This window comes from Sphingobium sp. B11D3D (assembly GCF_025961755.1).
In the GTDB taxonomy this organism is placed as follows: Bacteria; Pseudomonadota; Alphaproteobacteria; order Sphingomonadales; family Sphingomonadaceae; genus Sphingobium.
Window position 1 is genome coordinate 1299222 of record NZ_JAOQOG010000001.1, and the last position, 57671, is coordinate 1356892.

43 protein-coding genes and 1 riboswitch (2 of these 44 cut by a window edge) are annotated in these 57671 nt (G+C 64.4%); of the genes, 29 read left to right on the forward strand and 14 right to left on the reverse strand.

Features of this window, described 5'->3' with window-relative positions; all coding sequences use genetic code 11:
• The 3 genes from M2334_RS06170 to M2334_RS06180 all read right to left on the reverse strand — a co-directional run.
• A protein-coding gene (locus M2334_RS06170; protein WP_264570821.1) for a substrate-binding domain-containing protein crosses the window boundary here: on the reverse strand, nt 1-592 show its 5' portion. 443 nt of this gene lie to the left of the window's left edge; only the first 592 of its 1035 coding nucleotides appear in the window; its start codon is at nt 590-592; the stop codon falls past the left edge of the window.
• 80 nt (nt 593-672) lie between these two features.
• Nucleotides 673-1962, reverse strand: coding sequence for a sensor histidine kinase (locus M2334_RS06175; RefSeq protein ID WP_264578503.1), 1290 nt, complete (start codon nt 1960-1962; stop codon nt 673-675).
• A 72-nt stretch (nt 1963-2034) separates the two neighbouring features.
• The gene (locus tag M2334_RS06180; RefSeq protein ID WP_264594197.1) at nt 2035-2709 is read right to left on the reverse strand and encodes an HAD-IA family hydrolase; all 675 of its coding nucleotides are present in this window, start codon (nt 2707-2709) and stop codon (nt 2035-2037) included.
• A gap of 167 nt (nt 2710-2876) precedes the next feature.
• On the opposite strand from M2334_RS06180, the gene glmU reads away from it, so the two are divergent.
• From glmU to M2334_RS06215, 7 genes are all read left to right on the forward strand, one after another.
• Complete coding sequence (gene glmU / locus M2334_RS06185) at nt 2877-4193, forward strand: bifunctional UDP-N-acetylglucosamine diphosphorylase/glucosamine-1-phosphate N-acetyltransferase GlmU (protein WP_264595375.1); 1317 nt, start codon at nt 2877-2879, stop codon at nt 4191-4193.
• 343 nt (nt 4194-4536) lie between these two features.
• Nucleotides 4537-4797: a ribbon-helix-helix protein, CopG family gene (locus tag M2334_RS06190; RefSeq protein WP_181560140.1), complete on the forward strand. Its 261-nt coding sequence runs from the start codon at nt 4537-4539 to the stop codon at nt 4795-4797.
• The gene (locus M2334_RS06195; RefSeq protein ID WP_264594198.1) at nt 4794-5162 is read left to right on the forward strand and encodes a type II toxin-antitoxin system VapC family toxin; all 369 of its coding nucleotides are present in this window, start codon (nt 4794-4796) and stop codon (nt 5160-5162) included. Before M2334_RS06190 ends, M2334_RS06195 begins: the two co-directional genes overlap by 4 nt.
• 20 nt (nt 5163-5182) lie before the next feature.
• Nucleotides 5183-7006 carry a glutamine--fructose-6-phosphate transaminase (isomerizing) gene (gene glmS / locus M2334_RS06200; protein WP_264605008.1) on the forward strand — a complete coding sequence of 608 codons (1824 nt, stop codon included), beginning with the start codon at nt 5183-5185 and terminating at the stop codon, nt 7004-7006.
• 559 nt (nt 7007-7565) lie between these two features.
• On the forward strand, nt 7566-7895 hold the full coding sequence (locus M2334_RS06205) for a hypothetical protein (protein ID WP_264605009.1): 330 nt from the start codon (nt 7566-7568) through the stop codon (nt 7893-7895).
• Nucleotides 7896-7927: 32 nt separating this feature from the next.
• Nucleotides 7928-8821, forward strand: a complete 894-nt coding sequence (locus M2334_RS06210) for a hypothetical protein (RefSeq protein ID WP_264605010.1) — start codon at nt 7928-7930, stop codon at nt 8819-8821.
• Entirely contained in the window at nt 8818-9855 is a 1038-nt protein-coding gene (locus M2334_RS06215; RefSeq protein WP_264605011.1) for a tetratricopeptide repeat protein, read from the forward strand. The genes M2334_RS06210 and M2334_RS06215 overlap by 4 nt, the downstream gene beginning before the upstream one ends.
• An 87-nt stretch (nt 9856-9942) precedes the next feature.
• Here the strand turns inward: M2334_RS06215 and M2334_RS06220 are convergent, their stop codons facing one another.
• Nucleotides 9943-10608 (reverse strand): GntR family transcriptional regulator, encoded by a 666-nt coding sequence (locus M2334_RS06220; RefSeq protein WP_181560757.1) that lies wholly within the window; start codon nt 10606-10608, stop codon nt 9943-9945.
• Between the two features lie 111 nt (nt 10609-10719).
• On the opposite strand from M2334_RS06220, the gene M2334_RS06225 reads away from it, so the two are divergent.
• The 11 genes from M2334_RS06225 to M2334_RS06275 are packed head-to-tail and all read left to right on the forward strand — an operon-like array spanning nt 10720 to nt 25443.
• Nucleotides 10720-12444 (forward strand): CocE/NonD family hydrolase, encoded by a 1725-nt coding sequence (locus M2334_RS06225; protein WP_264605012.1) that lies wholly within the window; start codon nt 10720-10722, stop codon nt 12442-12444.
• 47 nt (nt 12445-12491) lie between these two features.
• A complete protein-coding gene (locus M2334_RS06230) occupies nt 12492-15176 on the forward strand; it encodes a TonB-dependent receptor domain-containing protein (RefSeq protein ID WP_264605013.1) in 2685 nt (894 codons plus the stop codon).
• A gap of 15 nt (nt 15177-15191) precedes the next feature.
• Nucleotides 15192-16307: a CapA family protein gene (locus M2334_RS06235; protein WP_264605014.1), complete on the forward strand. Its 1116-nt coding sequence runs from the start codon at nt 15192-15194 to the stop codon at nt 16305-16307.
• The gene (locus M2334_RS06240) at nt 16304-16756 is read left to right on the forward strand and encodes a TRAP transporter small permease subunit (RefSeq protein ID WP_264585396.1); all 453 of its coding nucleotides are present in this window, start codon (nt 16304-16306) and stop codon (nt 16754-16756) included. The genes M2334_RS06235 and M2334_RS06240 overlap by 4 nt, the downstream gene beginning before the upstream one ends.
• Nucleotides 16753-18063, forward strand: a complete 1311-nt coding sequence (locus M2334_RS06245; RefSeq protein ID WP_264594205.1) for a TRAP transporter large permease — start codon at nt 16753-16755, stop codon at nt 18061-18063. Before M2334_RS06240 ends, M2334_RS06245 begins: the two co-directional genes overlap by 4 nt.
• Nucleotides 18060-18950: a hypothetical protein gene (locus tag M2334_RS06250; RefSeq protein WP_264605015.1), complete on the forward strand. Its 891-nt coding sequence runs from the start codon at nt 18060-18062 to the stop codon at nt 18948-18950. The genes M2334_RS06245 and M2334_RS06250 overlap by 4 nt, the downstream gene beginning before the upstream one ends.
• A complete protein-coding gene (locus M2334_RS06255; protein ID WP_264605016.1) occupies nt 18947-21031 on the forward strand; it encodes a CaiB/BaiF CoA-transferase family protein in 2085 nt (694 codons plus the stop codon). The genes M2334_RS06250 and M2334_RS06255 overlap by 4 nt, the downstream gene beginning before the upstream one ends.
• Nucleotides 21028-22329 (forward strand): 2-hydroxyacyl-CoA dehydratase subunit D, encoded by a 1302-nt coding sequence (locus M2334_RS06260; RefSeq protein ID WP_264605017.1) that lies wholly within the window; start codon nt 21028-21030, stop codon nt 22327-22329. The genes M2334_RS06255 and M2334_RS06260 overlap by 4 nt, the downstream gene beginning before the upstream one ends.
• On the forward strand, nt 22326-23363 hold the full coding sequence (gene dctP, locus M2334_RS06265) for a TRAP transporter substrate-binding protein DctP (RefSeq protein WP_264594209.1): 1038 nt from the start codon (nt 22326-22328) through the stop codon (nt 23361-23363). The genes M2334_RS06260 and dctP overlap by 4 nt, the downstream gene beginning before the upstream one ends.
• Nucleotides 23360-24283 carry an alpha/beta hydrolase family protein gene (locus tag M2334_RS06270; protein WP_264605018.1) on the forward strand — a complete coding sequence of 308 codons (924 nt, stop codon included), beginning with the start codon at nt 23360-23362 and terminating at the stop codon, nt 24281-24283. Before dctP ends, M2334_RS06270 begins: the two co-directional genes overlap by 4 nt.
• A complete protein-coding gene (locus M2334_RS06275) occupies nt 24280-25443 on the forward strand; it encodes a CaiB/BaiF CoA transferase family protein (RefSeq protein WP_264605019.1) in 1164 nt (387 codons plus the stop codon). Before M2334_RS06270 ends, M2334_RS06275 begins: the two co-directional genes overlap by 4 nt.
• On the opposite strand, the gene M2334_RS06280 is transcribed toward M2334_RS06275, so the two are convergent.
• Together M2334_RS06280 and M2334_RS06285 are read right to left on the reverse strand one after the other, a co-directional pair.
• Nucleotides 25440-25706, reverse strand: coding sequence for a hypothetical protein (locus M2334_RS06280; RefSeq protein ID WP_264605020.1), 267 nt, complete (start codon nt 25704-25706; stop codon nt 25440-25442). The genes M2334_RS06275 and M2334_RS06280 overlap by 4 nt on opposite strands.
• Before the next feature lie 257 nt (nt 25707-25963).
• Entirely contained in the window at nt 25964-26449 is a 486-nt protein-coding gene (locus M2334_RS06285; protein WP_264605021.1) for a MarR family winged helix-turn-helix transcriptional regulator, read from the reverse strand.
• A gap of 293 nt (nt 26450-26742) precedes the next feature.
• On the opposite strand from M2334_RS06285, the gene M2334_RS06290 reads away from it, so the two are divergent.
• The 5 genes from M2334_RS06290 (at nt 26743) to M2334_RS06310 (ending at nt 44710) form a co-directional block, all read left to right on the forward strand.
• Nucleotides 26743-29562 (forward strand): TonB-dependent receptor plug domain-containing protein, encoded by a 2820-nt coding sequence (locus M2334_RS06290; protein ID WP_264605022.1) that lies wholly within the window; start codon nt 26743-26745, stop codon nt 29560-29562.
• On the forward strand, nt 29559-30947 hold the full coding sequence (locus tag M2334_RS06295; protein WP_264605023.1) for an MFS transporter: 1389 nt from the start codon (nt 29559-29561) through the stop codon (nt 30945-30947). Before M2334_RS06290 ends, M2334_RS06295 begins: the two co-directional genes overlap by 4 nt.
• Before the next feature lie 261 nt (nt 30948-31208).
• Entirely contained in the window at nt 31209-32351 is a 1143-nt protein-coding gene (locus tag M2334_RS06300) for a pyridoxal phosphate-dependent aminotransferase (RefSeq protein ID WP_264595376.1), read from the forward strand.
• 279 nt (nt 32352-32630) lie between these two features.
• Nucleotides 32631-32705: riboswitch (cyclic di-GMP riboswitch) on the forward strand.
• Nucleotides 32706-33109: 404 nt separating this feature from the next.
• Entirely contained in the window at nt 33110-38953 is a 5844-nt protein-coding gene (locus M2334_RS06305) for an autotransporter domain-containing protein (RefSeq protein ID WP_264605024.1), read from the forward strand.
• A 315-nt stretch (nt 38954-39268) separates the two neighbouring features.
• Nucleotides 39269-44710, forward strand: coding sequence for an autotransporter domain-containing protein (locus M2334_RS06310; RefSeq protein WP_264605025.1), 5442 nt, complete (start codon nt 39269-39271; stop codon nt 44708-44710).
• Nucleotides 44711-44815: 105 nt separating this feature from the next.
• Here M2334_RS06310 and M2334_RS06315 read toward each other — a convergent pair whose 3' ends face one another.
• A complete protein-coding gene (locus tag M2334_RS06315; RefSeq protein ID WP_181560134.1) occupies nt 44816-45001 on the reverse strand; it encodes a hypothetical protein in 186 nt (61 codons plus the stop codon).
• Nucleotides 45002-45106: 105 nt separating this feature from the next.
• Nucleotides 45107-46009 carry a LysR family transcriptional regulator gene (locus M2334_RS06320; protein ID WP_264594217.1) on the reverse strand — a complete coding sequence of 301 codons (903 nt, stop codon included), beginning with the start codon at nt 46007-46009 and terminating at the stop codon, nt 45107-45109.
• Nucleotides 46010-46151: 142 nt separating this feature from the next.
• On the opposite strand from M2334_RS06320, the gene M2334_RS06325 reads away from it, so the two are divergent.
• From M2334_RS06325 to M2334_RS06335, 3 genes are read left to right on the forward strand one after another with little or no spacing between them, the layout of a single operon-like run.
• Nucleotides 46152-46853, forward strand: a complete 702-nt coding sequence (locus M2334_RS06325; RefSeq protein ID WP_181560132.1) for a nuclear transport factor 2 family protein — start codon at nt 46152-46154, stop codon at nt 46851-46853.
• Nucleotides 46854-46880: 27 nt separating this feature from the next.
• Nucleotides 46881-49004, forward strand: coding sequence for a PQQ-dependent dehydrogenase, methanol/ethanol family (locus tag M2334_RS06330; protein ID WP_264605026.1), 2124 nt, complete (start codon nt 46881-46883; stop codon nt 49002-49004).
• Nucleotides 49005-49054: 50 nt separating this feature from the next.
• On the forward strand, nt 49055-49954 hold the full coding sequence (locus tag M2334_RS06335) for a formylglycine-generating enzyme family protein (protein WP_264606044.1): 900 nt from the start codon (nt 49055-49057) through the stop codon (nt 49952-49954).
• A gap of 38 nt (nt 49955-49992) precedes the next feature.
• On the opposite strand, the gene M2334_RS06340 is transcribed toward M2334_RS06335, so the two are convergent.
• Nucleotides 49993-50661, reverse strand: a complete 669-nt coding sequence (locus M2334_RS06340; RefSeq protein ID WP_181560131.1) for a GntR family transcriptional regulator — start codon at nt 50659-50661, stop codon at nt 49993-49995.
• Between the two features lie 234 nt (nt 50662-50895).
• Here M2334_RS06340 and M2334_RS06345 point away from each other — a divergent pair, with 234 nt between their 5' ends.
• Genes M2334_RS06345 through M2334_RS06355 form a run of 3 tightly spaced genes read left to right on the forward strand, consistent with a single transcriptional unit; the run spans nt 50896 to nt 53233 of the window.
• A complete protein-coding gene (locus tag M2334_RS06345; protein ID WP_264605027.1) occupies nt 50896-51906 on the forward strand; it encodes an amidohydrolase family protein in 1011 nt (336 codons plus the stop codon).
• Complete coding sequence (locus tag M2334_RS06350) at nt 51903-52574, forward strand: RraA family protein (RefSeq protein WP_264605028.1); 672 nt, start codon at nt 51903-51905, stop codon at nt 52572-52574. The genes M2334_RS06345 and M2334_RS06350 overlap by 4 nt, the downstream gene beginning before the upstream one ends.
• Entirely contained in the window at nt 52574-53233 is a 660-nt protein-coding gene (locus M2334_RS06355; protein WP_264605029.1) for an RraA family protein, read from the forward strand. Before M2334_RS06350 ends, M2334_RS06355 begins: the two co-directional genes overlap by 1 nt.
• Nucleotides 53234-53246: 13 nt before the next feature.
• On the opposite strand, the gene M2334_RS06360 is transcribed toward M2334_RS06355, so the two are convergent.
• From M2334_RS06360 to M2334_RS06380, 5 genes are all read right to left on the reverse strand, one after another.
• Nucleotides 53247-53891, reverse strand: a complete 645-nt coding sequence (locus M2334_RS06360) for a GntR family transcriptional regulator (RefSeq protein ID WP_220128545.1) — start codon at nt 53889-53891, stop codon at nt 53247-53249.
• Nucleotides 53892-53986: 95 nt separating this feature from the next.
• Nucleotides 53987-55093: a zinc-dependent alcohol dehydrogenase gene (locus tag M2334_RS06365; protein ID WP_264605030.1), complete on the reverse strand. Its 1107-nt coding sequence runs from the start codon at nt 55091-55093 to the stop codon at nt 53987-53989.
• Nucleotides 55094-55131: 38 nt separating this feature from the next.
• Entirely contained in the window at nt 55132-55992 is an 861-nt protein-coding gene (locus M2334_RS06370; protein WP_264605031.1) for an amidohydrolase family protein, read from the reverse strand.
• A 185-nt stretch (nt 55993-56177) separates the two neighbouring features.
• Nucleotides 56178-57347, reverse strand: coding sequence for a WD40/YVTN/BNR-like repeat-containing protein (locus tag M2334_RS06375; protein ID WP_264605032.1), 1170 nt, complete (start codon nt 57345-57347; stop codon nt 56178-56180).
• Between the two features lie 55 nt (nt 57348-57402).
• On the reverse strand, nt 57403-57671 hold the final stretch of the coding sequence (locus M2334_RS06380; protein WP_264605033.1) for an amidohydrolase family protein. It continues 538 nt past the right edge of the window; only the last 269 of its 807 coding nucleotides appear in the window; the start codon falls outside the window, past its right edge; the stop codon is at nt 57403-57405.

Below are 57671 nucleotides of genomic sequence, written 5' to 3' on the forward strand. Positions count from 1 at the left end.
TGAGTTCCTTCATGGCCGGGTCGGTGTCGCAGCCCGGGGTCAGGATCAGCTCGGCCAGCGAATCGCGCGTGCCGGAGGTCGAGGGCGGGCCGAAGACGGAGATGGCAATGGCAGGCAGCGAGGGGTCGATGTCCTGCCAGGTCTTGGCCTTGTTCGGGCCCTTGCCATAGGGATTGGCGGCCAGCGCTTCATAGACCTGCTTGGTGGTCAGCGCGATCTTGGGGCCCTTCACGGATTCCGCCAGCGCCAGGCCATCCAGGCCGATCTGGATTTCGATGATCTCGTTGACGCCGTTTGCCTTGCACGCCTCGAACTCGGATTTCTTCATCCGGCGGGAGGCGTTGGCAATATCCGGGTTCTGGGCGCCGACGCCCTTGCAGAACAGGCTGATGCCGGCACCGGTGCCGGTGGATTCGATGATCGGCGCTTTCATGCCGGGATTGTCATTCTGGAAGAGGCGCACTGCCTCCTGCGCGAAGGGATAGACAGTGGACGAGCCGACAGCGCGGATCTGATCGCGCGCGCCGCCACCGGGCTGGTTCTGGCAGGCCGCGAGCATGAGCAGGGACGCGGCGAAAAATGCGTGACGCATGGACTGGTCTCCGGGAGGCGCTTGTGTTGCCCGGCGTCGCCTTAGAACCGGGTTCCTCGCGCCTCTGTGACGTTTCTGTTTCACTTTTGTGACTCGGCCACCCCGGCAGGTGCGGCCCGGGTGGTGCCGGCCGCAGCGTCTTCGCCCGCAAGAGCGCGGAAGACCGGCAGTTCCACCCGCACGGTGGTGCCCACGCCGACCTTGCTGTCGAACTGAAGAATTCCGCCATGGCGCTGCACGATGTGCTTCACGATGGCGAGGCCGAGGCCCGTTCCGCCCATCGCGCGGCTGCGGCTTGAGTCGATTCGGTAGAAGCGCTCGGTGAGGCGGGGGAGGTGTTCGGGCGGAATGCCCTCGCCCTGATCGCTCACCGCCAGGAGCACCATGTTGCGCTCATGCGGAGCGGCCCGCACCATCACCGCCGTGCCGGCCGCGCCATATTTGAGCGCATTGCTGATGAGGTTGTGAAGCAGCTGGCTCAACTGCGCACGGTCGCCACGGACCGGCGGCAAGTCCGGGTCGACCTGCGTCACGATATCCTGCCCGCGCTTGTTCTGCCCCTGGCGGAAGACCTGCACCACTTCCTCCACCAGCGGGGCGAAGGCCACCGGCTGGTCGGGCGAGCGATATTTGTCCGCCTCGATGCGGGAGAGGGACATGAGATCGTCCACCAGCCGCTGCATCCGCCGCGCCTCGCCATCCATGATGGTGAGGAAACGTTCGCGGGTGGCCGCATCGGCGCCCGCGACCGGGTCGCGCAGGGTTTCGATGAAGCCGAGGATGCCGGCCAGCGGTGTGCGCAGCTCATGGCTGGCATTGGCGACGAAATCCACGCGCATCCGCTCGGCGGCCTGCTTGTCGCTCTGGTCGAACAGCAAGGCGAGCAGGCGGCCATTGGCAATCGGCTGAATGTCGAGCGCCCAGCTTTGGCCAGCGGCGCCCAGGCCGATGATGTCAACGCGGGCGGGGGCCTGCGCCTGATTGGGGCCGGTGAGCAGATCGATCGCGGCCGGGTGGCGCAGTGCCAGCCGCACGTCCTGCCCGATGATGTGGCGGCCGAGCAGCGCCAGCGCGGCGTCATTGCAGCGCTCGATCCGCCCGCGCTCCACGATCAGGCTCGGATGCGGCAGGGCCTGGAGCAGGGTGTCGATCTGGCTGAGGCTCGCGCCATTCGCGTCAGGCGCAGGTGCCGAGATCAGGGACGGCGTTGCGCGGCGCTCCAGCGCATCGAAGAGCAGCGCGACGCCGAACAGGCAGGCCACCGCCGAGGTCAACGTGGCTTCCGCGCTGCCGGTCAGGGCATAGACGATGACGGTCGCGAGGGCCCCCGTCAGCAGCAAAATCCAGATCGAGCGATCGACGCGGGCCATGGCCACCCCGTAGATGATTCGCACTGCCAGCGCGATTCCAAAGATCGCGGCGCTCGGAAAGCGAGGAGGGGCTCAGACCGTCCAGCGCTCCAGCAGCGGTATCAGCTCGTCATAATGGTCGATACCGGCATCCGCGCCAATCTCTTCCGCCGTGCAGGGCACGAAGCCGAAGCTGACCGCAATCGAGGGGATGGCAGCAGCACGGGCGGCCAGCGTGTCATTGTCGGTATCGCCCAGGAAGATGGTGCGCCCGCCGCCCGCCTTCTCGACCATGTCGAGCAGCAGATCGGGCAGCGGCTTCATCCGGTTGGGGCCGAGCGTGTCGCCGCCGACGATAGCCGCGAAACGGGGCGTAAGGCCGAGCTGATCGAGAAGGCTGCGCGCCAGCGCCTCGCGCTTGTTGGTGCAGACGGCCAGTCGCACCCCGCGCGCGGAAAGTGCGTCCATGGCATCGATCAGGCCCGGATAGGGCTGGGTATGTACCGCGATGTTGGCGGCATAATGGTCCAGCAGGATCGGCAGCAGCGCATCGACCATCGCCTCGTCTTGCTCGCCCGATTCCTGTAGTGCCCGCGCCAGCATGCGCCGCGCGCCCTTGCCGATGAACGGGCGGATGGTCTCGACCGGAAAGGGGCCGTAACCGCGCGTGGCGAGCGCATGATTGACGGCGGCAGTCAGGTCCGCGCCGGTATCCAGCAGCGTGCCGTCAAGATCGAAGCCGACGAGGTCGAAAGCAAAGTTGGTCATCGCTGCCCCATGCCTTCTGGGCAGTGGCGCGATCAAGTCAAACATGGCAAGGCTTGCCTGCCCTGTCCTGATCGCCCCTCGATCTCGCCAACAAGAGAGTGCCCGTGCCCGATCCGATCAACCGCCCGCTTGCCGTTATCATTCTTGCTGCCGGCCAGGGGACGCGCATGAAGTCGGCCAGGCACAAGGTGCTGCATCCGCTCGCTGGCCGCCCGATGCTGCTCCACCTGCTGGCAAGCGCCGGCGCGCTCGATCCGGCGCGGCAGATCGTCGTGGTCGGCGCCGGGCGTGAGCAGGTGGAGGCCGCCGTGGCCGGTCGCGGGATCGACATCGCGGTGCAGACCAAACAGCTCGGCACGGGCCACGCCGTGGCGCAGAGCGCGGCGGCGTTACAGGGCTTTGCGGGCGATGTGCTCATTCTCTACGGCGATGTGCCGCTGGTCCGCGCCGAGACCATGCGGGCGATGATCGCGCGCCTGCATGAGGATGATGCGCCGGCCTGCGTCGTGCTCGGCTTCCGCCCGCGCGATCCCGCCGCCTATGGCCGCATCATCGCCACCGCCGATGGCCGCATCGGCAAGATGGTCGAGTATAAGGACGCGACCGAGGCCGAGCGCGCCGAGGATCTGTGCAATTCCGGCCTGATGGCCGTGCGCGCCGAGGATCTGTTCGCGCTGCTCGACCGGGTCAGCAATGACAATGCGGCGGGCGAATATTATCTGCCGGATATCGTGATGCTCGCCGCCGTCGACGGGCGGGCGAGCGCGGTCATCGAGACGAGCGCGGATGAGGTCGCCGGCGTGAACAGCCGGGCCGAACTGGCGGCGGTCGAGGCGAGCTGGCAGCAGGCGCGGCGCGCGGAAGCGATGCGCGACGGTGTGACGCTGGTTGCGCCGGAGACGGTGTTTTTCGCCTACGATACGGTTCTGGGCCGCGACGTGACCGTCGAGCCGAATGTGATCTTCGCCCCCGGCGTGGTGGTGGAGGAGGGCGCGACGATCCATGCCTTCAGCCATTTGGAGGGCGCGCATGTGGGCCGCGATGCCTCGGTCGGGCCGTTCGCGCGTCTGCGGCCCGGCGCGCGGCTGGGCGAAAAGACCAAGGTCGGCAATTTCGTCGAGATCAAGAAGGCCGTGCTGGGCGCGGGGAGCAAGGTGAACCATCTCTCCTATGTCGGCGACGCGCAGGTGGGCGAGGCGGTGAACATCGGTGCCGGCACGATCACTTGCAACTATGACGGCTATTTCAAGCACGAAACAGTGATCGGCGACCGCGCCTTTATTGGCTCCAACAGCGCGCTGATCGCGCCGGTGCGGATCGGCCGGGATGCCATCGTCGCGGCAGGCAGCGCCGTCTCGCGCGATGTCGGGGACGGAGAGCTACGCTTGGTCCGCGCGGAACAGTTCGTGAAGCCGGGCTGGGCCGATCGCTTCCATGACGCGATGCGCAAAAAGAAAAGTGCGGCGCACAAGAAAGACAGCTGAGGCACTTGCCATCCGGTGGCATTTTATCGACGAACCGAGGAAAATTTCTGCGGGATTGTCGAAAATGTCCAATCGCCCTGGCAGCATTTTTGAGAGGGTCGAGCCCAGCAGATGAGCAGCGATCCTTCGTGGGACACAATCGGCTTTGCCCGGTTGTGGGGAGTGCAGCGCTGATCATCGATCCTTATCGGTGCGAGCCGAACCTGTCCGTGGGAAATGCGCCGCCCGGTGCATTTGGGCAGTTGGGATAGGAAAGAGGGCGGCCAGCTATGTGGTTCGCCCTCTTTTCTTGCGTGGCCGAGGCGCGCATTGACATGATATCACGATATGATATCAATATATCATGCGCTTCCTGGCTGACCTTTCCGACGACGATGTGAAGTGGCTTGAGGAGCAGGCCGCGCAGCAGGGGACATCCCGCGCGGCCATCCTCCGCGAGGCCGTCAGCAGCTATCGTGCCGCCCAGTCAATGCAGGGAGTGGAGCGTTTTTTCGGCCTCTGGGCGCAGCATGGCTCGTCAGTGGATGGGCTAGCCTATGAACGTCACGCCCGTGGCGAGTGGGATCGGGACTGGGAGAGCGCCGAGGGCGCACCTCAGCCGTGAGCGAGTTCTACTTCGACACCAATATTCTTATCGATGCGCTTCATGAACGCCCGCAGGCCTGGGCGGAGCTGCAGCGCGCCCGTCGGCCGTGGATCAGCCGGATCAGCTGGATCGAGATCATGGCCAGCGCCCCGGACGGGCTCCATTCCGAGACCGAGCGCTTTCTGGACCTTTTCGCGATCGCGGAAGTGAGCGAGGAAGTGGGGCGGCGGGCCGCATCGCTTCGGCAGCAGCGCCGCTCGCTGAAATTGCCTGATGCCATCATTCTGGCGTCGGCCCAGTTGAGCGGGCGCATATTGGTGACGCGCAACAGCAGGGATTTCCCGGCCAATATGCCGGGCATCCGCATCCCCTACACGATCTGAATTCAAGGAAGGCTCACCCCATGTGCGGAATCATCGGCATCGTCGGCACGCAGGATGTTGCGGAGCGCCTGCTCGACGGGCTGCGGCGGCTCGAATATCGCGGCTATGATTCCGCCGGCGTCGCTACAATCGTGGATGGCCGGATCGAGCGGCGGCGGGCCGAGGGCAAGCTCGTCAATCTTGCCCGTGTGCTGGCCGCCGAGCCGCTGGCGGGCGCGACCGGCATTGCCCATACCCGCTGGGCCACCCATGGCGCGCCGACCACGAGCAACGCGCACCCCCATGCGACGGACGAAGTCGCGGTGGTCCACAATGGCATCATCGAAAATTTCAAGGCGCTGCGCGATGAGCTGATCGGGCGCGGGCGGGTGTTCGCCAGCGAGACCGATACGGAGGTCGTCGCGCATCTGGTCAGCGAACTGGTCGAGCAGGGCGCTTCACCGCAGGACGCGGTGAAGCAGGTGCTGCCCCGTCTGCATGGCGCCTTCGCGCTCGCCATCCTGTTCCGTCGCCATCCCGATCTGTTGATCGGCGCGCGCCTCGGATCGCCGCTGGTGGTCGGTCATGGCGATGGCGAGACCTATCTCGGGTCGGATGCGCTGGCGCTGGCCCCGCTCACCCAGCGCATCGCCTATCTGGACGAGGGCGACTGGGTGGTGGTGACGCGCGCGGGCGCGCAGGTGTTCGACCGGGCCAACAATCCCGTCGAGCGCGCGGTCACCATCTCCGGCGTGTCCGGTGCGATGATCGACAAGGGCAATCATCGCCACTTCATGCTCAAGGAGATTTACGAGCAGCCCGTGGTGGTGGCGCAGACGCTGCGCAGCTACCTCCGGCGGATCGACGATACGCTCTCGCTGCCGATTCCGGACTTCGACCTGTCGGCCATCGGCCGGGTCACGATTGTGGCGTGCGGCACCAGTTTCTATGCCGGCATGGTCGCCAAATACTGGTTCGAGCAGTTCGCGCGCGTGCCGGTCGATCTCGATTTCGCCTCGGAATTTCGCTATCGCGAGCCGGTGATGGAGGCGGGCGGCCTTGCCCTCTTCATCTCCCAGTCCGGCGAGACGGCCGATACGCTCGCGGCGTTGCGCCATGCCAAGGCGGAAGGGCAGAAGATCGCCGTCGTCGTCAACGTGCCGACCAGCTCGATGGCGCGCGAGGCGGATTTGCTGCTGCCGACCCATGCCGGGCCGGAGATCGGGGTCGCCTCGACCAAGGCCTTCACCTGCCAGCTTGCCGTGCTCGCCGCGCTCGCGGCCAATCTCGCCCGCGCCAAGGGGCGGCTGACGCGCGCGGAAGAGCAGCGGATCGTCGGCCATCTGGCCGAGGCCCCCGCCGCGATCAATCAGGCGCTGATGCAGGACGAAGCGATCCAGGCCCTCGCCCCGCACATCGCGCCCGCGCGGGACGTGCTCTATCTGGGGCGCGGCACCGATTATCCGCTGGCCCTCGAAGGCGCGCTGAAGCTCAAGGAAATCAGCTACATCCATGCCGAAGGTTATGCGGCGGGTGAAATGAAGCATGGCCCCATCGCGCTGATCGACGAGGCGGTGCCGGTCATCGTCATCGCGCCCTCAGGCCCGCTGTTCGAGAAGACCGTCTCCAACATGCAGGAAGTGCAGGCCCGCGGCGGCAAGGTCGTGCTGATCTCGGACGAGGAGGGCATCGCCGCCGCCGGCGAAGGCTGCCTTGCCACACTCGCGCTCCCCAAGGTCCACCCCCTCATCGCGCCGATGGTCTATGCCGTGCCCGTGCAACTTCTCGCCTACCACGTCGCGGTGCTCAAGGGCACGGACGTGGACCAGCCCCGGAATTTGGCGAAGAGCGTGACGGTGGAGTAGGTTCGACCTCTGAGTGTGGCCCCTTGCGGCGCATATAGTTTTTCAGATGGCGATTTAAAATTCGCCGATTTTGAGTTTGCGACAATTAAAATCGTCAGACTATTCCTAAATAAAATCCGTATTTAATCATCAGTACCTTCAAAAGGTGCATCTTGGCGAAAGGGATATCTACCATTTTGCCGCGAAAAATTCGGTAAGAAATTGCTCGATTTCAGCCGAAGGCTACCGCTGATGTCAACGATGAGGCACTGCATGCCCGTGGCCGGGTGGTCAGCATCTCAGCAAGAATGATAATACAGATCGGCCATGCACCGGACCTCCGGTTTTGACGCCGATCCGCCAGTTGCGCCGGGTGGCTGCTGCTCATTCGTGCCCATGCAACCACGGCATCTTACGGGCCGCCGAAGTAGGGTGTGCGTGTTTCCATCCGCCGTCGTGCCAACGGTGGCGGCGCACGGTTGGACGATCGATTGGGGAAAACAGTTTCATATCCTGCGCATAGGTGGCCACAAGAGCCTGTTTCCGCTTGTAGAGGTCTCATCCTATGCTCATGATAACAATGCTGGTCGCTGCCGCTGCCCCACCGCAAGACGTGGTGACGGCAGATCCTGTCGCCGGCATGCTGCCCGCCGGCATCGGCGAAGATGAGGTCGCGATTGCCGGGATCACGGATAGCGCCGTTCAGAAGTGCGTTCGGTTTTTCGAAGAGGAGCTGGCGCCGGAGGCGGGCATGCGTATCGACCGCAGTGCGATGACGTCCAGCCCGGAGCAAGGGCAAATCTGGCGGGCAGATGCGGTGAGCGTGCAACCGCCCCTGCGCGCGTCGCGGTTCACCTGTACCAAGGATGGCAAATCCATTGAGCCGCTGGGTGCGCCAGAGGCGGAATAGGCCGGCGAATGACCATGAGGAAAGGACAGCTGTTGAACGGCAAAATCGGTACGTTGCTATGCGGCCTGCTCGCGCTGGCGCCGATGGCCGCCCAGGCGCGCTCCTCACAATGGTGGTTCGTTGCGCAGGGCGCGGACCGGGTTCTGTTCGTCGATGTGGGCTCCATCGAGCGTGAGGGCGATATCGTCCGGTATCAGGCCAGCCAGGTGATCCGCGATCCCAATAATCCAGCGGCCCTCATCCGCGCCTATATGGTGACCGATTGTAAGAAACGCACCGAAAGCTGGGATATGGCGATGCGCTATGACGCTGAGGATCAACGGCTCGACGAGACCGCGGTGCGCTTTCCGACCGAAGCCGTTCTGCCCGACACAATCGGCGATGCGCAATTGCAGTTCGTCTGCGCCGCGGATCATGCGCAGGGCGACGGCTTCCCGCTGCAGATCGACGAAGTCGCTTTTGCCGAGGCCCTGATCGCTGACACCCAGGCGTCGGAAAGCCCGAAGGCGATCCACGAACGCATGCGCCTTGATCCCAAGGTGCCGGTCATTCGCTCGATGGCGCCCGGCGTTGAAACCTTCGGCACGCCGCAGATCGCGCTGGCGGGACATGCCGTCGTTCCGCCACGGGATTATGCGAAGGGTGTGCAGATCCCCATCGTCAGTGATTATGACACGGATGTGGTCGGGCAGATTTACGACATTGCCTATCTGGGCGTGCAGAATGGCGAGTTGGTGTTCGAGAAGCGCGGCTACAGCATCGACGACCTCGCTCATGCCGGTTCCGGCCAGCCCATGCGCTTTCCCCGAGCGCAAAAGACGGTTCATATCGGCGATTTCATGATCGACGTGCTTGAAGCTACGCCGCAATCGCTGCGCTTTCGCGCACAGCTCGTCCGGGACGGGGCCGGGGGACAAGGCGGATGACGCCGACCTTGCGGCCCATGGTCGTCCTCGCGCTGCTAACCGCCGCCGTGGCGCTTCCTGCGCAGGCGCAGGAAGCCGCGACAGCAACGCAAGCGCCACCGGAAATGGAGCCGTCACAGGAGGACGCGCCGACCTCCGTGCCTGACCTTGTCACGCGCTGCGACGGAGAGGATGCGGACAGTTGCGCCGAACTGGGCGAGCGTTACCGTGAAGGCCGGGGTGTCGGCCGCGATCTGGTGCGGGCGACCTATTTTGCCGGCAAGGCGTGCAATCTTGGTGACATGGCAAGCTGCACCATGGCCGGCTTCGCTTATGGGCAGGGGCAGGGCGTTGCCCTGTCCATGGACCGAGCCACCGCTTATTACGCCTATGCCTGCCGGAGCGGCGATGCCACCGGATGCTCGAACCTGGGCCTCGCTTATATTCGCGGGGATGGCGTTGCGAAGGACGACGTCCGCGCTGCTGATCTCTTCCGGGAAGCCTGCGACAAGGGATCGTCCGACGGATGCATGAACCTCGGCGCTGCCTATTCGCTGGGCAAGGGATTGCGCCGGAATCATGCAGAAGCCGCGCGCCTGTTCCGGCAGGGCTGCGACGCGGGCGATGACAAATCATGCTATAATCTCGGCGTTCTCTATCGGGACGGCCTCGGCGTGCCGCGTGACTATGTGCGGGCTACAGAATTGTTCGAGAAGACGTGTCAGGCTGACGACGCGAGCGCCTGCGGCAATCTCGCGATGATGATCCATCGGGGCCAGGGAGTCCGTAAAGACCGTAGCGGCGCGCTCGATATGTTCGACAAGGCGTGCGGGCTCGGGGAGGCGGAAAGCTGCTTCATGCTCGGGAAAGCTGAGCTGGAGGGGACGCAAGGTCGGGATCGCAATCACGCGCGCGCGATTGCCTTGCTGGAGCGATCCCTGAAGCTGGACCCGAAGGCTTCCTTCGCCGGCAAGGCGAGGAAGGCGCTTGCCGACGCACGCGCTGCCGCAAGCGCTTCAAGCGCGGTCGAGGATGGCGGAGTGGAACAGCGCTGAGGTTCGCGCCCCGGGTTGATCGCGGGTTAGCCGATTCTTTCAGTGGCCACCGTTCTTGACAATCGATGAGCACCGCTCTCACGACCCTCACCGATAAAATTCACTCTCGATTTTTGACAGTGTTTTGAACCCGTCACCGATGTGGCTGCGCATGGCCGTTTCGGCCGCATCGGCCTCTCCGGCCAAAATGAGGCGCAGCATGTTCTGGTGGTCCGCGTTCGCGGTACGCAGGCGCTCCTCGTCGTAGAAACTCTCGAACAACATTCGGTGAATGGGAACATTCAGGCGTTTGAGCAACTCGGCAATGACCGTGTTGCCGGAGCCCTCCACAATGAGTCGATGCCACTCGATATTCAGCCGCCCAAACTTATCCGGCGCCCGATCGTTCACGCATTTGTCGAGTTGCTCCTGGACGATGCACAACTGGTGCTTCTGTTCCTCCGAGGCGTTTCGTGTGAAGTCGGCGGCGCAGATACCTTCTAAGGCAAGACGCGCCCGATAAATTTGCGCAGCTTCCTCAAGGCTGGTGCTTCGGACGGATGCACCGCGGAATTCCTCGATCAGCACCAGGCCTTCGCCTTCCAGCCGCTGCAACGCTTCGCGCACCTTCGACCGACTAGCGCCGGTTTGCCGGATGATGTCCACTTCGACCAACCGCTGGCCGGGCACAAAACGGCCTGTGCGGATGCGGTCACGCACCCAGTCGGCGACCTCGACGGCCGAGGGTGCCCGCTTGTCCAACTGCTCGTTCATGTGAGGAACGTCTAATCTCCCGACAATATTGTCAACAATATTGTCATCTGTTTTTTGATTGCATCCGGCCGGTTGATCGCTGATGAAATTGTCAACAATAGGAGAGCGGGGATGCGGGCGGTTGGATGGATCGGCGTGCTGGCTGCTGTTACGGCAGCCGTGCCGGGTCCGGCTAAAGACTATGCAGACGTGCAGCGTACCTCGCTCTACGTGCCTGTGCGGGACGACACGAAGCTGGCCGTCAACATCTATCGACCGGCCAGTGACGGCAAGGTGGAAGAAAAGCGCCTTCCGGTCATCTTCGTGTTCACGCCCTATCGCGCTCGTTTCAAGGATAAAGACGGCGCGATCAGGGAAGTCGCGCTGGAGGACGGCCTGGCGCTGCGCTCGCTGATTTCCGCCGGTTACGTGGTCGCGGTCGCCGATATTCGCGGCAAGGGCGCGTCCTTTGGCGCGCGCCGGGGTTTTCAGGACCGCACCGAGGCGAAAGACGGCCATGATCTGGTCGAGTGGTTGGCGAGTCAGTCCTTTTCCACCGGCAAAGTCGGCATGATCGGATGCTCCTATCTGGGGGGTACAACATTTCACACCGCGACCACTGCGCCCCCGGCGCTCAAGGCGGTGTTCGTCGGCGCGTCGGACCTCGACAAATATGCCTTCGTGCGGCGCGGCGGCATCACCGCCCAGTTCAACACCCGGCCGGACGAGCCGTTGAGCGACGATCTGGCGAGCGTCCCGGTCGATGGCGACGCGGACGGGCAGCAGCTTAAATCAGCCGTTGCCCAGCATGCCCAGAACACGCCGATGGCCGCGCTCTGGTATGGAATGCCCTATCGCGACAGCGTTTCCGCCTTCACTGGAAATCGCTTCTGGGAGGAAGTCGGCGTCTATAATTATCTCGACGCGATCCAGCGGGCGGGCATCGCCACTTATTTCTGGAGCAACTGGCATGACGAGCCAACGGCCCAGTCCATCTTAAGCGCGGCGAACCTCAAGGGATCGAAGTTTCTCGCCGGGCCTGGCAGCCACTGCGTGCCGCCGCCTGGATTCGACTTCACTGGCGAAGTCGTGCGCTATTTCGATCATTATCTCAAAGGCGCGGACAACGGCATCGAGAAAGAGCCGCGTGCGACTTATTGGGTCGAGGGATTGGACGGGAAAGGTGGCTATGCCCGCTCCGACGCGTTGCCGGGTGCCAACGTCACGCCAATGCAGTGGTTCCTGAACGGCGGTCGCAGTGGCACCGCGCGATCGGTGAATGACGGAACGCTCGGTGCAAAGCCGGATCGCGCGGGCGCGGACAAGTTCACGGTGCGCTACGACTTGCCCGGCGCAGACTATTTTGCCTTCTGGGCCAAGCCCATGGACGACAAGGGGCTGAGCTATACCAGCGCCCCGCTGGACAAGCCGCTCAAGCTGATCGGCTATCCGGTCGTGAACCTGCGCGTCTCGGCGGACAAGCCCGATGCCGATGTTTTCGTCTATCTGGATCAGGTGGCGGCCGACGGAGAGGCGGAGGTCGTGGCCTTCGGCCGGCTGGCACTCGCGCATCGCAAGACTGGCAAGGCACCCTATCACGTCATGGGTCTGCCCTGGCACTCAGGGCGCAAGGCGGATGTAGCACCTCTCCCGGTCGGCCAGCAGGCCAATCTGGCGATCGATCTGACGCCGGTGTCGCGGATCGTGCCGGCTGGCGCGCGTTTGCGCGTCACCATCGCCGGTGCGGACCCCCGCCAGCGCAATCTCAAGGAAATACAACAGACTCCCGCCCCGGTTTTCACGGTCGAGCGGGGCAGCGCGGGCGGCTCCTGGGTCAAATTGCCGGTCGCGAACTGAGACGTCGATTAAACATAAAAGCCGCAGGGGCGGCGAGGGAGGTTGGGATGAGCAAGGATTATAAGGGCGGGATCACTCTAGGAACGGCACTGAAGCTGGGCAGCAGCCTGATGGCACTGGCTCTGCCCGCCATGGCGATGGCGCAGAACGAGGAGGGGGCAGCGCCGGACATCGTCATCACCGGCAGCCGCGTGCGCGGCGAAGCGCCGGTCGGGTCGACCGTCACCACACTTGGCCGGGCCGAGATGGAGGCCTCGAGCGCGATCACCGTCGATCGTATGATTAAGGAGATTCCGCAGGTCTTCGACCTCGGTGTCTCGGAAAATTCGCGTGGCCAGTCGGGCGGAAGCGGCAACATCACTTATGGCAACTCGGTGAACCTGCGCGGCATCGGGCCTTATGCGACGCTGGTGATGATCGACGGGCACCGCGTGACCAACAACAGCCGTTCGATCGATCCGTCGGTACTGCCGTCGCTGGGTGTCGAGCGGGTCGAGGTGGTCGCCGACGGCGCATCCGCCATCTACGGTTCGGATGCGGTCGCGGGCGTGGTGAATCTTATTCCCCGTCGGTCACTCGACGGCGGCGAGGTGTTCGCGCGCTCGGGCATATCGTCGCGGGGCGACTTCCATGAGACGACGCTGGGCGCCGCGCTTGGCAAGGTGTTTGAACGCGGGCAGATCATGGTCGCCTACGAGCATGTCGAGCGCTCGAACCTGAGTGGCGATGATCGCGGCTTCTTTACCAGTAACCAGACTGGCTTCGGCGGCGGGGATTACCGGATCGTGCGGTGCGCCCCGGGTAACATCAATGCGAACGGTACGACCTACGCCATCCCGGCGGGGGGCGTGACCCAAGCGACGGCAGGATCGCTGGCGGCAGGCACGCTCAACAGGTGCGACGAGCTGGACAATCAGGATCTCATTCCGGAGCAGCGCTACGACTCATTCAATAGCACGGGTCGCTTCGACCTGACCGACTGGCTGAGCGTCTTCTATGACGGCTTCTATTCAAAGCGTAATTTTTACCGGAATTCCGCCTATTCCAACGCGCGCCTGACGGTGCCGCAGACGAACGCCTTCTTCGTGCGGCCTGCTGGCTTTAGCGGGACCAGCTATACACTCGACTATAACTTCGGCAGCAGCGTGCCGATCAATGACTCGTTCGGTTCTGCGGAAAGCTGGCAAATCACGCCCGGCCTTCGTGCCAAGCTGCCCCATGACTGGGAAGCCGAAGTGCTGTTCGGCTATGGCAAGACCAGTGATTTCTCAGGCTCTTATCACGGCATCAATAACGCCGCGCTGAACGCTGCGCTCGCCAGTAGCAACCCCGCGACGGCGTTTGACCCGTACAGCCGTGGTCGCACAAGCGCCGCAGTGCTGGCCGGGATTTCCGACCAGATCTTCCTGGCTCCAACCAATGGCCACCTGAAGACCTATGAAGGTCGCCTCAACGGCTCGCTCTTCGCGCTGCCCGGCGGCGACGTGAAGCTGGCGGCGGGTTATGAGCGGCAGGATTTCAACGTCGCGCTTGGCTCCGCTCGCGGCGGGCCGACGACGCCGATTACCTACCGCCATTTCGGCCGCGAGGTGGACTCCTTCTATGGCGAACTCTACATCCCGATCTTTGGGGCGAACAACGCGGTTCCCGGTTTCGAGCGGCTGGAACTCAACGCCGCCGTGCGCCACGACAAGTATAGTGACGTGGGCAGCACCACCAACCCCAAGTTCGGCCTGAACTGGCAGCCGGTGCGCGGCGTCAAGCTGCGCGGCAGCTACGGCACGTCGTTCCGTGCGCCGACTATCCCGGAGATTTACGGCAACTCGAACAACATATTCGGCCAGAGCTACCAGAACCCGGCGGGCGGTGCGCCGCTGCAGGGCTATGCGCTTTCCGGTCCCAATCTGGACCTGAAGCCGGAGACGGCGACCACCTGGTCGGTCGGCTTGGACTTCGAGCCCACATCGAATCTGAGTTTCGGCGTCACCTATTGGGATGTCAAATATGAGAATCAGGTGCTGGCCAACCTCTCCAACCTCACCATCCTGGGTAACGAGGCGCAGTATGCCGGCACGGGCATCATCCTGCGCGGATCGGCGGCGGCGGCGCGGGTGCAGCAGTTGCTGAGCCAGGGCGTCGCGCTGGCCGGAGGTTCCTTCCCCGGTGGTGATCCGGCCAATGTGACGCTGTTCGTGGACGGACGCAGCCAGAATCTGGGCGTGTCGATCACGCGCGGGATCGACTTCAGCGGAACCTGGAAAGCGGACATCGGTGCGGACGACCATCTGCTCTTGAACGTGTCGGGTACCTACCTCACCAAATATAACATCGCCGTGACGCCAGCCGCGCCGCTGGTCGACCGGCGCAACGTCATCTTCAATCCGCTCAAGTTCAAGGCGCGGGCCAGCATCACCTGGGATCACGGGCCACTGAGCGCGCGTGTTCTGGCCACGCATGTTGGTGGATACACCAACAACCTTTCCAACCCGGTGCAGTCCGTGAAGAGCTACACCCCTGTCGACTTGACGCTGACGTGGCGCATCGGGGACCCGCAGGCGACCGGCTTCTTCGAGAAGGGGCTGACGCTCGCGATGGAAGTGCGCAACGTCTTCGATATTGCGCCCCCCTATGTCAATCTGGCGCCCAACGGCAATGGCGGCGGTGGCTATGACGCGACGGCGAGCGATCCCATTGGGAGGCTCTTCGCCGTCAGCGTGCGTAAGTCCTTCTAAGGGAGCTGAGTTAACGTGGGGAAGGAGGCGATCTCGATTGTGCTGGCAGGCGATCTGGTTCTGGATGAGCCAGATGGCGCCTACTGGCTGGCCGGGATCGCCCCTGCCCTGCGCGCTGCCGACCTCGCGGTGGGGCATCTGGAAGTGCCCCACACGGCGAGTGTCGCCGAACTCAAGGGAGATGTGCCGGCCCCCGGTGCGCCGCCCGAAAATCTTGCCGCCATCGCGCAGGCAGGGTTCGGGATGCTCAGTCTTGCCGGCAATCACATCGCCGATTGCGGCTCGCAGGGCATTGCCGACACGCTGGCCGGTCTCGATGCGCAAGGCGTGCATCACACCGGTGCGGCGCTGACGCTTGCAGCCGCCCGCGCGCCAGCGATCGTGACGCGCGGTGGCCATCGGATCGCGCTGCTGAGCTATAATTGCGTTGGCCCGGAAAACAGTTGGGCCGGTGAGGATACTGCCGGCTGCGCCTTTCTGCGGGTCGATACGGCAGACGGCGCGCCGATTGCGCCGGCGGCTGCGCTCACCGCGCTAACCGAAGAGGCCGTCGCGACCTTGCGGGAGGATATCGCGGTCGCGCGCCAGCAAGCGGACATCGTGCTCGTGGCGCTCCACAAGGGTATCGTCCACACACCCGCGCAACTCGCGCCTTACGAACGCGCGGTTGCTCATGCCGCGATCGATGCGGGGGCGGACGTCGTGATTGGTCATCATGCGCATATCGTGCGCGGCATCGAATTTTATCGCGGGAAACCGATCTTCCATGGACTTGGCAATGGCTGCGTCGTCACCAGTGCGCTCAGTCCGGCGCAGGATCATCCAGCCCGCGCCCAATGGGCGGAGCGGCGGCGCAAGCTTTTCGGTTTCGAGCCCGACCCGGCCTACACGCTCGCGCCCTTTCATCCTGAAGCGGTGAACGCCTTTCTCGGTACCATCCGTCTCCATGGTGGCGGCGCGATGGACGTGGGCATTATCCCCGTCGATGTCGAGGCGCCGGGGCGGCCCGTGCTTGCTTCGCCAGCCCGCGCGGCGGAGATCCGGTCCTATGTCGAGCGTATCACGCGAAAGGCGGGACTGCCTGCCATCACAATTGCGGCCGATGGTCGCGTCGAAGAGGTTGGCGCATGAATTCTGCCAGGGTTGCCATGGTCTGGATCGGGGGGGGCGCCCTGATCGCGGCCGCGCTGTTGAACCTGCTCGCCGTGATCGGGCGGCACACGGGCCTGCCGCTCAAGGGCGCGATCGAGCTGGTTCAGGTCGCGGTGCTGGTCGCCGGAGCGCTGGCGCTCGTGGCGGCGACGATCGCCCGGAACCATGCCCGCGTGCATCTGATCCTCGATCGGCTGACGGGCGTTCCGCGCGACATTGCCGAGCGCACCTGCACGGCGCTCTCGATCGTCTTCTATGCAGGGTTGCTCGCCGGCTCCTGCTGGCTCGCGTCCGATCTCTGGAATAGCCAGGAAGTGAGCGAACTGGTCGGCGTGCCATGGCGCTGGATGCGCGCCTTCCTCAATGCCTCGCTTGTCGTCGTCATTGTCCTGCTGGTCCGCCAGCTCGCCGAGCGGCCCCGCTCATGATGTTCGCCACACCCGAGACAGGCTTTATCGGCCTGCTGATTCTGTTGACCATTCTCATGGCCGGCTTGCCGATCGGCGTGTCGCTCGGCCTTGTCGGCGTGGGCGGCCTGATGATCGTGCTGGGGCCGGAAGCGGCGCTCATCAAGGCGGGCGTCGTCGTGGTCGAGACGCTGACCCGCTACGAACTGGGCACGCTGCCGCTCTTCATGCTGATGGCGCATCTCTTCTTTTCCGCCAATGCCAGCGGCGACCTGTTCGATGCCGCGGCCAAGATGATCGGTCACCGGCGCGGCGGCCTCGCTTATGCGTCGGTGGGCGGGTGCGCGGGCTTCGGATCGATCAACGGATCGAGCCTGGCGACGGCGGCGACCATCGGCCTCGTCGCCCTGCCGGAAATGCGCCAGCGCGGCTATTCCGACGCCCTGGCGACCGGCACCGTGGCGGCGGGCGGCACACTGGGCCAGATGCTGCCGCCATCCGGCGCGTTGATCGTTTATGGCATCATTGCCGAGCAATCGATCGGCAAGCTGTTCACTGCGACGCTGATCCCGGGCATCTCGCAGATGCTCTTCTATTGCCTGGTCATCTGGCTGCTCTGCCGCTGGAAGCCCTCGATCGCCCCGGCCAGCGCGCGTGCGAGCTGGCCCGAGCGTGGCCGGGCGATGCTCAAGATTGCAGACATGCTGCTGCTGGTCGCCGTGGTGCTGGGCGGCATCGTCCTGGGCTGGTTCAGCCCCTCGGAGGCCTCGTCCATCGGCACGGCTGGCGCGCTGGTCATCACGGCCTGGCGTGGCCGCCTGAATCGGGATGTGCTGTTCCGCGCCTTCTCGGAGACCTTGCGCACTGCCGGCCTTATCTTCCTCGTCATCATCGGGGCGATCACCTTCTCGGTCTTCATCAGCGTCACCGGTCTCACCGAGGCGGTCGGCAGCAGCGTGACGCAGATGGGCCTCGGCACCATCCCCACGCTCCTCGTCGTGGCGGTTCTGCTGCTGCTGCTCGGATCGGTGCTGGATGGCCTTGCGCTGATGCTGCTCACCACGCCGATCCTGCTCCCGATCGTCGAGAGCGTGGGCATGTCGCCCATCTGGTTCGGCATCTTCATCACCCGCGCGATGGAGATCGGCTTCGTCCATCCGCCGCTCGGCATGAACCTCTACGTGATTCAGGGCGTGGCGAAGGATGTGCCGCTCGGCCGCATCTTCCGGGGCGTGATGCCCTTCCTTGCCAGCGATCTCATCCACCTGCTGCTCATCATTCTCTTCCCGGCCATGGTGCTGTGGCTGCCAACTGTATTTGGACAATGACCATGATCGCTTATGTCGGCCCCGATCTGCCGCAAGACTTGCTCGCCGCGACGGGCGCCTGTTCCGGCCCGGTGGCCTGGAATGTCGATCGCGCCATGCCCACTGCCAACCGCTGGCTGGAAAGCAAATTTCCGCTCTGGGCGCGATCTATTGTGCAGGACTGGGCGGATGGGGTCCTGGACAGTCTCGACGCCGTCATCTTCTCCCGAGCGGACGACGCTGCGCAACGGCTCTATTACTATATCTGCGAGCTACGCAGACAGGGAGAGGTCAAGGGCCCCGAGCCGCTGATCTTCGACGTGGCGCGGATCGCCCGCTCGAGCAGCGCGGCGCATATGGTGGCCGCTGTCCGCCAGCTTGCCGATCGGCTGGGACTGGATGCCCCCGCACTGGAGCGTGGCATCGCCGAAACGAACCGGCGTCGCGCATCGGCCAGCGGGATGGCGGGCATGGCTGCGCCTTTTTGCCTGCTGGCTGGCACGCCGCCGCCTGATCGCCGTCTCCATGCCGTCATCGAGGCGGTGCGCTGGTCCGCATGTGGACCGACGCTGGCGGACGCTTGGCAAGATCCGGGCGCGGCCGTTGAGGAGGCGAGCGGCGATCCGATAAACGCCATCGCGCGCCAGCTCCATGCCGGCTCGCAGAGCGGCCGCGCCTTTTTCGATCGCGCATCGGATCTGGTCGACAGGGCGCGGACACTCGGCACCTCGGCGGTCGTGCTCTGGTTTGCGGAGGAGGATGAGGCGCGCATCTGGCATCTGCCCGCGCAGCGTGAGGCCTTGTCACAGGCCGGTATTCCCAACCTCATCATGACGCGGCGCGACTGGCGCGGAACTGACGGCGCGGCCGGCGAGATTACGCAATTTCTGAAGGAGCTGTCTGCATGATGCCGTTATCCGGTCATCGCGTCGCCATTCTGGGCGGCATGGCGGATCGGCCACTGGCCCGCTTCCTGGCTTCGATTGGGGCGGAGCTGGGCGGTCCGGTGGAGGGCGCATCGTTCGTCATCGACGATATTGGGCTGGAGGGGTTGGGGGGCATTGCCATCCCGGAAACTGCCGTGCACGTGTCAGTCACCAGCTTCGGCTCGGGTGGTCCACGGTCGCAATGGAAAGGCGGCGAGCTGGTGGCCTCTGCCATGGGAGGTGCCCTCCGCGTGACCGGCGAGCCGGATCTGGCACCGGTGAAGGAAGCGGGGGATGCCTGCACCTTCCACGCGGATATGGTGGCTGGGGCCGGGGCAATGGCCGCTCATTATTCGCGCGGCACGCACGGAAAGGGGCAACATGTCGATGTCTCGATCCAGCAGGTGGCCTTCAGTCGCAATTTCAACGGCGTGCTGTGCTGGCAGTTCGACCGGCGCAAGCTCACGCGTGTGGGCGGTGCGCTCGCTTATGGCAAAGCCACGGTGCGGGCCATCTGGCGGCTGGCCGACGGCTGGTGTTTCCACTCGTTGATGACCGGGCGGCTCGGCGCGCCCGCCAATCAGGCCCTCTCGGACTGGATGGACGAAGTCGGTGTCCCCAATCCGCTGCACGGCACGGACTGGCTGAGCTACAATCGCTCTACGCTACCGGCCGACACGCGGGCGCAGTGGGAGGCAGCGATCGCCGCCTTCTTCCTCTCGCGCACCAAGCATGAGATCGCGACCGAAGGGCTGAGGCGCGGCATCAATGCCTGCGTGGCGAACGAGCCGGGCGATGTGCTGGCCGATCCGCATCTGGCGGCGCGCCACTTCTTCGATACGCCTTCGGGCCTGCCGGAGCGCTTCGCGACGATCCGCAAGGGCGCTGCCATTGCCGCGCCCGCCATCCACACCGGCGAGCGGCCGGGGCCGCTGGCGGGCGTTCGGGTGCTGGATTTCGCCTGGGCACTGGTCGGATCGATCACGACCAAGACGCTCGGCGATCTTGGCGCGGAGATCGTGAAGATCGAGAGCCGCACGCGGCCCGATCTTGCCCGTCTCGACGTGCAGGTTTCCGCGTCCAGCCCAGGCAATTGGGACGACAAGCCCTGGTTCGCGCATCTCAACAGCTCCAAACGCAGCCTCTCGCTGAACATGAAGAAGCCGGAGGCGCGTGAACTCATCGATCCGCTGATCGACTGGGCCGATGTGGTGGTCGAGAATTTCTCCCCCGGCACGATGAAGAAGCTTGGCCTCGATTATGATGCACTGGCAGCGCGCAACCCGGGCATCGTCATGGTGTCGGGCAGCGTGTTCGGCCAGGCCGGTCCGCTGGCGCAGGAATGGGGTGTCGACGGGACCGGTGGCGCACTCTCGGGACGGACCTTCCTCACCGGCTATCCGGATCGCGATCCCGTCATCCCCGGCGCGGTGCCCTATGGCGACGTCATCGTGCCGTTCGTCATGGCAGGATCAGTGGCGGCGGCGCTGCAGCATCGCCGCGAAACCGGGCTTGGTTGTCATATCGATGCCTCGATGTACGAGATCTGCGTGCAACAGATGCGGGACTATCTGGTGGCGGCGCGGCGCGGCGAGCGCCCGCAGCGCTCGGGCAATGCGGACCCCGCTGTCTTTTTTCAGGACGTCTTCCAGGCGCAGGGCGAGGATCGATGGGTGGCGATCAGCCTGAGGGACGAAGCAGAGCTTGCCAGACTCCACGCCATTGCCGGCGGCGACGTCGCGGCGTGGGTTGCGCAACGCGCTGACCATGCCATTATGGCCGAGCTTCAGGCCGCCGGCATCGCCTGCGGTGTGGTGCAGGATTGTGAAGACATGATCGATCACGATCCGCAACTTGCCGGGCGCGGCGCGTTGGTGACGCTTGACCACCCGCTGCTTGGGCCGTTCGGCCACATCGCAACCCCCATCAAATTTTCGCATGATCGCTTGGAGCCGTTCCGCGCGCCGCGCATGGGCGAGCATGCTCACGCCATCGCCCGCGACCTCTGCGGCCTCTCGGAGGCCCGCATCGCACAGCTCGACGCTTCAGGAGTTTTTGAATGAGCCAGGATGTCTCGACGCGGGCAACAGGGCAGCGCAGCCGCAAAGATCTGGCCTGCACGGCAGCAGCCAGCGCCTATCAGAAGCAGTTCGGTGCGGATCTGCGGCGCCGGGTCGTGGATGAGGGCGAGCCTTTCGCCATCGTGCAGGCCGACACGCCGCACGAAATCTTCCACGTGATGGATATTCCGATCATCACCAACCAGTGGTGGTCGGCCTATATTTCGGCAAAGCAGCTCTCGAACCAGTATTTTGAGGTAATGGCCCGGCATGGCTATCCGGAGAATAGCTGCAAATATTGCTCGCTGGGCCTTGCCTGCACGCTCGCGAACGATCCTAAGACCGCCCCTTGGGGAGGCCTGCCCACGCCGACTGTGCTGGTGGCGCGGCTGACCTGCGACTGCATTCAGCATGTCTTCGGCCAATGGGCGCAGGCGCTAGGCAGCGAATTTTTTGCGATGGAGGCGCCGGCATGGGAGCACAAGGACCCGCGCTGGTTCGAGCATAGCCGGGGCGACTGGCGCCAGGTCTACGATGCCGATCGTATCGCGCTGATGGTCGCGGAGATGCGTGATCTGATCGCCCTGCTGGAGAACCGCACCGGGCGAAAGTTCGACGAGGCGAAGCTCCACTATCTGATGGAGCGGATCAACGAGCAGGAGGGCTATATCTGGGAGGCGGCGCAGGCCATCGGCCGGGCGCGGCCTTGCCCCGTGTCGATCGCCGAGCAGATGCCCAACACGATGATCCCGCAATGGCATCGCGGATCGGATTGGGCGGTCGCCCATGCCAAACGTTTCCGCGATGAGGTGATGGAGCGCATCGCAAATGGCACCGGCTCTGCCAGCAACGAGAAGGTCCGCCTCATGTGGATCGGCGCGGGTGTGTGGCACGACCCCGGCTTCTATCAGGCCCTGGAGGAACGGCTCGGCGCGGTCTTCGTCTGGTCGATGTATATGCCGTTCGCCGGGCCGCAATATATCCGTGAGCTGCAGGGCGAGCCGATGGATGCGCTGGCCAGCCGTATCTGCTCCATGAACGAAGTGCTGCACCTGCCGCCGTGGATGAACGGCTGGATGACCAGCGAGGCGGAGCGCTGCGGCATCGACGCCTGCGTTGTGTTGCTCCCGCCGGACAACCGCCTCTCGCAATCGGGTACAAAGCTGACCGCGCTGTCTCTGGAGGCGGCAGGCGTGCCGGTGCTGACCATTGATGCCGACATGGTGGACGCCAAGAACTGGGACCATGACAGGATGGTGGCGACGGTGGCCAACTTCCTTGCCGAGCGGGGGCTTGCATGAGGCTGCGGGTGTTCCTGCCTTCGCTACTACTGCTGCTGGCGTCCTGCGCCCAGCCCGTGGCGCAGGATGTGACGGAACTCACTTATGCAACGCCCTACAGCCCCAATCATCCGTTCAGCAAAGCGGATCAGGCGTGGATGGCGTTTGTCGAGCAGCGCTCGCACGGCCGCATCCGCATCCGGCCGAGCTGGTCCGGGGCGCTGCTTTCGTCCGACATGTCGATGGAGGAACTGCGCCACGGTGTCGCGGATGTGGGGCTCATCACGCCCATCTACGCGCGCGGCGGCGCCCATCTCATCCGCATCCAGACGGGTTTCTACAGCGGTGCGGACAGTATTGAATCCCAACTTGCGCTCTATCGTTGCATCGCGGCGGCGAACCCCGAGATCGGCCACGAGCTGGAAGGGCTCAAGGTGCTGGCGGTGCAGGGCGGATCGCTCGCCGGCGTCGTCACCACCAGCAGGCAGGTGAACTCCTTGGCCGATCTGCGCGGCCTGCGTCTGCGCGCGCCGACGGAACTGCTGAGCGTGCTCGAGTCCCTCGGCGCCGATCCGGTGAACATGCCGATGGCTGACGTCTATTCGGCCATGGCGAAGGGTGTGATCGATGGCGTCATCGCACCTGGCGACACGTTCAAGTCGCTACATTTCGCCGAGGTCGCCCGCCACTATAACAACCTCGCTATTCCACGCGGCGCCTATCCTGCTCGGGCGATGGGGATGGAGCGCTGGAATCGGCTGAGTGCGCAGGATCGGGCTATCCTCGAGGAGTCGCAAGCGGTCTGGGAAGCAGCGCTCGCGCGCGAGATCTATGCTGCGCTTGAAAAGGGACTGGAAGAAGCGCGCGCCCAGCATGTGACGATCAATGGCGTGTCGCGTCAGGAGCAGGCGCGGTTTGATGCGCTCTATCTGCGCGACTCGGAGGGCAATGCCCGCGAGCTGTCCCGCTTCGGCATTGATGGTCTCAGGGCGTTCCGCACCGCACGCGCTTCCGTGCAGGGTCGCGACAAAATCCAGTGTGGAGGAAATCAATGAAGCACGTCGCGCCGCTGCTCTGTGCTTTGGCTGCCATCCTGCAGGCCCCGTCCGCATCGGCCCAGATACCTTCTGGCATCATCGGAGCGCCCGGCGGAACAGGCGATCTGCCCGCGATTGCGGAAGGGCGAGCGGACGCGCCCGGCTACACCATCTATCGCCCGGCGAAGCTGCCACAAAGACGCCTGCCGTTGGTGCTGTGGGGTAATGGTGGCTGCCGCAATGACGGGCTGTCGGCCAGTGGCTTCCTGCGCGAGATCGCCAGCCATGGCTACATCGTCATCGCCAATGGGGCTCCGAAAGGGGAGAGGCCCTCGACGGAACCGGCTGCTGGAAACCAGCGGGGACCCGAGCCGCCCATGCCGCCACCCGCAACCGCGGACGAAACCTCAGTGGACCAGCTCCTCGCTGCAATCGACTGGGTGAAGGGTAGCCCCTACGGACGCGACGTCGATACCAAGCAGGTTGCCGTGATGGGACATAGTTGCGGTGGCCTGCAGGCGCTTGCCGCCGCTGCCGATCCGCGCATTCGCACGGCCATCATCTTCAACAGCGGTGTCTATAACCGGCCAGGCAATGGCCTTAGCCGCGTCTCGATCGCCAAGAACGATCTGCGCAAGCTGCATACACCGGTCGCATACATCTTGGGCGGGCCGACCGACATCGCCTATCCCAACGGCAATGACGATGTGGGCCGCATTGCTCATGTGCCCGTTTTCTACGCCAACAAGAACACGGGCCATGGCGGAACGTTCGGCGCGGTGAACGGCGGGGACTATGGCCGGATCGCGGTGGCGTGGCTCGACTGGCAACTCAAGCGTGACGCGAAGGCGGGTCAACTCTTCACGGGGGCGTCCTGCGGCCTTTGCAAAGACCCCGCATGGACGCTCGTTCGCAAACAATTTCCGGAAAAACCATGACCCAACCGCTTGCGGGCATCCGCATCGCCGATTTCAGCCATGTGATGGCCGGGCCTTATGCGTCGCACCTGTTGCGGCTGATGGGGGCCGACGTCATCAAGATCGAGTCGCCCAAGGGCGACAATTTCCGCAGTTACGGATCGGATCCGCGCTTTGAAGGTCTCTCACCTGCATTCATTGCGGCCAATGCAGGGAAGAAGTCGATCATGCTGGATCTCAAGGATCCCGCCGACCTCGACATCGCCCACGCGATCGCGGCGCGGTGTGACGTGATGCTGGAGAACTTCCGGCCCGGCGTCATCACACGTCTCGGCCTTGGCTACGAGGCAGTTCGAGAACTGCGGCCGGATATCATCTTTTGCTCGGTGTCCGGCTATGGGCAGGACAGTCCGCAACGCGACTGGCCGGCCATCGACAATATCGTGCAGGCGACCAGCGGGATGATGATGCTGAGCGGCGAAGAGGGTGACCCGCCGGTGCGCGTCGGTTTTCCCATTGTCGATACGCTGACCGGCCAGACCGCGGCACTTGCCATCCTGTCCGCACTGGTACGGCGACTGCAGGGCGGCGGCGGCAGTTATATCGATGTGTCGATGTTCGATGCCAGCTTGGCCTTCATGACGTCGGCGGTGACGCCCTATTTGCTGACCGGGCAAGCGATGTCCCGCATGGGTAATACTGGCTATAGCGGCCTGCCCACCGCTTCGTTGTTCACAGCCAGGGACGGGCGGCAGATTTCGCTCGGCGTCGTGCAGCCCAACCAGTTTGCCGCGCTTGCTCGGTTCACCGGACGAGAGGACTGGCTGACTGATCCGCTGTTCGCCACGCCAGAAGCACGGCGAGCCAATTTCGACGCCATGAAGGCGGAACTGGAGAGGGTGTTCGCCACAAGGGATGCGGCCGCCTGGGAAGCAGGATTGAGCGAAGCTGGCATCCCTTGCGGGATGGTGCGCCGGGTCGATGAAGCGGCCGAACTGGCGCGTCCGGATGCGCTTGTATCCTTCGATATCCCCGAGGGACCTCTTACGGGACCAGTGCGCTACCCCGGTGCCGGCTTCCGCCTTACACCCGGTCTTCAAGTCGGCGAAGTCCCGCCTCGCCTCGATGAAAATCGGGCCGAGATTCTTGATTGGCTCCACCGGACGGAGCCAGGCCACTAGGCTGCCATGGACACACGCTTGTCACGAAGGCTGTCAGCAACCGCGACAAGAGCGACACCGCCGCAAAGGTCGCTTGGCGGATGGAGCACTTGCAGAACAATATCGCTCGGTGTCTCGACGCGCTCGATTGTCCGATCGCAAGAAGAGCGCCATTGCAGACCGAAGACGAAGCGATTGATAGAGAAGATGTCCGGTTGCGTGTGCAGATGCGTGACCGTGCGGCACGTGAGGATGAAGTTCGCAATGCGCCGGGCCAAAGGCAAGAAAAGTGTCGCTTAAATTGCTTTAGACACATCATTTCTGATCGGGCTCGCTGCGCTGGTTTCCAGCCGTGCATATCTCGTTCTGGCGCTGCGGGGATCGGCGCACGAGATGGATATCGGACGGCAAAGTCGTGTCGCACCTCGCGGATGGGTAGCAGGCAGCGGTTGATCGCATCGCGGTTGCGGTTCAGGGGAGAAGTTGGGACGTTCGCCAGAGGCGCTATGCCGGGACCGTCTTCGACGGAGCGATGTGAGCTCTATCCCTTGCCCCGCCCATAATTCTCGATCGCCTGGCTAACCCGCTGGAGGACGGAGAGGCAGGTCTCCAGCTCCGAGCGGGAGACGTCGCTGAGCAGTGCGTCCCTTATGTCGCTAACCTCCTGCGAGATCGTCTCGATGATCGGATGCGCCGCTGGCGTAAGGTGCAGGTTCTTGACGCGGCGATCCGTGCTGCTCTCACGCCGCTCAAGCAGCCCCTGACGGACGAGCTCGTCCACGATGGCCACCAAAGTGGCGCTGGTGACGGACATATGCTCCGCCAGTTCGGTCTGGGTAATCCCCGGCTGCAGTCGCGCCCAGGCGAGCACGCGCCAGCGGGGCTGTGTCTGGCCCGCGAAGCGTAGATGTTCATCCAGCAGATTGCGCCACGCGCGGCCGGTGCCGACCAGCCACCACGACATCTGCACCCGCAAATCAGCATCCGAACCGGGTTCCTGGCCACGGGCCGGCGGCGGTCCTGGCACGAACCGCGCCTTCGCATCCTTTGCAGAAAAGGGCGTGATTTTCGCCGAATCCTTTGCGTCTTTCGACCTTCCCATCATCGCCCTCCTGCCTTGTTAGTCTTGATGCTTCAACACCCATTGCCTTCACTTTAAAAGATAGGATATGAATTACTAGTCGCCCTAAACATTAGGTCGGTAAATTCATGTCCATACGTGCTCTACGCCGTGGCACACGGAAGCGGTCGGGCGAACGATATGGGCAGAGACTGGGGAGAGGAATTGCAATGCTGGCGCTTCGTCAACGAGTTCGGGTTTTGAGAAATTCTGCGGCCATTCTGGCGATGGCTGCGATCGGCGTGGCCTCTGCCGCGCACGCGCAGGATCAGGGCGGTCCAGCACCGCAGGCCGAGGATCAGGCCGCATCCGGTTCGCAGGAGATCGTCGTGACGGGCTCGCGCATCACGCGCGGCGGCTTCACTGCGCCGACCCCCGTCACCGCGATTGGCCGCGACCGACTGGAGACAACTGCCGCGACGAATATTGGCGACGTGCTGAGCCAGTTGCCGAGCTTTCGGGCCACCTCCAGTCCTTCCGCGACGCAGACGACTCCCGGCAATGCCGTCGGCTCGCGCGTGCTGGAACTGCGCAGCCTTGGCAGCGAGCGCACCCTGGTGCTGGTCAATGGCCGTCGGTTCGTGCCGACGACAGCGCGCGGGACGGTCGACACCAATTATATTCCCGGCATCCTCATCGATCGCGTCGACGTCGTGACCGGCGGTGCATCGGCGGCCTATGGTTCGGACGCGGTCGCGGGCGTCGTGAACTTCATCCTCAACAACAAGCTCGATGGCCTTCGCGCCGAGGCCCAGTCGGGCATCTCGCAGCGCGGCGACGACCGCACGATCTTCCTCTCGGCGGCCGGCGGCACATCCTTCGCCGGTGGCCGGGGCCACGTCGTGTTCGGCGGGGAGTATGAAGACAATGATGGCCTGGCGGACTGCTATCAGGCCCGCTCGCTGTGCGCGCAGGAGTGGACGCTTGTCGGCCGCCCGGCTGGCGCGGCCGGTGCGGGCGCCCCGGCGCTGAGCATTCTCAACAATGTCCACACCGCCACCATAGCCCCGGGCGGCCTTATCCTCAGCAATGGCCCCCTCAAGGGCCTGCAGTTCCTGCCGGATGGGACGACAGCGCCCTATGAGGTCGGCAGGCTCGCGGGTTCGCTGTTTCAGCAGGGCGGCAGTGGGAAGGGCCAGAACGCCTTCCTCGCCGGCTTGCTTCTCAAGGTGCCGGTCGAGCGCTTCAGCACCTATGGCCATGCCGAATATGAATTCAGCGACGCGCTCAAGGCCACGCTGGAAGCATCCTATGGCGAAGTCCGCGCTTTCTCGGTGAGTGCACAGCTGCGCGACAGCACAGGCTCGCTGATCGGCCCGGTCCGCCGCGACAATCCATATCTCCCCCGGTCGGTCACGGACGTCATGGATGCCAACGGCATCACCCAGTTCAACATGGGCCGCGCCGGGCTCGACCTCGGCAATGCCCGCGGCGCGACCAAGAGCACTGCCTTGCGCATCATCGGTGGCCTCTCCGGCGCCATCACTGATAACTGGACGTGGAACGCTTACTATCAATATGGCCGCAGCACCTATCATCAGGAAGCGACCAACAACCTCATCCGCTCGCGCCTGCTGCTCGCGGCCGATGTTACCTCGGGCCCCGGCGGCACGCCAATCTGCCGCTCGACGCTCACCAACCCGACCAATGGCTGCCAGCCGCTCAACCTGATCGGCGCGGGCCGCTTCAGTCAGGAGGCGCTGGCCTATGTCACCGGCACATCGATGCTCGACCTGAAGATCACCCAACAGGTTGCCGCGCTCGACGTGCAGGGCGATCTCATCGACTTGTGGGCCGGCCCGCTGTCGCTGGCGGCCGGCGCCGAATATCGCCGCGACGAGGTGAAGGGCTCGACGGACCCGCTCTCGCCGACCGGCGCCTTCTACGTCTCCAACTTCGCTGCTTCCAACGGCAAGGTCGAGGTCAAGGAAGCATTCGTTGAGGCGGTCCTGCCACTTCTCAAGGATAGTGCGCTGGGCAAAAGCCTGGAGCTGAACGGCGCCGCGCGCCGCACCGACTACAGCACGAGCGGCGCGGTCACCACCTGGAAGCTGGGCGGCGTCTATGAGCCGGTCGATTTCCTGCGTCTGCGTGGCACGCTCTCTCGCGATATCCGGGCGCCCAATGTGAATGAGCTGTTCGGCTCGGTCACGCGCAGCTTCTCGTCCTTCACCGATCCGGTGACGAGCAAGCAGGGCCTGATCGAAATCGTCTCGGGCTCGAATAATACGCTGCGCCCGGAAAAGGCCGATACCTTCACGGCCGGCGTGGTGCTGAGCAACCTGTCGTTTCTGCGGGGCTTCAATCTCTCGGTCGATTATTACAATATCCGCGTGAACGACGCTATCGCGCAGATCGGCTCATCGACCATCGCGACGCGCTGTCTGGTGAACAACGCGACCGAGTTCTGCCCGCTGATCACGCGGAACGGGGCAGGCGAAGTCACCCTGATCAACGACCGTCTGCAGAATGTGAATGGCTTCAAGACCCGGGGCTTGGACATCGAGGCGAGCTATCGCACCCGCATCGGTGCCGCCGCATCGCTCGACCTGCGGCTGCTGGCGACCAAGACGTTCGATCTCATGATCATCGACAGCGCCGGTTCGGTCGACCGCGCCGGCCAGACCGGCTTCCGCGCCAGCAACACCCCCGGCGTGCCGGACTATGTGCTGGACGGCATGGCGACCCTCAAGGCCGGGCCTTTCAGCGTGAGTGCGCATGGCCGCTACATTCCCGAGGGCAAGTTCCTCGTCGAGTTCGTCGGCCCCGAGGATGCAGGCTACAGTGTCGGTCTCGCGAACAGCATCAGCACCAATCGCGTCGCCGCCCGCTTCTATGCGGACCTCACGCTGGGCTGGAACGTGAAGGCCGGCCGCAGCGATTTCGAATATTTCATCGCGATCCGTAACCTGTTCGACAAGGATCCGCCGATTGCGCCCAGCGCGGTGGGTATCACCAATCAGGTGCTATTCGATCAGGTCGGGCGCGCGTTCCGCGTCGGGGTGCGTCTCAAGCGATGAGCGAGCCGGTCGGCACGCAAGCCACGGGTCAGACGCAGCCGGCATCGGCCGGCGCGTCTGGAGCCGGCGACGATTGGCCGTCGCCGGCCCGCGCTTGGTACACGATCTGGCTGATCGCCTTCGTGACCATGCTCTCCAATGTCGACCGGAACATCATCAATCTGCTGGTCCAGCCGATCAAGCGCGACCTGGCGCTGAGCGACACCCAGATCAGCCTCATCATCGGCTTCGCCTTTTCGTCGGCCTATATGGTCGTCGGCTTGCCGATGGCTCGCGTCGCGGATCAGCGCAGCCGCAAGATGATCCTGACGGCCGGCCTGACGGTGTGGAGCCTGGCCACTGCGCTCTGTGGCATGGCCAGGAGCTTTGGCGGACTGTTTTTCGCGCGCGGCGTCGTCGGGGGCGCGGAGTCCGTCGCCGGCCCCTCGTCCATGTCGATGATCTCGGACATGGTGCCAAGGTCAAAGCTGCCGCGTGCCTTCGCGGTCTATCAGCTCGGCATCAGCGCCGGTCAGGCCACGGCGTTGTTGGCTGGTGGCCTGCTGGTGGCGTTCTTTGCCGGGATGGGACCGGTCCACATCCCGGTTCTGGGCGAGATGCGCGAGTGGCAGCTCGTCTTCCTCGTCTGCGCTCTGCCAGGGCTGGCAACCGCCTTGCTCTTTCTCTTCACCGTGCGGGAGCCGGTGCGCCGCAATCGCCGCGGCAAGGGCAGCGTACCGCTGCGCGAGGTCGGGGCGTATCTCTTGTCAAACCGCATATTGTTCCTTCCCCTGTTCCTCAGCATCGGCATCGGCGCGATCGAGACGACGGGCCTCATGACGTGGCGCGCGGCCTTTTATGAGCGCACCTATGGCTGGGGACCGGCGCAGATCGGGCCGCTGCTGGCGCTGTCGCTCCTCATCTCCACGCCGATTGCGTTGACGCTGGGCACCTGGTTTGCGGAATATATGGGCAAGCGCGGCAATCCCGATGCGATGGCGCGGGTCTGCTTCTATTCGCAAGCACTGTCCGCTCCCTTCGCGATCGCCACCTCGCTCATGCCCAGCCCCTGGCTCGCCTTCTTCTGCGGCATGATCTCCTCGATCATCGGCCTCGCCAGCGCGCCTGCGCAGAATGCCGCGATCCAGATGGTGACGCCAAGCGAGATGCGGGCTCAGATCAGCGCGGTGTATCTCTTCACCATCAGTGTCATCGGCAATGGCCTCGGGCCGCTGCTCATCGCGCTCGTGACCGATTTCCTGCTGAAGGACGAGAGCATGCTGCGCTATTCGATGGCGTTCTTCGCCGCCGTAATGGCCCCCGGCGGCGCGGCGCTCATGTATCTGGCGATCAAACCTTATGCTCAGGCTGTAAGGAGGTCTGGTTTCGGGGAGGCTTCCCGCTGAAGGGGGTCGGAGGCCCTACTTCCGTGATGCAGGTTTCTGCGAGCTGCCACTTGACAGACTGCCTGAAAATGCGCGTCACGCGCAGGCCGAAAATACGACCTGCCGTTTTCTTTCTGCCGAAAGCAGTCTTCGAAGCGCCCGACGACGCTGGCGCAATTTTTTGATTTCACGGCAGATGCGCCGCGAGGACGAACGACGGCCGGGGTGGGGTTGCATCGTTGGCATCTGCGCCGCCGCCGGCTATCGGCGCTGTACCGAGCGATGGATCATCTGATGGAAGTCGAGCCGTTTCAGGCCATAGAATTGAGCAAGTTGGCCTATCGCCTGGGCGCGGAGGGGCGCTCGGTTCTCCATATGGAGTTTGGTCAGCCCTCGACGGGGGCACCGCAGGCCGCATTGGACGCTGCGCGCGACGCGCTTGGCATCGATCCGATGGGCTATTGGGAGAGTCCTGCGCTGCAGGCGCGGCTCGTCCAGCTGTATCGGGAGCGGTACCGCATGGCAGCCGAGCCTGATCAATTCCTGCTTACCTGCGGGGCCTCGCCGGCATTGGTCCTTGCGCTGAGCGCCCGGTTTAAGGCGGGCGACCGTATTGCCATGGCGCGACCGGGCTATGTGGCCTACCGCAACACCGTGCGCGCGCTCAACATGACGCCGGTCGAGATCGAATGCGGCGAGCAGGATCGCTTCCAGTTGACCGCATACGCGTTGGCAGCGCTCGATCCAGCGCCGCAGGGCGTGATCGTCGCCAGCCCGGCCAACCCCACCGGAACGATCATTGCGCCTGCCGAACTGGAGGCGATTGCGCGGCTGTGCGCAGAGCGCGGCATCGCGATCATCTCGGACGAAATCTACCATGGCCTGAGCTATGGCGCGCCTTGCCGCTCGATGGGAGAATTCGCAGCCGACGCGATGATCGTCAGCAGCTTTTCCAAATATTACTGCATGCCCGGCTGGCGGCTCGGCTGGCTCTACGTGCCGCGCGCCATGGTCGAGCGGGCACGCGCCTATATGGGCAGCCTGTTCCTGACCGCGCCATCGATCAGCCAGCATGCCGCTTTGGCGGCGCTGGACTGCACGTCAGAGCTGGAAGCGCATCGGGCCACTTATGCCCGTAACCGGGAGATTCTGCTGGACGCCTTGCCAGCCCTTGGTCTGCGACGCATCGCGCCGCCGGATGGCGCCTTCTACATCTATGCGGATGTCAGCGAATTGACGGATGATAGCCCTGCGTTCTGCAAGAAGCTGCTCCTTGAGACCGGGCTCGCCACGGGACCGGGGGTCGACCACGATCCGGTCAATGGCCATCGGTTCATCCGGCTGAGCTTTGCGATCACGGAAGCCGAAGTGCAAGAGGCAGTGCGGCGCCTGTCGGCGTGGTTGCCCGACCAGCGACGGCTGTAACGATCACGTCGCGGGGGGCAACCATATTTTAGAGCGACGGATGCAGCGCAATCGACGTCGTGCTTGCGTTGAAGTTAACTATAGTTATCGGCTTAACACGGCCGGTTATGACCCCGCTCCAGACCGAGGGCGATAATTTTCACACGACAAATCAGCTGCATGGCTCCGATCTGCATGCGCGCCATCTCGACAAGGCCGGGCTTTTTTGTTGCGCTGCCGCTCAGCTAACGTTAATATTCCTCCTGAAGATGACGGCTCCGCCCGATGGGCGTTCGTTGCCTTCGACAAGGGCAAACTGTCGGTAACGGCGGGACGCAAAGCCTCCGGCCCCAATGGGGTAGCGGGGCTACCGGGGGATGAAACAGAGCATTTTCGGATATCGTGTGTAGCCTGCTGTGAGAAGGTCATGGGGTTCGTTTGAACCTCAGGCTGCGCTCCCTGTCGTCGCGCTTCGATCCCTGTCTCAAATCCCGTTGAACCGCACCTGCATGGCGGTTTGCCCTTCACATCATCTGGGCGGTGGGCCCACACGAGGGGATTTCGTAATGCAGGGTAAGGCAATCAAAACGCGCAGCGCCGTTCGGCAGGCTCTCAAGGCAGGTCTGTTCAGCAGTGTCGGTATCGCGGGGCTGCTGGCAGGCGCCTCGGTCGCGCATGCCGAGCCTGGCATTTGCCAAGCTGAGGGTAATGTAACGCTCTTTTTCTGCGAACCTTCGTCGGTGAAGGCTCGTATTGAAGGAGGTGATACCAGCCTCACCGTGAACGGCGCACAGGACGAGTGGAGTATTACGGCCGATGGCGTCAGCTATTATACGTGGGATAACACAAGCCCTGGCGATATTACGTCGACCCTCCTCATCACCAATTCCACGATCAGCACCACTGATAATGGCGGCGTAAACGTCAGTTCCAATATCCAGGGTCGGAACGACATTTCGGTCACCGTGGGCCCGGACGTCACGGTCAACAGCGTGGGGGGCAGCGGTGGCATTTGGGTTCGCAACCAGATCGCGGGCGACATCGCGATCGAGAATGGCGCCGCGCTGACGGTCTCAGGCGTGGAAACCAATGGCATCTCTGCCACCACCAACGCAGGATCGGTGAACATCACCAATAGCGGGGCCATCACGGTCCAGCAAACCAACGGGGCCGCAGACTTCACCCAGCGGGGAATTTACGCCGACGGCGGTTTCAACGATGCCGAGCCGGTCGAGGTGACCGTGACGAACACTGGCCAGGTGGAGGCACAGGCAGCCGGCATCCGTGTCGTCAATTACAACGGTCTCGCAAAGATCACGAACAATGCGTCGGTCTCGTCGGTGAACAATCAGGCGCTGGTCGGCTGGACGCCGAATGGCCAAGTGGTGATCGACAATCAGGCGCAGGGCACCGCGACATCGGACGCCGGACCAGCGATTCAGGGCGCTTCGCAGGTGGGTGACATCACCATCACCAATGCGGGGATCGCGGAAGGCGAGTCCGGCATTCTCGCCATCGCCGGTTTCGATCCGGATGAAGCAGGCTCAGGCAAGATCACCATCACCAACAGCGGCACTGTCACCGGCAGAACCGGAAGCGCGGTTCAGGCGCGCACGCCGCTTGGCGATGTGGTCATCAGCAACACCGGCACGCTGCAATCGCTGAGCGGGATCGCGGCTGTCGATGCAGACACGCTCAGCGGTACGGTCCAGATCATCAATTCCGGGTCGATCCTGGGTGAAACCGGCATTGTCACCAACAGCGCGGCGACCACCATCATCAACTCGGGCACCATCGAGGTCTCGCCTTCCTCCGGCCACGCCATTCTGATGGGCGCCGGCGACGTGACACTGGAACTGCGTGCCGGCTCCAGCATCACCGGTCTCGTCGCGGATGCGGATATCGCGAGCGGCACCAACACCCTGGCCCTGGGCGGCATCGTCGACTCGTCATTCGATGCCGGCCTGATTGGCGTGCAGTATAATGATTTCGATGAATTCGTGAAGGTAGGGGACGGCACCTGGACGCTCACGGGGACAGGAACGACCGGCTGGACAGTCAAGGAAGGGACGCTGAACGCAGGCAGCAATGGCGCATTCGGCGTTGGCCAGGACTATGTCGTCGAAGGTGGCGTGCTGGGCGTGGGTGGTTCGCAGAATGAGGTGACCTTGGGCTCGCTCACTGTCGCGCAAGCAGGCCTCGTCGGCACCGACGGGGGCGTGCTCGTGCTCGATCAGAGCAGCGACACCGTGTTCGCTGGCGAGTTGATCGGCGGAGGGACGTTCGTCAAGGCGGGCGAAGGCGTGCTCGCGTTCACCGGTAACGGCTCGCCCTTCAATGGCGCGCTGGATGTTACCGGCGGTTCATTTAACCTGACTGGCAGCCTCGTCACGACTTCGGTCTCCGTGGGCGGCGCCGAAATTGCTTCGCTCAACATCGTGAGCGGCGGTACGCTCAATTCCACCGAGGGCTTGATCGGCATGGGAGGAACGACCGGGGCCGTCACTGTCTCTGGCGAGGGGAGCTGGAGCAGTTCCAGCTCCATACAGATCAGCCGTGACCCCAACTCCTCCGGTTCGCTGACCATCATGAATGGCGGCTCGGTCGAGACGGTGAATGGCAGCATCTACATGGGCGCGGGCGGCTCGATCAGCGTCAGCGGTGAAGGGTCGGCGCTCCGTGTCGGTACGCTGCATTCCGAACTGCCGGCCGACTGGGTTTCGGCCGATGGCTGGTTCAGTGCGGATGAGGGCAGCATCTCGGTGACCGACGGTGGTTTGCTGGAGGCTGACGGCAGCTATATCGGTGGAAGCGGCTCAGGCACGGCGACGATGACCGTCGACGGTGCCAACACGGTCTGGCGCAACGGCCTCAGCCTGTACATCGGCGGCACCGGCAACGACACCATCGGGCAGGGCAATGTGACGGTGTCTGGCGGCGCAGAAGTCACGTCCTACACCAGCGCACTTGGCGTGGACACTGGCTCGAGCGGAACGCTGACCCTTACCGGCGAAGGCACGACCTACAGTGTTCTCGCCCGTAACGGCTACGCCGGGAACATGCGGGTCGGCTACAGCGGCACGGGCACCGCCACGGTTTCCAACGGCGCCCTGCTGTCGGCAGCGGCGCTGATCGATGTGGCGAGCCAGGAGGGCAGCAGCGGTACGCTGACCATCGAGGCGGGCGGCCGCGCCACCGGCGAATCCCTGCGAATCGGTGGGGCTCAGTCCGCTGTCGGCAGCGTCAGCGTCGATGGAGCAGGCTCCACGCTCGAAATCGGCAGCGGTCGCATCGGTGTCGGCATCTCAGGCGAGGGCATGCTGACGGTCAGCAATGGCGCCTCGGCGAGTTCGCAGGGCGCCATCCTTGGCTGGGAGGCTACCGGCAAAGGCACGGCAACGGTGAATGGCGCGGGCAGCACCTGGACCAATGACGGTATTCTCTACGTCGGCAATGTCGGCGAAGGAACGCTCAACGTCGCGCAGGGCGGCCGGGTCACCAGCACGGATGGCTATGTGGGCACGGTCAGCGGCTCGAGAGGCGCTGTGAACATCAGCGGTGCCAACTCGGTCTGGGACATGAGCGGGCTATTCATTGCCGGCAACGAGGCGGGCGCACAGTCGACGATTTCGATCTCCAATGGCGGCACATTGCGCGCGGTGCAGGGCACGCTCGGCAATCTCACGGGATCGCAGGCGAGCATGATCGTGACCGGCGCTGGCTCGACTTGGAGCGCCTATAATGATGGCCTGACGAACTGGGCGGGTTACATCAATGTCGGCCTGTTTGGCAGCGGCACGCTGGAGGTCTCGGACGGCGGCAAGGTGGAGGCGGTGCGCGTCTACATCGGCAATGATGTCGCCTCGAGCGGCAGCGTGACGGTGAGCGGCGCGTCTTCGGCGATCCGGACGGAGGAAGGCCTCTATATCGGTGCCGAGGGGGCCGGTGTCCTGACACTGGCCGATGGCGCAGAACTCAGCGCCCAGGTGATCAAGATCGGCAATCGCGCCGGCTCCACCGGCACGCTGAGCATCGGCGCGGCGGCAGGCAGTGCGGCCCAGGCGGCTGGTGTGATCAACGCCGTGCAGGGCATTCAGTTCGGTGCCGGGGCTGGCAAGCTGGTCCTGAACCACAGCGGGATCGATTATGCGCTTGCCGCCAGTCTGTCGGGCAATGGCGTGGTCGATGTTCTTGCGGGCAAGACGGTGCTGACCGGCGATGGCAGCGCCTATACTGGCGCGTTGAACGTGAACAGCGGCAAGCTGGTGCTGGCCAACGTGATGAATGCCAACTCGACCGCGATCGCGGCGGATGGCACCCTGCAGATCGGTAACGGCGGAACGGCCGGTACGCTGGTTGGCGACGTCCACGCCAACGGCACGCTGGTGTTCAACCGCAGCGATGTCTCCAGCTATGGCGGCAGCATCACTGGGCACGGCACGATCGTGAACGCCGGGTCGGGCCGGTTGGTGCTGGCCGGCGATAGCAGCACGTTCGCTGGTCAGACCAAGGTTGATGCCGGGACGCTGCTGATCACGGGCAAGCTCAATGGTGCCGTGACCGTCAACGCCAATGGCACATTGCAGGTTGGCGATGGCATCCACAATGGCGAGCTGACCGCCAGCACGACCAACGACGGCACGCTGATCTTCAATCAGGTCGCAGACTATGATTACACGGGCGCTCTTTCGGGCAACGGCAGCCTGATCAAGCAGGGTGAAGGCACGCTGCTGCTCTCGGGCGACTATGGTTATACCGGGTCGACGGTGGTGCAGGCGGGCCGGGTGCGGCTGTTGGCGCAGCTCGACAGCGCGACCGATCTGGTCGTGGACGATGGCGAGTTTGACCTGAGTGGCACCGACCAGACCGTTGCGGGCCTGAGCGGCGCGGGCGGGACGGTGAGCCTGGGCACGAGCACGCTGACCGTCAACCAGAGCAGCAACACGCTGTTCGGCGGCAGCTTCAGCGGCAGCGGGACGATTGCGCTGAACGGTCCGTCCAGCGCGCCCGTCAGCATCAACCTGACCGGGGAGAGCTTTGGCTCGTTCACCGGTGCGCTCAACCTTGAGGGCATCGTGACGCGGGTGAACGGCTCGATGGGCGGCACGATCACGGTCGGCAGCGATGCGGCCCTGGGCGGTCGCGGGCAGGTGAACAATATCGTGGTCGGCAATGGCGGCACGCTGCTGCCGGGCAACTCGATCGGCACGCTCACCGCAGCGGGCAATGTCGTGTTCCAGGCAGGCTCGACCTATGAGGTGGAGGTCAATGCCGAGGGCGAGAGCGACAAGCTGATTGTCGGCGGGACGGCGACCATCCAGGGCGGCACGGTCTCGGTGCTGGCGGCTGCAGGCAATTATCGCTTCAGCAATGAGTACACGATCATCACGGCCGCGGGCGGGGTGACCGGCCAGTTTGCGGCCACCGATGTCGATCTGCCGTTCCTGACGCCGGAGCTGAGCTATGACGCCAATAATGTCAGGCTGGTGCTGACGCGCAACAATCGCAGCTTCGAGAGCGTGGCGGTGACACCCAACCAGGTGGCCGTGGCCCTCGCGCTGGATGCGAGCGATGACAATGCCAGCCTGTCGCGCGCGGTAGCCGGGCAGCTTGAGGAAGCCGGCGCCGTCCGCGCGTTCGATGCGCTCTCGGGCGAGCTGTGGGCGACCACGGGCACGCTGATGGTGGACGGCACTCGCCGTCTCGGCGACATGGTGATCGGCCGCATGGAGCAGGCCGATGTCGTCAGCCGCACGCTGGCCGGCGCCGGCTCGTCGGCCCGCACGCTGCGCGATGGCAGCACGGCGGTCTGGGGCCAGGGCATCGGTGCGTGGAGCACGCTCAAGAGCAATGGCAATGCGATCAAGGCGACGCAGAGCACCTTCGGCTTCATCACCGGTGTCGATACGGGCCTTGGTGGCTGGCGTCTGGGCGTGGCCTTTGCGCATGAGCAGAACAAGGTGCGGGTCGACGGGCGCAGCAGCGAGGCGACCGTCAATGGCAACAGCGCGCTGGTCTATGCCGGCGGCGGCTGGGGCGCGCTGCGCGCCCGGATCGGCGCCTCCTATAGCTGGCTCGACGTGAACGGGACGCGCAAGGTGGCGTTCCTGGGCGTCAATGATGCGCTGGCAGGCGATTATGATGCCAAGAGCGCCTCTGCCTTCGGTGAGGTGAGCTATGCTCTCCCGCTGGGCGCGGTGACCGCCGAGCCCTTTGCCGGCGTGACCTATGTCCATCTCAAGAGCGATGCCTTCACCGAGACGGGCAGCGCCCTGACCGCGCTGGGCGTCACCGGCAATACCCGCGACGTGACCTACACCACCTTGGGTCTGCGTCTGGGCGGGGCAGTGCCGGTCAGCGCCACCACGGTGCTCAGCCCGCGCGTCTCGGCAGCCTGGCTGCGCAGCTTCGGCGATGTCGATGCGACCAGCCGCAACATCCTCTCGACCGGCGAGGCCTTCTCGGTCGCGGGCCTGCCCACGACGCGCGATACCCTGCGCCTTGAGGGCGGCGTTCAGGCCAACATCATGCCCGGCGGCTCCATCGGCGCCACCTACGTGGGCAACATCGGCGACCAGTGGAAGGACCACGGCGTCAAGATCGGCTTTAGCTACAGCTTCTGAGGCCATTCCGACCGTTAAAACGAAGGGCGCGAGCAGTTGCGTCCTTTGAATCGAGATGAATTGAGAGGTGCGGCCTAAGTTGCACCTCTCCTTTTCCGAAATGACGTGTCGTCGTAATTCAATATTTCAGCCAAATATATCGAAATAAATAAATTATTTTAACTAATTATTTATAATTAATGCCCATCCGTTGGTATGATTATCTCGTTGAGATATATTGAATATTTATAGTTGTTAATTTGAACGTGGGGTTATTGCATGTTTCATCCCGTCGGGAATCGCCGGACGTCCTTCAAATCCATTCTGCGCTGCTCGGTGGCGACGACGTTCTTGGTCGCGGTGGGCAGCCTGCCTGCACATGCGTCGGACGGCGCGGGTGGTATGGCTGGGGATAGTACTTTCACGAGCGCAGGCGGGAGCGCAAGCACTACGTCAACGGGGAACAGCGGGACGGACGGGGTCGGTTCTGAATCGAGCTATCTCTCCGGCGGTGCCGGTGGCGGTAGCGGCCTGACGGGCGGCGATGGCGGGGCTGGCTCGGGCGAGAATGCAGGCGTTGGCGGTGCGGGTGGAACTCTCGCCGGTGAGGCGGGCACGGACGGCTCCAACGGTGGCGACAACAGTTCGGGTGGCGGCGGCGGTGGCGGCGCGCATGGCTATGTCGGGCTTATTACCGATCTGCCCAGCTCGGGTACGCTCACGGGCGGCAACGGGGGTAATGGCGGCCTCGCAGGTTTTGCTGGATATGGTGGCGGCGGTGGGGGCGGCGGCTTCGGCGCGGTCGTCACCGGTCTTAACGACTCTTACGACGCAATCACCGTCAGTGCCACCGGCGGCGCAGGCGGCGCCTATGGCTGGGCTGGCGTCGGCGGCAATGGTGGCAGCGGTCTGGTTATCGATCAGCCGGCCGGCAATACGGCCATCAGCATTACAGACAGCATATTGACCGGCGGCGCGGGCGGCGGGAGCCGCGAAGGTCAGTCCTTTGGCGGTAATGGCGGCTCTGCCCTTGTGCTCACCGGCGGTACCGGGAGCAGCACTGTTTCGATCTCCGGGGGTAGCATCACGGGCGGTGATGCCCAAGGCGGCAACTTCGGCGGGGCCGGGGGCTTTGGCATCCTGATCGAGAACATGAGCGGCCTTACCACCCTCACGATCGACACAGCGGTGACAGGCGGCGCCGGTGGGGCCGGGATGTTCACCAACGGTGCGGGCGGCGCAGGCATTCAAGGCGAGAACCTTGCTCTTTCCATCGGGACTGGCGGTTCCGTATCCGGCGGCCTTGGTGGCAATGGCGAGCGGGCCGCGGCCCTGAATTTCACGGGCGGTACCAACAGGCTGACACTCGCCAGCGGCGCCACGCTGAACGGTGGTATCGTCGTTGCGACCAGTGCCACGAAACTCGAATTCGCCCAGTCTGAGAATTACACGCTCTCCAGTGCGATTTCAGGCTCGGGCTCTGTGATCAAGACCGGCAGCGGAGCGTTGACCCTCACGGGCGACAATAGCGCTTTTGCTGGCAACATGATGCTCACCGGCGGCGCGACGGTCATCGATGGCAGTACGACGAGCGGGAACATCGTCTTCCTGGGCGGGCTCGACGGGGCGTCGCTGACCGTGGTGAATGGCGGCACCTTCAACGCCCCCAACATCATCGTCAGCAACAGCACGAATTCGGCAATGCCGGGCATGGAAGATGAGAGCGGTTCGCTGCTCGTCACGGGAACGGGGTCGACGGTCACGACCGAATTCCTGACGGTCGGCTATTATGGCGACGGCAGCGTGGCGATCGAGAATGGCGGTACCGTCGTGGTCAACACCTCCACGTCCGTCGGTGCGGTCGAGGGCAGTGTCGGCTCCATCACCGTTTCGGGCGAAAATAGCCATCTCCAGAGCGGGTCCCTGCAGTTCGGCGGGAGCGGCCAGGGCACGCTCATCCTGTCCGGCGGCGCGACGCTGCAATCCACCAGCGGGAGTTTCGGCGTAAATGCCGGATCGCTCGGCACCGGCACCCTCAGCGGCGCGGGAACGCGCTGGGACATCGGCGCAAGCGGCTTGGGGATCGGCACCAGCGGCGAAGGCATTCTCACCGTGACGGATGGCGCGACGATTGCCGCCTCCGGCAGTGACGCGGATGTGAGACTTGGCGCAAGCGCCAACGGCAACGGTCAGATGACAGTCTCAGGCAGCGGGTCCAGCGTAACGACCGACCGGAACATGACCATCGGCAGCTATGGATCAGGCACGGCCACCGTGACGGACGAGGCGCTGCTGGGCGGTGACAAGCTGATTGTCGGCTTCGTGGATGGCAGCCAGGGCACTTTGAACATCAGCGGTGAAGGCACGCTCGCGCGAGGCACGTCTTACGTCATGGTGGGCACATATGCCGGGAGCAGCGGCGTCGTCACCGTCTCCGATGGCGCGACCCTCAAGTCTGACGGCAATCGCGGCATCACGCTGGCTTATGAGGCCGGTTCGACGGGCACGCTGAACATTGGCGCGGCGGCAGGCAGTGCGGCCCAGGCGGCCGGCGTGATCGATGCCGTCAACGGCATTCAGTTCGGTGCCGGGGCGGGCAAGCTGGTTCTGAACCACACCGGCACGGATTATGTGCTGGCTGCAGGCCTGTCGGGCAGCGGCGTGGTCGATGTGCTTGCCGGTACGACGATCCTGTCTGGTGACAGCAGCAATTATTCTGGCTCGTTAAATGTGGACAGCGGCCTGCTGGTGCTGGCCAACACGACGAGTGCCGCAAGCACGATCATAGGGCAGGACGGCACGCTGCAGATCGGCAATGGCGGCACCAGTGGCTCCTTCGACGGCGACCTTGTGAACAACGGTCTGCTGGTGTTCGATCGCTCCGATGCGCTTCATCACAACCGGGTTATTTCCGGCACGGGCGATCTGACCGTGGCGGGCGGGGTGATCACCTTGAGCGGGATGAATACCTTCACGGGCGCCACGACGATTGATGCCGGTGCCACACTGGCCCTCTCCAATCAGGGCCGGGTGAACCAATCGAGTTCCGTAACGGTCAATGGTACCTTCGACCTGACCAGTGCAGCCAGCGCACAGATCAACGATCTTGGCGGTAGCGGAACGGTGATTGTCGGTGATGCGGGGTTGATGCTGGCCAATGCCTCGCAGGTCTTTTCCGGACGGATCACTGGAACGGGCGGTTTGAACGTGTCTGCCGGCACGCTCACCCTGACCAACGCCAGCGATTTCGAAGGCGGTCTGGGGATCAGCAACGGCGCCACGGTCAACCTCGGCAACGGCGGCACGACCGGCTCGATCACTGCCAATGTCACCAATTACGGCACGCTGCTGTTCGATCGTGCGGACGATGTGAGCTATCTCGGCCAGATTTCCGGTCAGGGCACGGTGATCAAGACCGGCGATAATATAGTGACCTTCGGCGGCTCGATGAGCGGCGTCCAGCTTGACGTGCAGCAGGGTACGGCCTTGTTTGTTGGGACGATCAGCAACAATGTCAATGTTGCCGAACAGGGCGAGCTGGTGTTCGCCAACCCCGCGACCACGAGCTACAAGGGCAGGCTGAGCGGCACGGGCACAGTGCTGAAAACGGGCACGGGCACCATCACCTTCTCGGGCGACAGCAGTGGTTTTGCAGGCGATGCGACCATTGATGGCGGGACGGTGCTGCTGACGGGCAAGCTGGGCGGCACTTTGCTGATCGACACCGCAGGCACGCTGCAGGTGGGCAATGGCTTGAAGAATGGCGATCTGCTTGCCGATGCCACCAACAATGGCACGCTGATCTTCAACCAGATTGGCGACTATGACTATACCGGCGCGCTGTCGGGCAATGGTGGCCTGATCAAGCAGGGCGAGGGCACGCTGCTGCTCTCGGGCGACTATGGTTATACCGGGTCGACGGTGGTGCAGGCGGGCCGGGTGCGGCTGCTGGCGCAGCTCGACAGCGCGACCGATCTGGTCGTGGACGATGGCGAGTTTGACCTGAGTGGCACCGACCAGACCGTTGCGGGCCTGAGCGGCGCGGGCGGGACGGTGAGCCTGGGCACGAGCACGCTGACCGTCAACCAGAGCAGCAACACGCTGTTCGGCGGCAGCTTCAGCGGCAGCGGGACGATTGCGCTGAACGGTCCGTCCAGCGCGCCCGTCAGCATCAACCTGACCGGGGAGAGCTTTGGCTCGTTCACCGGTGCGCTCAACCTTGAGGGCATCGTGACGCGGGTGAACGGCTCGATGGGCGGCACGATCACGGTCGGCAGCGATGCGGCCCTGGGCGGTCGCGGGCAGGTGAACAATATCGTGGTCGGCAATGGCGGCACGCTGCTGCCGGGCAACTCGATCGGCACGCTCACCGCAGCGGGCAATGTCGTGTTCCAGGCAGGCTCGACCTATGAGGTGGAGGTCAATGCCGAGGGCGAGAGCGACAAGCTGATTGTCGGCGGGACGGCGACCATCCAGGGCGGCACGGTCTCGGTGCTGGCGGCTGCAGGCAATTATCGCTTCAGCAATGAGTACACGATCATCACGGCCGCGGGCGGGGTGACCGGCCAGTTTGCGGCCACCGATGTCGATCTGCCGTTCCTGACGCCGGAGCTGAGCTATGACGCCAATAATGTCAGGCTGGTGCTGACGCGCAACAATCGCAGCTTCGAGAGCGTGGCGGTGACACCCAACCAGGTGGCCGTGGCCCTCGCGCTGGATGCGAGCGATGACAATGCCAGCCTGTCGCGCGCGGTAGCCGGGCAGCTTGAGGAAGCCGGCGCCGTCCGCGCGTTCGATGCGCTCTCGGGCGAGCTGTGGGCGACCACGGGCACGCTGATGGTGGACGGCACTCGCCGTCTCGGCGACATGGTGATCGGCCGCATGGAGCAGGCCGATGTCGTCAGCCGCACGCTGGCCGGCGCCGGCTCGTCGGCCCGCACGCTGCGCGATGGCAGCACGGCGGTCTGGGGCCAGGGCATCGGTGCGTGGAGCACGCTCAAGAGCAATGGCAATGCGATCAAGGCGACGCAGAGCACCTTCGGCTTCATCACCGGTGTCGATACGGGCCTTGGTGGCTGGCGTCTGGGCGTGGCCTTTGCGCATGAGCAGAACAAGGTGCGGGTCGACGGGCGCAGCAGCGAGGCGACCGTCAATGGCAACAGCGCGCTGGTCTATGCCGGCGGCGGCTGGGGCGCGCTGCGCGCCCGGATCGGCGCCTCCTATAGCTGGCTCGACGTGAACGGGACGCGCAAGGTGGCGTTCCTGGGCGTCAATGATGCGCTGGCAGGCGATTATGATGCCAAGAGCGCCTCTGCCTTCGGTGAGGTGAGCTATGCTCTCCCGCTGGGCGCGGTGACCGCCGAGCCCTTTGCCGGCGTGACCTATGTCCATCTCAAGAGCGATGCCTTCACCGAGACGGGCAGCGCCCTGACCGCGCTGGGCGTCACCGGCAATACCCGCGACGTGACCTACACCACCTTGGGTCTGCGTCTGGGCGGGGCAGTGCCGGTCAGCGCCACCACGGTGCTCAGCCCGCGCGTCTCGGCAGCCTGGCTGCGCAGCTTCGGCGATGTCGATGCGACCAGCCGCAACATCCTCTCGACCGGCGAGGCCTTCTCGGTCGCGGGCCTGCCCACGACGCGCGATACCCTGCGCCTTGAGGGCGGCGTTCAGGCCAACATCATGCCCGGCGGCTCCATCGGCGCTACCTACGTGGGCAACATCGGCGACCAGTGGAAGGACCACGGCGTCAAGATCGGCTTTAGCTACAGCTTCTGATCTCAGACGCTGCGAGCGAGAACGGAAAGGGGCGCGGAATGACCGCGCCCCTTTTTTCGTGCCTCTCATTCGAAGGTGGTAGCCAGCTCGCGCCCGCGACCCCGTTCAGAATGCCATATTGGGCTGTTCGTCCTGACCCACGCCGCGCGGGGCGCGCGTGTCCGCCTGTTCTGGGGAAAGCTCGGCGAGCGTGCTTTTGGCGCGCGCGATATAGGGATCGAGCTTGCCTTCATCGTAGAGCTTCTTGCCGAAATAACCAATCGCCGCGCCGGCGAGCAAAGTTTTCATCATGTGCGGTCTCCTTGATCGCTAGCACAATGAGCAAGAGCGCGGAGCGTTCCGTGCCGCGCCATTGAGATGCGCCGGAGTGAAGAGGACAGGCGTCTGCCGGGACCCTCAGTTGGCGGCGCGTCCGGCCTGCAGCGTGCGCCGGAGATGATCGATGGCCAGACGCCCGCGGGCATCGTCGAACCCCTTGCGCGAGAGCATCAGGCGATAGCCCGGCTCGAAATCGACCGGGACGCGATGGAGTTGCCCGCGCGTGGTGGCAGGTGCGGCTTCCTCATCGAACAGCATGGCAAGGCCCGTCCCATTGAGCGCCAGCCCCATCGCGACATCGGTGAATTGCGGTCGCGCGACGACATTGGAAGGGTAGATGCACGCATCGGCCAGCGCGTTGATCAGCCAGTCGTTATGCGGTGTGTTGTCCGGCATCATGATCATCGGGGCGGCGCTGATCCTGACAGGATCGCTCCCCACCGCCTCGACCAGCGCGGACGTTCCGAAGAGGCTGCTGGTCACGCGCCGGAGTGTCTCGATGGTGAGATCCGGGGCGACCGGTGGCCGGCCGGTGAAGAAGGCGACGTCCACCTTGCCGCTGCGGAGCATGGAGAGCATTTCTTCGCCCGGCGCGGAGAGGATCAGCTCCACATTCGGCACCTGGCCGCGCGCATAATAATCCGGCAGGCACGGCCTGATCCATTGATCGATAAGATAAGGGCCGGCGGCGACCCGCAGCACATAGCTCTGCGCACTGCCGGCCGTGGCGCCCAACTGAACCTTGTTCGCCTCACGCAGCAGCAATCGTGCCTGATCCAGCAAATCGCGGCCCAAAGCGGAGAGGCGCGCGGTCGATCCGCGCTGACGATCGAACAGGCGAGCGCCGGCTTTCTGCTCCAGCGCCTTGATATGATTGCTGATTGAGGGCTGGCTGATCCCGAGCCGATCGGCCGTGATACGGAAATTCTCGTCTTTCGCTGCTTCGACGAAAATCTCCAATTGCCGGATCGTGAATGCCATAAGCGATAGCCCCTCCCTTATAACTGATAGCGGACCGGGCCGTTGCTTTGCAATCGGGAGCAACCGATGCCTTGGCGAATGAGGCGTCCAGCGATGATCTGGGCGGCCCGCACAGAGCAAAAGAGCAATCAGGAGCAGGATTATGAGCGAGATCGAAGCGCTGCGCAGCGATGTAAAGGCCCTGACCGAGCGGATCGGGATGCTGGAAGATCTCAATGCAATCCGCCGGCTTCATAATGCCTATGGCTATTATACCGATTATAACCGTTCGGACGAACTGGCCGAGCTGTTCTCCGACGATGCCGAGATCATCTTTCTCTCCGGCATCTATCGCGGCAAGGTGGGCGCGCGGCGGCTCTATGGCGACTGGTTTCGCCAGTTCTTCACGCAAGGGCGCCCCGGCCCGGTCTATGGCTTCCTGCTCGATCATTTCCAGATGCAGGACATCATCACCGTCGCGCCGGATCGCCGCACCGCCAAGGGCCGGTTTCGCGCACTGCTGCTCGGCGGCAATCATGAGAGCCGCGACTACCGCCCGGAAGGCCTGCCCGACCAGTTCTACGAAGCCGGCATGTACGAGAATGATTATGTGCGCGAGGACGGGGTCTGGAAGATCAAGCGGCTCGATTATGTCGTGCAATGGCAGGCGGATTATGATGCCGGCTGGTACAAGACCATCGCGCATCTCCAGCCGCTGACGAAGACCTTCCCGGAAGACCCGCTCGGCCCGGATGAACTGGTCGACAATCAGCGGCAGACATGGCCTTATCGGCAGGAACTGGCGATGCACTTCGCGCATCCGGTGCTCGGCCGGGCGCTGGCGGACGCGGAACGGACCGCATAGCGGGCAGTGGGTCGAGGGAGAGGGCATGTGATCGTGGGTTTGATGTTCAGGCGCATGATGGCGCTGACCGCGCTGCTGCTTGTCCTCCCTTCCGCCTGCCGCGATGCCGCAGACGGTGGTCAGGCCGCCGCCGATGTCGAGTGGCCGCTGCATGGCCACACCGAGACGGCGCAGCGCTTTGCCGATCTGGACCAGATCGACCGCGAGACCGTGTCACGGCTTGACCTGGCCTGGTCCTTCGATCTGGAGACGGATCGCGGGCAGGAAGCGACGCCGATCATGGTTGATGGCGTGCTCTATGTGGTCAGCGCTTATGATGTCGTCTCCGCCATCGATGCCCGCACCGGCAAGGGCCTGTGGACCTACGATCCAGAAGTCCGCGCGGCATCTGCGCGCTCCTGCTGCGGGCCGGTCTCGCGCGGTGTCGCGGTGGCGCAGGGCCGGGTTTATGTCGGCGCGCTTGACGGGCGCCTGATCGCCCTGGATGCCAAAAGCGGCAAGCCGGTCTGGGAAACGCAGACGATCGACCAGTCCGGTCCCTTCGCCGTGAATTACACGATCACCGGGGCGCCGCGCTTCATCAAGGGCAATGTCGTCATCGGCAATGGCGGCGCCGAGTTTGGCGTGCGCGGCTATGTGAGTGCCTATGATGCCGCGACCGGCAAGCTGGCCTGGCGCTTCTACACCGTCCCCGGCAAACCCGGTACGAAGGACAACGCCGCGTCCGACGCGGTGCTGGCCAAGGCGCAGGGAAGCTGGGCAGGGCAATGGTGGCGCTATGGCGGTGGCGGCACGGTGTGGGATGCGATCGAATATGATCCCGCGCTGGACCTCATCTACATCGGCACCGGCAATGGCTCGCCGTGGAATCATCAGATGCGCTCGGACGGGAAGGGGGATAATCTCTTCTTGTCCTCCATCGTCGCGCTGCGCGCCTCGACGGGCGACTATGTCTGGCATTTCCAGCAGGTTCCGGGCGATGCCTGGGATTATACCGCAACCCAGAACATCGTGCTGGCGGACATGGAGATCGACGGCAAGCCGCGCAAGGTGCTGATGCAGGCGCCCAAGAACGGCTTCTTCTACATTCTCGACCGCGCGACCGGCGAGTTCCTGAATGCCACCGCTTATGTGCCGCAGAATTGGGCGAAGAGCATCGATCCCAAGACCGGCCGTCCGGACATCGTGCCGGAAGCACGCTATTACCGCACCGGCAAGCCGCACTTCCAGTTTCCAAGCTCAGGGGGTGGGCATAACTGGCCGCCCATGGCCTTCAGTCCCCGCACGGGGCTTGTCTACATTCCGGCGCAGGATGTGGGCATGCCGTTCGGCCCCAATCCGCAGGAGGCGCAGGTGATCGGCGCCTACACGTCCGGCGTGGCGATGAGCGGCGGCGGCGCCATGAGCGCGGCGGACCGCAAGGCGCTGTACGACAGCATGAAGGCGCGGCTGATCGCCTGGGACCCGATTGCCCGCAAACCGCGCTGGACAAGCGAGGAAGCGGCACCCTTCAATGGCGGCGTGCTCGCCACGGCGGGCGGCCTCGTCTTTGCCGGCAACGCGCAGGGGCGGCTGGTCGCCTATGATGACGAGAGCGGCAAGCGGCTCTGGTCGTTCGAGGCGCAGACCGGCATCGTCGCCCCGCCGATCAGCTATCGGCTGGACGGGGTGCAATATATCGCGGTCATGGCCGGCTGGGGCGGCGGCTGGCCACTCACCGGCGGGGTGATGGCGCTCAAGGCCGGCAAGACCATCGGCCCTAACCGGCTGCTGGTGTTCAAACTGGATGGCGCGGCGAAGCTCCCTGCCTTCACGCCGGCCGAGCCACTGCCGTTCCCCGATGTGGTGGACAAGGGCACACCGGCGCAAATCGCACAGGGCGACGGACTGTTCGGCCGCTTCTGCCTGCGCTGTCATGGGAGCGGGGCGGTGAGCGCCGGCGCCTATCCGGACTTGCGCCGGACGGGATTGCTCGGCACGAAGGGTTTTTCGCAGGTCGTTCTGGGCGGCGCGCTGGCGGAGATGGGCATGCCCAGCTTCGCAGGCCATCTGACGCCGGCACAGGTCGACGCCATTGATGCTTATCTCGTCCGCCGCAGTCTCGAGGACCGGCGGATCGAGACTCAGGAAGGACGCAAGCAGAAGCGATGACCGATCAGGCGCAGGGTGGCATGATGAGTGCGCCAGAGATGAAAGACGGCATGATTCGCGTGGCGGGCGGGACGTTCTGGATGGGGTCGGACGACCATTATCCCGATGAGGGCCCCGTGCATCCGGCCTCTGTCGATGCTTTCTGGATCGATGAAACGCCAGTCACCAATGCGCAGTTCGCGCGGTTCGTGCAAGCGACCGGCCATGTGACGGTGGCCGAAACGGTGCCCGACGCTGCCGACTATCCCGGTGCCGATCCGGCGATGCTGAAGGCCGGCTCGTCCCTGTTCACGCCGCCGCCGACCCCCGTGCCGCTGCACGATCCAATGGGGTGGTGGACATTCTCCTTCGGGACCGACTGGCGCCACCCCTGGGGACCGGAGAGTTCCATCGACGGGCTGGCGGATCATCCCGTCGTCCACATCGCTTGCGCCGATGCGGAGGCCTATGCGGCCTGGGCGGGCAAGCGGCTGCCGACGGAAGCGGAATGGGAGTTCGCCGCGCGCGGCGGGCTGGATCGCAAGGCCTTCGCCTGGGGCGATGAACTGCACCCCGGCGGTGCCATGCTGGCCAACACCTGGCAGGGCGATTTCCCGCACCAGAATGATCTCTCGGACGGCTATCTGCGCACCTCGCCGGTGCGCAGCTATGCGGCCAATGGCTATGGCCTCTGGGACATGATCGGCAATGTGTGGGAGTGGACAAGCGACTGGTATGTCGATCGACACGACGCGCCGACCAAGCCCTGTTGCGCGCCGCATAACCCGCGCGGCGCCAGCGAGGATGCAAGCCGTGATCCCTATAGCGGCTTTCCCCGCCGCGTGCTCAAGGGCGGATCGCATCTGTGCGCGCCCAATTATTGCCAGCGCTATCGCCCCGCCGCGCGCTATCCGCAGACGGTGGATACCTCCACATCGCATATCGGGTTTCGCTGCGCCCGCGACGCGTGAGGATCGCCCGCTAGAGCTGAGCGTGGCAGGTGGCGGCTTTAGAGGCCGCGTGCTTCCAGCGTTTCCAGCAGCATCCGCTCGAAGGATTCGCGGCGAGTGCGGCGGGCGGCGAGCAGCTTCTTGCTGTCCTGTTGGCGGATAGCGTTCAGCAACTCGCGCTTGTCCACCACCTTGCGCTCCTCACTGTTCCGGCGCGGCAGCGGCAGGAGGGCGCGGTAGCGATCGGTCAATGCCCACAGGCGGATGGCCTCGCGCACGATGGTCTTCTTGGGGGAGAGGTTGAAGATCATCGTGTGGAATTCGCGATGCTCGTTCCACCAACTCGTGCGGTCGCCTTCGTCGAGCAGCTCTTCGAGGCGCTGTTCGCGACGTTCGAGTTCGGCAAGCTCTTCGGCGTCCGGCCAGTCGACGGATTTGAGCAATTCGTCCTCGACCAGATGGCGCAGGGCGAACAGTTGCTCGGCCTCATCGCGGGAAAGCCGGGTGACGAAGAAGCCCCGGTTGGGGTCGTGCTCGATGATGCCTTCCGAGCTCAGCAGCTTGAGCGCCTCGCGCACGGGCACGCGGCTGGCATTGAATTGCTCGGCGAGTTCGGTCTGCCCCAGCCGCATCCCGGGCGCCAACGTGCCACGGGCGATGAGCAGACGCAGCTCATTGGCGATCTTGGCGGGAACTCCGCGTTCGGATTTCACTGTTTCCTGCATCATGGGCATTCCTGGTTGGCCGGAGAGCCAGCGGCCTTGAGATTATGGTCGTTCCGGGCATCCCTAGCGTGGTGTCTCACAAAAATGTAGACATTTTCACGCGCTAGGAATCCCGGGACGGTCGCGCGAGGCTTTTGGCCGACAAACACCCTCCACCCGCTTGACCGGAAATTCAGGATAGGTATACAAAAATGTATACCTATGATCTGATAACCAGCTGCGGGTGGGGATTTTGCGATGATTGTCGATTGTCATGGCCATGTGAGTGCGCCGGCGGAACTGTGGATCTACAAGTCGATGCTGCTCTCGCATCGCGGCGAGCACGGCAAGAAGTTCCCGGACCTCACGGATGAGGAAATTCTCGCCTACACAAACAAGAAGGAGATGGCGCCCTGCGGCCATCTCGACATGCTCGACCGGGTCGGCACCAATTACCAGCTGCTCAGCCCGCGCCCGTTCCAGATGATGCATTCGGAAAAGCCGGGTTTTCTGGTCCACTGGTTTACCGAAGCCACCAACAACATCATCGCCCGCCAGTGCCAGCTTCTGCCGGACCGCTTCGCGCCCATCTGCGGCCTGCCGCAAGTCGCCGGCGAGCCGATCGAGAATGTCCTGCCCGAGCTTGAGCGCTGTGTGAAAACGCTGGGCTTCAAGGGCTGCCTGCTCAATCCTGATCCCTATGAGAATAGCGGCACCGAGCCGCCGGCGATGGGCGACCGCTATTGGTATCCGCTGTACGAGAAGCTGTGCGAGCTGGACGTGCCGGCACACATCCACTCCGCCGGGTCGCGCAGCCGCCGCGCGCCGTACACGCTCAACTTCCTGCTGGAAGAGACGATGGCCGTCTATGGCCTGCTGGAAAGCGATGTGTTCAAGGACTTCCCCAACCTCAAGATCGTGTGCAGCCATGGCGGCGGCGCGATCCCCTATCATGTCGGCCGCTTCCGGGCGTCCGGCCTGCGCAAGGGCGAGGAGTTCCTCGATAAGATGCGGCACATCTATTATGATACCGTGCTCTATTCCGAGGAAGCGCTGCGGCTGTTGATCAAGACCGTCGGCGCCGACAATTGCCTGTTCGGCGCGGAATGCCCCGGCGTCGGCTCTGCCGTCGACCCCGCGACTGGCAAGACGCTGGATGACATTGCCCCGTTCATCACCGGCTTCGACTGGCTGAGCCAGGCGGAGAAGGACCAGATCATGTTCGGCAACGCCGCGCGCCTCTTCAAGCTGGACCTGCCGCCAGCATGAGCGCGGGCGATCCTTATGTCGCGCGGCTGCGCCAGCTGGATGCCTGCGCGGTGTCGGACACGCTGGACAAGCTTGGCCTGGCCGGCTGCGTGACCGGCCTGCGCTCCGCTTCGCCGGGCAAGCGGATCGCCGGGCGCGTCCACACAGTGAAGCTCAAGGCCGGCAATGCGCCCGCCGATCGCCCGCCGGTGCATCTGGGCGCTGCGGCCATCGATGCCAGCGGCCCGGACGACGTGATCGTGGTCGAGCAGCGCACCGGCATCGATGCCGGCTGCTGGGGTGGCATTTTGTCGCGCGGCGCCCAGCATAAGGGCGTGGCTGGGGTGATCTGCGAGGGTCTGGCTCGCGATGTGGATGAGGCCCGCGAGATCGGCTTCCCCGTCTTCTGCCGCGGCTACACCGCCCGCACCGCGCGCAACCGCGTCTACGAGGATGCCACCGATGTGCCCGTCACCGTCGGCGACTTCACCGTCGAACCCGGCTTCTACGTGATCTGCGATTCCAGCGCTGCCGTGTTCATCGCGCCCGCCGACATCGCCCGCGTGCTCGATGCCGCCGAGGACATCGTCCGCCGCGAGGGCGAGATGACCCGCCGCCTCGCCACCGGCGAGAGCGCCAGTGCCGTGCTCGGCGCGAATTACGAGTATATGCTCAAGGGCGAAAGCTGATGACCGACGACCGAAATGTGGCGCGCGCCGCCGCGCTCGATACCGCCACCTTGAGCGACGCGCTCGACCGGCTCGGCATCGTCGGCCAGTGCTACAAGATCGCCGGCCGCGATCCTGATTTCCGCATGGCCGGCCGCGCCTACACGATGCTCTGCGGCCCCGCCTCGACCCCCCCCGGCACCGTCGGCGATTATATCGATGACGTGCCCCCCGGCCATGTCGTGGTGATCGACAATGGCGGCCGCGAGGATGCCACCATCTGGGGCGACATCCTCACCGAGATCGCCCACCGCCGCGGCCTCGCTGGCACCGTCATCGACGGCATCAGCCGCGATGTCTCGCTCTGCCGCGCGCTCGGTTATCCTGTCTTCAGCAAGGGCCACTGGATGCGCACCGGCAAGGACCGGGTGCAGGTGGAAGTCACCAACTGCCCGGTCAACATCGGCGGCGCCCGCGTCGCCCCCGGCGACATCCTGCGCGGCGATCCCGATGGCGTGATCGTCATCCCGCAGGCGCACGAGGAGGCCGTCCTCGCCGCCGCCGAGGAGATCCACGCCGCCGAAGAGAGCATCCGCGCCGCCTGCCGCACCGGCATGCGCCTCGATGAGGCCCGCGCGCAGTTCAAATATCACAGCCTTCAGACACGCGTGCAGGGCTGAATGTCGATTGGCCCTAGCGGCCGTGCTGGAAGACCTGCTCCAGCGCACCTTCGATCTTGGCGCGGGCTTGCATATAATCGGCGAGCAGCGCGTCGCGGTCCCGCGCGGCCAAGGCGTCGATCAGCTTGCGCTCTGGGCTCTCGCCCATCGTGCGGGGCATGAGCGAGCGATAGCGGTCGGTCAGCCGCCAGAGCCGGGTCGCTTCGCGCAGCAGAATGCGCTCGGGCGATAAAGCGAACAGGGCGAGGCGCAGATTTTCCAGCGCCAGCGCCCAATTGGTGAAATCGCTCACCTGATCCATGGCATCCAGCGCATCGAACTGGCGGCGGAATTCGGCGATCTGTGCGTCCGTGGGCCAGACCGCCGTGGCGAGCAGCTCGGCTTCAAGCCAGCGGCGCAGCTTGTAGAGCTGGCGGGCTTCCTCCAGCTCCAGCGGCGCCACGAAATAGCCCCTGTTGTGGTCGTGGCGCAGGAAGCCTTCTGCCGCCAGCAGCTTGAGCGCCTCGCGGATGGGCACCTTGCTGCGCCCGAACCGGTCGGCGAGCTGGGTCTGCCCGAGATGTTCGCCCGGCAGCAACGTGCCCCGCACGATCAGCGCCCGCAGTTCATCCGCCACCACATTGGGCAGGGAGTCCCCCATGTCGATCTGCGTGGCCAAATATGTACTCCTTGCGGCTGGTGGCAGTGCGCCATGGAAGAGGATTTTGGCGGGCGAGGCAATAGGCAGGGGCGGGAGGCGGTGAGGGGCCGCGATCAACTCTTGTGCGGGGAGACGGTGACGTGAATGGCGCCCTCGATCCCGCGCCCGGCGGTGGCGAGGATCGCCTCATGCACCTGCTCCAGCGGGAAATCGTGGCTGCACAGCTTTTCGGCCGGCCACTTGCCGCTGGCGAGGATATCGAGCGCCATCTGCACCGCGCGATAGCTGTGGCCCCGTGGTGCGCGCACGGTGAGGTAGCGCTTCTTGATCTCGCCCAGCGGCACCGAAGCGCTAAGGCCATTGAGGCTGAGCCAGGCCCCCTTGGCGGACAGCGCCACCGCTTGCTCGGCGATCTTGCCATCGGGATCGCCGGTGGTATCCACCACCACATCCACGCCCATGCCGCCGGTCGCCCGCATGACCACGGCTGCAAGATCCTCCTGCTGCACGTCCGCGGCGATGTCGGCGCCGAGGCTGAGCGAAAGGTCCAGCCGGGCGCGGTCGCGTGTCATGCCGGCGATGATGACGGTGAGCGCGCCCGCCTGCTTGGCGGCGAGCGCGCAACTGAGGCCCTGCTGGCCGGGGCCGAAGACCAGCACGGTCTTGCCCAGTCCCGCACCGCCATCCAGCACTGCCCATTGCACACCATTGCCGAGCGGCACGGCCAGCGTCGCCAGCCGGGCATCCATGTCCGTCGGGATCTTGTGGATGACGGCATTGGGCGCGAGGTACATATATTCCGAGAAACCACCCCATAGATGCGGCGGAATGTCCGCATTGCAGGTGCCGTAGCGCAGGGTGTTGAACCGATCCTTCACGTTGAAGAAGTCGGCCTCCATGCACAGGCGGAAATCGCCCTGGCGACACCAGTGGCAATGCCAGCAGGGGAGATATTCGTGCAGGGCGATGCGGTCGCCGGCGCGCAGGCCCCAGCGCTGTGCCGCAGCGCCGCCGATGCGGGCGACGGTGCCGACATTCTCATGCCCCATGATGCACGGCGCCGTGTTCTCCCGCCGGTACATTTCGGGGTCACTGCCACCCACGCCCGAGGCCTCGACTTTCAGCAAGCCATCATTCTCGCCAAGAGGTGGCAACGGAAATTCTCTGATTTCAGATCGTTCGACATCGATCTTCACGGCAGCACGAGACACGGATTCCATCATTGCCCTCCAATTCTCGTCTCGAAGGCCCGTTGCGCTCAGGCCTTGCCCCAGCTCTTGCCGTAAACGCGCATCGCCGTCCCGCCCAGGATCATCTCCTGTTGCGCGGCTGTGAGATTGCGTACCGCTACGCGACCAAGTGCGGCCATATAATCATAGCTGCCGGGCGATTGGGTGATGTCCGATCCCCAGATCATCCGCTCCGCGCCGAACAGATCGCACACGCGCTCGATGACGGGGCAGGGGTCGATCCCCGCCTTGTCCAGCCGCCCCAGCGGAATGGTCGTGAACTTGACGACGACATTGTCGAATTGCGCGATCGACCGCAGCCGATCATCGATGCCATGGTCCGGGCCGCCGACATCGCTCTGAATGGAGCTGAGATGGTCGATGACGACTGTCAGGCCAGGCACGTCGCGCAATATCCGCTCCAGATGCGCCAGCCCGATGTCGCGGTTCCACGGGAAGAAATGGACGCAGACCGGCACGTCGAGCGTGGCGGCGGCTTGCCAGGCGTCGCGCGCCACCGGGGAATCCAGCCAGGCGATGTCCGAGCCCTTGATGAGTTCCATCAGCCGAATGCCGACGGCGCCACGCTCGCCGACCCAATATCGCACGGCCTCCCCACAATCGGCCTGCGTGGCGTCGATAGAGCAGACGGCGGCGAAGCGTTGCGGATAGCGCGCGGCGCTGTCGCAGACATAGCGACTGTCGAACCCGTAGATGGACCCACGCTGCACGAGCACGGCCCGCTCGACGCCGGACTTGTCCATCTCCTCCAGCAGCGTCTCGGCCGTCATGAGGTTGTCGAACGCCATTGGGGGCAGCAGACCGCCCGGCGGTGCCGGCGGGTAGGTGGTCTTGTCATCGGAGACAAGATGGGCGTGGCAGTCGATCATGAGCGAAATTGCACCCGTCAGTGAGACGAGGGACCGGCGCCGTGCGCCGCCGCATCCTGATCAGGCCGCCGCATCCGAGCGCGTTCGACAATGCGCAAAGCCGACGATTGAAGCCTGTCCAAGACCATTCCCCCCTTGAAAGCCGCCAGCGGGTCTGTCGCCCGCTGACGATCGACCGTTCTTGCTCAGGCGAACGCGTTGAGCGCGCGCAGCTTTTCTTCATAAGCCGCGCGTTCATCCGGCGGCAGGAAGTGGCGGAAGTGCGGCCCTTTGGACATAGCCGGAAGCCCGTCGGCAATGCGCTGCCAGCTCTGGGCCTCGTCGCGGCTTGCGTACAGCTCTCCGCAGGCGGAGCCGGCGAAGAGCTCAACGCCGCCCTCGGCAGAATCGTGCATCGCCGCGACTTCCAGATTGCCGGCGATCGGATCGGCCATGCCGATCATGCTGGTCTGCCAGGTCTTGCCATGGTCCGTGCTGACCATGAACTTGGGATAGGCCGTGCCTTCCGCGCCCCAATTGGGATTGGGGTTCATGCCGGCGCCGACCATGAACATCAGCTCCTTGCGGGGATGCACGAACAGCGGGTCCGGATAGGCGCAGGGGTGGCTGGTGTCGGTCAGGCGCTCCCAGGTCTCGCCACGGTCCGCCGTATGATACAGGCCGATGCCGGTGGTGAGGAAAATCTCGGCGGCGTTGTAGCGATAGAAGGTCACCCGGTGCTGGTCGCGGCGGAACTTGTCGTCCGGGCGCTCCATGGAGTTGAGCGACGTCCAGCTTTCCCCGCCATCTTCGGTGCGCAGCAGGTCGCCCTGCTCCACGCAGATGTAGATCGTCTCCGGCTCGGACGGATGCGCAGCGATATGCTTCACATGGGGCTGGGAGCGAGGGAAAAACCAGTGCTCGGTGCCCTCGACCTGCGTGCAGCCGGGATAAGCCGTCCAGCTCTGCCCCAGATCGAAGCTGCGGTAGAACATCACCGGCTCGGTGCCGACATTGAGGATCGTCCGGTCGCCATCATGCTGCACGAGCAGGCTGTAGACATGGCCGGATTGCAGGCCGTTATTGCGCGCTTCCCAGCTCTTGCCATGGTCAGAACTGACCATCAGGCCGCCCTCATAATGCAGGCCGGCGAACAGCATGTCCGTCACCTCGTCATAGACGAGCGCGCTGACATGATGGCCGGGGAGCAGCATATCGGGCTGCCGGGTCCAAGGCGCATCAAGATTGTCCCGGCGAAAATCCACCACGCCGTCCGCGGTGGCGATCAGCATCCGGTTTGCGGCGCTTTGGCTGGCGGAGCTCGTCTTTCCGTTCGCGGAAATGCAGATGATCGTGGATTTGGCAGCCTCTGCCATGGGATGTGCTCCAGCAATAGAATATATCGTTTTGTATAACAATCTATTCCAGTCTTCAAGCCTTGCGCTGGAAGAATATTCTAGCGGCATTGCCACCGAAGATTGCCGCGACACTGGCGGGGCGGTGCTGCTCGAACACATCGCGCGTCCAGCCGAGCGCATTGGCATAGCCCTCGCGCGAGGAGACGACGGGGAAGTCGCTGCCCCACATCAGCCGGTCTGGCCCGAAGGCGTCCAGCAGCTCGATCAGCGGTGCGCCGCCCGCCGGGTCGAGCACAGGCCCGGATGCAGGCAGAGGCTGACCGACGGGTCGGGCAATCAACT

What these genes read in the sequence shown, in the direction of transcription:
- M2334_RS06240 (WP_264585396.1), top strand. Translation starts at nt 16,304, where the DNA reads ATGAATTCTGCCAGGGTTGCCATGGTCTGGATCGGGGGGGGCGCCCTG.
- M2334_RS06300 (WP_264595376.1), top strand. Translation starts at nt 31,209, where the DNA reads ATGGATCATCTGATGGAAGTCGAGCCGTTTCAGGCCATAGAATTGAGC.
- M2334_RS06215 (WP_264605011.1), top strand. Translation starts at nt 8,818, where the DNA reads ATGACGCCGACCTTGCGGCCCATGGTCGTCCTCGCGCTGCTAACCGCC.
- M2334_RS06255 (WP_264605016.1), top strand. Translation starts at nt 18,947, where the DNA reads ATGATGCCGTTATCCGGTCATCGCGTCGCCATTCTGGGCGGCATGGCG.
- M2334_RS06295 (WP_264605023.1), top strand. Translation starts at nt 29,559, where the DNA reads ATGAGCGAGCCGGTCGGCACGCAAGCCACGGGTCAGACGCAGCCGGCA.
- dctP (WP_264594209.1), top strand. Translation starts at nt 22,326, where the DNA reads ATGAGGCTGCGGGTGTTCCTGCCTTCGCTACTACTGCTGCTGGCGTCC.
- M2334_RS06175 (WP_264578503.1), bottom strand. Translation starts at nt 1,962, where the DNA reads ATGGCCCGCGTCGATCGCTCGATCTGGATTTTGCTGCTGACGGGGGCC.
- M2334_RS06345 (WP_264605027.1), top strand. Translation starts at nt 50,896, where the DNA reads ATGATTGTCGATTGTCATGGCCATGTGAGTGCGCCGGCGGAACTGTGG.
- M2334_RS06365 (WP_264605030.1), bottom strand. Translation starts at nt 55,093, where the DNA reads ATGGAATCCGTGTCTCGTGCTGCCGTGAAGATCGATGTCGAACGATCT.
- M2334_RS06260 (WP_264605017.1), top strand. Translation starts at nt 21,028, where the DNA reads ATGAGCCAGGATGTCTCGACGCGGGCAACAGGGCAGCGCAGCCGCAAA.
- M2334_RS06275 (WP_264605019.1), top strand. Translation starts at nt 24,280, where the DNA reads ATGACCCAACCGCTTGCGGGCATCCGCATCGCCGATTTCAGCCATGTG.
- M2334_RS06245 (WP_264594205.1), top strand. Translation starts at nt 16,753, where the DNA reads ATGATGTTCGCCACACCCGAGACAGGCTTTATCGGCCTGCTGATTCTG.
- M2334_RS06350 (WP_264605028.1), top strand. Translation starts at nt 51,903, where the DNA reads ATGAGCGCGGGCGATCCTTATGTCGCGCGGCTGCGCCAGCTGGATGCC.
- M2334_RS06370 (WP_264605031.1), bottom strand. Translation starts at nt 55,992, where the DNA reads ATGATCGACTGCCACGCCCATCTTGTCTCCGATGACAAGACCACCTAC.
- glmS (WP_264605008.1), top strand. Translation starts at nt 5,183, where the DNA reads ATGTGCGGAATCATCGGCATCGTCGGCACGCAGGATGTTGCGGAGCGC.
- M2334_RS06270 (WP_264605018.1), top strand. Translation starts at nt 23,360, where the DNA reads ATGAAGCACGTCGCGCCGCTGCTCTGTGCTTTGGCTGCCATCCTGCAG.
- glmU (WP_264595375.1), top strand. Translation starts at nt 2,877, where the DNA reads ATGAAGTCGGCCAGGCACAAGGTGCTGCATCCGCTCGCTGGCCGCCCG.
- M2334_RS06220 (WP_181560757.1), bottom strand. Translation starts at nt 10,608, where the DNA reads ATGAACGAGCAGTTGGACAAGCGGGCACCCTCGGCCGTCGAGGTCGCC.
- M2334_RS06340 (WP_181560131.1), bottom strand. Translation starts at nt 50,661, where the DNA reads ATGATGCAGGAAACAGTGAAATCCGAACGCGGAGTTCCCGCCAAGATC.
- M2334_RS06225 (WP_264605012.1), top strand. Translation starts at nt 10,720, where the DNA reads ATGCGGGCGGTTGGATGGATCGGCGTGCTGGCTGCTGTTACGGCAGCC.
- M2334_RS06180 (WP_264594197.1), bottom strand. Translation starts at nt 2,709, where the DNA reads ATGACCAACTTTGCTTTCGACCTCGTCGGCTTCGATCTTGACGGCACG.
- M2334_RS06205 (WP_264605009.1), top strand. Translation starts at nt 7,566, where the DNA reads ATGCTGGTCGCTGCCGCTGCCCCACCGCAAGACGTGGTGACGGCAGAT.
- M2334_RS06325 (WP_181560132.1), top strand. Translation starts at nt 46,152, where the DNA reads ATGAGCGAGATCGAAGCGCTGCGCAGCGATGTAAAGGCCCTGACCGAG.
- M2334_RS06355 (WP_264605029.1), top strand. Translation starts at nt 52,574, where the DNA reads ATGACCGACGACCGAAATGTGGCGCGCGCCGCCGCGCTCGATACCGCC.
- M2334_RS06190 (WP_181560140.1), top strand. Translation starts at nt 4,537, where the DNA reads ATGCGCTTCCTGGCTGACCTTTCCGACGACGATGTGAAGTGGCTTGAG.
- M2334_RS06315 (WP_181560134.1), bottom strand. Translation starts at nt 45,001, where the DNA reads ATGATGAAAACTTTGCTCGCCGGCGCGGCGATTGGTTATTTCGGCAAG.
- M2334_RS06250 (WP_264605015.1), top strand. Translation starts at nt 18,060, where the DNA reads ATGACCATGATCGCTTATGTCGGCCCCGATCTGCCGCAAGACTTGCTC.
- M2334_RS06320 (WP_264594217.1), bottom strand. Translation starts at nt 46,009, where the DNA reads ATGGCATTCACGATCCGGCAATTGGAGATTTTCGTCGAAGCAGCGAAA.
- M2334_RS06335 (WP_264606044.1), top strand. Translation starts at nt 49,055, where the DNA reads ATGATTCGCGTGGCGGGCGGGACGTTCTGGATGGGGTCGGACGACCAT.
- M2334_RS06375 (WP_264605032.1), bottom strand. Translation starts at nt 57,347, where the DNA reads ATGGCAGAGGCTGCCAAATCCACGATCATCTGCATTTCCGCGAACGGA.
- M2334_RS06230 (WP_264605013.1), top strand. Translation starts at nt 12,492, where the DNA reads ATGAGCAAGGATTATAAGGGCGGGATCACTCTAGGAACGGCACTGAAG.